At 47.2% G+C, this 56910-nt stretch carries 59 protein-coding genes (2 of these 59 running past the window's edge); 43 read left to right on the forward strand and 16 right to left on the reverse strand.

Annotated features, from left to right (window positions below; translation table 11 throughout):
* The 4 genes from ACM5Q9_RS11340 to ACM5Q9_RS11355 form a co-directional block, all read left to right on the forward strand.
* A protein-coding gene (locus ACM5Q9_RS11340; RefSeq protein ID WP_418144855.1) for a fimbria/pilus outer membrane usher protein crosses the window boundary here: on the forward strand, positions 1 to 1044 show its final stretch. Its footprint begins 1335 nt before the window's first position; the window shows 1044 of its 2379 coding nt (coding positions 1336-2379); the start codon falls outside the window, past its left edge; it ends in the stop codon at positions 1042 to 1044.
* 5 nt (positions 1045 to 1049) lie between these two features.
* Positions 1050 to 2039, forward strand: coding sequence for a spore coat U domain-containing protein (locus tag ACM5Q9_RS11345; protein WP_418144856.1), 990 nt, complete (start codon positions 1050 to 1052; stop codon positions 2037 to 2039).
* Positions 2040 to 2177: 138 nt separating this feature from the next.
* Complete coding sequence (locus ACM5Q9_RS11350) at positions 2178 to 2681, forward strand: macro domain-containing protein (protein ID WP_418144857.1); 504 nt, start codon at positions 2178 to 2180, stop codon at positions 2679 to 2681.
* Positions 2682 to 3038: 357 nt separating this feature from the next.
* A complete protein-coding gene (locus ACM5Q9_RS11355) occupies positions 3039 to 3803 on the forward strand; it encodes an IclR family transcriptional regulator domain-containing protein (RefSeq protein ID WP_418144858.1) in 765 nt (254 codons plus the stop codon).
* 103 nt (positions 3804 to 3906) lie between these two features.
* Here ACM5Q9_RS11355 and ACM5Q9_RS11360 read toward each other — a convergent pair whose 3' ends face one another.
* Positions 3907 to 4953, reverse strand: a complete 1047-nt coding sequence (locus tag ACM5Q9_RS11360; protein WP_418144859.1) for a cyclase family protein — start codon at positions 4951 to 4953, stop codon at positions 3907 to 3909.
* Positions 4954 to 5136: 183 nt separating this feature from the next.
* Here ACM5Q9_RS11360 and ACM5Q9_RS11365 point away from each other — a divergent pair, with 183 nt between their 5' ends.
* The 12 genes from ACM5Q9_RS11365 to ACM5Q9_RS11420 all read left to right on the forward strand — a co-directional run bounded on the left by ACM5Q9_RS11365 (position 5137) and on the right by ACM5Q9_RS11420 (position 14913).
* The gene (locus ACM5Q9_RS11365) at positions 5137 to 5415 is read left to right on the forward strand and encodes a muconolactone Delta-isomerase (protein WP_169293870.1); all 279 of its coding nucleotides are present in this window, start codon (positions 5137 to 5139) and stop codon (positions 5413 to 5415) included.
* Positions 5416 to 5449: 34 nt separating this feature from the next.
* Positions 5450 to 6334 (forward strand): MBL fold metallo-hydrolase, encoded by an 885-nt coding sequence (locus ACM5Q9_RS11370; protein WP_418144860.1) that lies wholly within the window; start codon positions 5450 to 5452, stop codon positions 6332 to 6334.
* Positions 6335 to 6390: 56 nt separating this feature from the next.
* Complete coding sequence (locus ACM5Q9_RS11375; RefSeq protein ID WP_418144861.1) at positions 6391 to 7515, forward strand: ABC transporter substrate-binding protein; 1125 nt, start codon at positions 6391 to 6393, stop codon at positions 7513 to 7515.
* A gap of 14 nt (positions 7516 to 7529) precedes the next feature.
* A complete protein-coding gene (locus ACM5Q9_RS11380; RefSeq protein WP_418144862.1) occupies positions 7530 to 7994 on the forward strand; it encodes a nuclear transport factor 2 family protein in 465 nt (154 codons plus the stop codon).
* Positions 7995 to 8147: 153 nt separating this feature from the next.
* A complete protein-coding gene (locus ACM5Q9_RS11385) occupies positions 8148 to 8828 on the forward strand; it encodes a 3-oxoacid CoA-transferase subunit A (RefSeq protein ID WP_418144863.1) in 681 nt (226 codons plus the stop codon).
* A 9-nt stretch (positions 8829 to 8837) separates the two neighbouring features.
* A complete protein-coding gene (locus tag ACM5Q9_RS11390) occupies positions 8838 to 9509 on the forward strand; it encodes a 3-oxoacid CoA-transferase subunit B (protein ID WP_418144864.1) in 672 nt (223 codons plus the stop codon).
* 37 nt (positions 9510 to 9546) lie between these two features.
* Positions 9547 to 10671, forward strand: a complete 1125-nt coding sequence (locus tag ACM5Q9_RS11395) for an ABC transporter substrate-binding protein (protein WP_418144865.1) — start codon at positions 9547 to 9549, stop codon at positions 10669 to 10671.
* A gap of 131 nt (positions 10672 to 10802) precedes the next feature.
* Positions 10803 to 11672: a branched-chain amino acid ABC transporter permease gene (locus tag ACM5Q9_RS11400; RefSeq protein WP_418144866.1), complete on the forward strand. Its 870-nt coding sequence runs from the start codon at positions 10803 to 10805 to the stop codon at positions 11670 to 11672.
* Positions 11669 to 12544, forward strand: a complete 876-nt coding sequence (locus tag ACM5Q9_RS11405; protein ID WP_418144867.1) for a branched-chain amino acid ABC transporter permease — start codon at positions 11669 to 11671, stop codon at positions 12542 to 12544. Before ACM5Q9_RS11400 ends, ACM5Q9_RS11405 begins: the two co-directional genes overlap by 4 nt.
* 2 nt (positions 12545 to 12546) lie before the next feature.
* Positions 12547 to 13302 carry an ABC transporter ATP-binding protein gene (locus ACM5Q9_RS11410; RefSeq protein WP_418144868.1) on the forward strand — a complete coding sequence of 252 codons (756 nt, stop codon included), beginning with the start codon at positions 12547 to 12549 and terminating at the stop codon, positions 13300 to 13302.
* Entirely contained in the window at positions 13292 to 14044 is a 753-nt protein-coding gene (locus ACM5Q9_RS11415; protein ID WP_418144869.1) for an ABC transporter ATP-binding protein, read from the forward strand. Before ACM5Q9_RS11410 ends, ACM5Q9_RS11415 begins: the two co-directional genes overlap by 11 nt.
* A gap of 8 nt (positions 14045 to 14052) precedes the next feature.
* Positions 14053 to 14913, forward strand: coding sequence for an alpha/beta fold hydrolase (locus ACM5Q9_RS11420; RefSeq protein WP_418144870.1), 861 nt, complete (start codon positions 14053 to 14055; stop codon positions 14911 to 14913).
* Positions 14914 to 15003: 90 nt separating this feature from the next.
* Here ACM5Q9_RS11420 and ACM5Q9_RS11425 read toward each other — a convergent pair whose 3' ends face one another.
* The 9 genes from ACM5Q9_RS11425 to ACM5Q9_RS11465 form a co-directional block, all read right to left on the reverse strand.
* Positions 15004 to 15816: an alpha/beta fold hydrolase gene (locus ACM5Q9_RS11425; RefSeq protein ID WP_418144871.1), complete on the reverse strand. Its 813-nt coding sequence runs from the start codon at positions 15814 to 15816 to the stop codon at positions 15004 to 15006.
* A 94-nt stretch (positions 15817 to 15910) separates the two neighbouring features.
* Positions 15911 to 16894 carry a Bug family tripartite tricarboxylate transporter substrate binding protein gene (locus ACM5Q9_RS11430; protein WP_418144872.1) on the reverse strand — a complete coding sequence of 328 codons (984 nt, stop codon included), beginning with the start codon at positions 16892 to 16894 and terminating at the stop codon, positions 15911 to 15913.
* Between the two features lie 195 nt (positions 16895 to 17089).
* Positions 17090 to 17839 (reverse strand): ABC transporter ATP-binding protein, encoded by a 750-nt coding sequence (locus ACM5Q9_RS11435; protein ID WP_418144930.1) that lies wholly within the window; start codon positions 17837 to 17839, stop codon positions 17090 to 17092.
* 8 nt (positions 17840 to 17847) lie between these two features.
* Positions 17848 to 18687 carry an ABC transporter ATP-binding protein gene (locus tag ACM5Q9_RS11440; RefSeq protein ID WP_418144873.1) on the reverse strand — a complete coding sequence of 280 codons (840 nt, stop codon included), beginning with the start codon at positions 18685 to 18687 and terminating at the stop codon, positions 17848 to 17850.
* Between the two features lie 3 nt (positions 18688 to 18690).
* Positions 18691 to 19578, reverse strand: coding sequence for a nickel transporter permease (gene nikC / locus ACM5Q9_RS11445; RefSeq protein ID WP_217735332.1), 888 nt, complete (start codon positions 19576 to 19578; stop codon positions 18691 to 18693).
* On the reverse strand, positions 19575 to 20624 hold the full coding sequence (locus tag ACM5Q9_RS11450; protein ID WP_246587442.1) for an ABC transporter permease: 1050 nt from the start codon (positions 20622 to 20624) through the stop codon (positions 19575 to 19577). The genes nikC and ACM5Q9_RS11450 overlap by 4 nt, the downstream gene beginning before the upstream one ends.
* Positions 20625 to 20655: 31 nt before the next feature.
* The gene (locus tag ACM5Q9_RS11455) at positions 20656 to 22257 is read right to left on the reverse strand and encodes an ABC transporter substrate-binding protein (RefSeq protein ID WP_418144874.1); all 1602 of its coding nucleotides are present in this window, start codon (positions 22255 to 22257) and stop codon (positions 20656 to 20658) included.
* 104 nt (positions 22258 to 22361) lie between these two features.
* Positions 22362 to 23744 (reverse strand): aspartate aminotransferase family protein, encoded by a 1383-nt coding sequence (locus ACM5Q9_RS11460; protein ID WP_418144875.1) that lies wholly within the window; start codon positions 23742 to 23744, stop codon positions 22362 to 22364.
* A 202-nt stretch (positions 23745 to 23946) separates the two neighbouring features.
* Complete coding sequence (locus ACM5Q9_RS11465; RefSeq protein ID WP_217735329.1) at positions 23947 to 24729, reverse strand: IclR family transcriptional regulator; 783 nt, start codon at positions 24727 to 24729, stop codon at positions 23947 to 23949.
* A gap of 104 nt (positions 24730 to 24833) precedes the next feature.
* On the opposite strand from ACM5Q9_RS11465, the gene ACM5Q9_RS11470 reads away from it, so the two are divergent.
* The 6 genes from ACM5Q9_RS11470 to ACM5Q9_RS11495 are packed head-to-tail and all read left to right on the forward strand — an operon-like array spanning position 24834 to position 31200.
* Positions 24834 to 25994 (forward strand): CaiB/BaiF CoA transferase family protein, encoded by a 1161-nt coding sequence (locus ACM5Q9_RS11470; protein WP_418144876.1) that lies wholly within the window; start codon positions 24834 to 24836, stop codon positions 25992 to 25994.
* A gap of 1 nt (position 25995) precedes the next feature.
* On the forward strand, positions 25996 to 26574 hold the full coding sequence (locus ACM5Q9_RS11475) for a cysteine dioxygenase (RefSeq protein WP_418144877.1): 579 nt from the start codon (positions 25996 to 25998) through the stop codon (positions 26572 to 26574).
* Positions 26575 to 26590: 16 nt separating this feature from the next.
* Complete coding sequence (locus tag ACM5Q9_RS11480) at positions 26591 to 27313, forward strand: enoyl-CoA hydratase/isomerase family protein (protein WP_418144878.1); 723 nt, start codon at positions 26591 to 26593, stop codon at positions 27311 to 27313.
* Between the two features lie 14 nt (positions 27314 to 27327).
* Entirely contained in the window at positions 27328 to 29433 is a 2106-nt protein-coding gene (locus ACM5Q9_RS11485; protein WP_418144879.1) for an acetate--CoA ligase family protein, read from the forward strand.
* A gap of 20 nt (positions 29434 to 29453) precedes the next feature.
* A complete protein-coding gene (locus ACM5Q9_RS11490) occupies positions 29454 to 30191 on the forward strand; it encodes an enoyl-CoA hydratase/isomerase family protein (RefSeq protein WP_418144880.1) in 738 nt (245 codons plus the stop codon).
* Between the two features lie 37 nt (positions 30192 to 30228).
* Positions 30229 to 31200, forward strand: a complete 972-nt coding sequence (locus tag ACM5Q9_RS11495; RefSeq protein WP_418144881.1) for a Bug family tripartite tricarboxylate transporter substrate binding protein — start codon at positions 30229 to 30231, stop codon at positions 31198 to 31200.
* Between the two features lie 79 nt (positions 31201 to 31279).
* Here ACM5Q9_RS11495 and ACM5Q9_RS11500 read toward each other — a convergent pair whose 3' ends face one another.
* Together ACM5Q9_RS11500 and galE are read right to left on the reverse strand one after the other, a co-directional pair.
* Positions 31280 to 32062, reverse strand: coding sequence for an IclR family transcriptional regulator (locus ACM5Q9_RS11500; RefSeq protein ID WP_418144882.1), 783 nt, complete (start codon positions 32060 to 32062; stop codon positions 31280 to 31282).
* A 118-nt stretch (positions 32063 to 32180) separates the two neighbouring features.
* Positions 32181 to 33215 (reverse strand): UDP-glucose 4-epimerase GalE, encoded by a 1035-nt coding sequence (gene galE, locus ACM5Q9_RS11505; RefSeq protein ID WP_418144883.1) that lies wholly within the window; start codon positions 33213 to 33215, stop codon positions 32181 to 32183.
* A gap of 467 nt (positions 33216 to 33682) precedes the next feature.
* On the opposite strand from galE, the gene ACM5Q9_RS11510 reads away from it, so the two are divergent.
* Positions 33683 to 34042 (forward strand): restriction endonuclease, encoded by a 360-nt coding sequence (locus ACM5Q9_RS11510; protein ID WP_418144884.1) that lies wholly within the window; start codon positions 33683 to 33685, stop codon positions 34040 to 34042.
* A 383-nt stretch (positions 34043 to 34425) separates the two neighbouring features.
* Positions 34426 to 34968, forward strand: coding sequence for a YdcF family protein (locus ACM5Q9_RS11515; protein ID WP_418144885.1), 543 nt, complete (start codon positions 34426 to 34428; stop codon positions 34966 to 34968).
* A gap of 12 nt (positions 34969 to 34980) precedes the next feature.
* Here ACM5Q9_RS11515 and ACM5Q9_RS11520 read toward each other — a convergent pair whose 3' ends face one another.
* Positions 34981 to 35868: a LysR family transcriptional regulator gene (locus ACM5Q9_RS11520; protein ID WP_418144886.1), complete on the reverse strand. Its 888-nt coding sequence runs from the start codon at positions 35866 to 35868 to the stop codon at positions 34981 to 34983.
* Positions 35869 to 35979: 111 nt separating this feature from the next.
* Between ACM5Q9_RS11520 and ACM5Q9_RS11525 the strand changes: the two genes are divergently transcribed.
* From ACM5Q9_RS11525 to ACM5Q9_RS11535, 3 genes are read left to right on the forward strand one after another with little or no spacing between them, the layout of a single operon-like run.
* On the forward strand, positions 35980 to 37653 hold the full coding sequence (locus ACM5Q9_RS11525) for an acyl-CoA dehydrogenase family protein (RefSeq protein ID WP_418144887.1): 1674 nt from the start codon (positions 35980 to 35982) through the stop codon (positions 37651 to 37653).
* A 32-nt stretch (positions 37654 to 37685) separates the two neighbouring features.
* Positions 37686 to 38666: a Bug family tripartite tricarboxylate transporter substrate binding protein gene (locus ACM5Q9_RS11530; protein WP_418144888.1), complete on the forward strand. Its 981-nt coding sequence runs from the start codon at positions 37686 to 37688 to the stop codon at positions 38664 to 38666.
* Between the two features lie 5 nt (positions 38667 to 38671).
* The gene (locus ACM5Q9_RS11535; RefSeq protein WP_418144889.1) at positions 38672 to 39802 is read left to right on the forward strand and encodes a CaiB/BaiF CoA transferase family protein; all 1131 of its coding nucleotides are present in this window, start codon (positions 38672 to 38674) and stop codon (positions 39800 to 39802) included.
* A 31-nt stretch (positions 39803 to 39833) separates the two neighbouring features.
* On the opposite strand, the gene ACM5Q9_RS11540 is transcribed toward ACM5Q9_RS11535, so the two are convergent.
* Both ACM5Q9_RS11540 and ACM5Q9_RS11545 read right to left on the reverse strand, forming a co-directional pair.
* A complete protein-coding gene (locus tag ACM5Q9_RS11540; protein WP_418144890.1) occupies positions 39834 to 40103 on the reverse strand; it encodes a hypothetical protein in 270 nt (89 codons plus the stop codon).
* A 222-nt stretch (positions 40104 to 40325) separates the two neighbouring features.
* Entirely contained in the window at positions 40326 to 40769 is a 444-nt protein-coding gene (locus ACM5Q9_RS11545) for an H-NS family nucleoid-associated regulatory protein (RefSeq protein ID WP_418144891.1), read from the reverse strand.
* 582 nt (positions 40770 to 41351) lie between these two features.
* Here ACM5Q9_RS11545 and nagB point away from each other — a divergent pair.
* The 9 genes from nagB to ACM5Q9_RS11590 all read left to right on the forward strand — a co-directional run bounded on the left by nagB (position 41352) and on the right by ACM5Q9_RS11590 (position 49824).
* Positions 41352 to 42104: a glucosamine-6-phosphate deaminase gene (gene nagB / locus ACM5Q9_RS11550; RefSeq protein ID WP_418144892.1), complete on the forward strand. Its 753-nt coding sequence runs from the start codon at positions 41352 to 41354 to the stop codon at positions 42102 to 42104.
* A 280-nt stretch (positions 42105 to 42384) separates the two neighbouring features.
* Positions 42385 to 42900 carry a flavin reductase family protein gene (locus ACM5Q9_RS11555; protein ID WP_418144893.1) on the forward strand — a complete coding sequence of 172 codons (516 nt, stop codon included), beginning with the start codon at positions 42385 to 42387 and terminating at the stop codon, positions 42898 to 42900.
* Between the two features lie 23 nt (positions 42901 to 42923).
* The gene (locus ACM5Q9_RS11560) at positions 42924 to 44150 is read left to right on the forward strand and encodes an acyl-CoA dehydrogenase family protein (RefSeq protein WP_418144894.1); all 1227 of its coding nucleotides are present in this window, start codon (positions 42924 to 42926) and stop codon (positions 44148 to 44150) included.
* 40 nt (positions 44151 to 44190) lie between these two features.
* Entirely contained in the window at positions 44191 to 45081 is an 891-nt protein-coding gene (locus ACM5Q9_RS11565) for an alpha/beta hydrolase (RefSeq protein ID WP_418144895.1), read from the forward strand.
* Between the two features lie 15 nt (positions 45082 to 45096).
* A complete protein-coding gene (locus tag ACM5Q9_RS11570; RefSeq protein ID WP_418144896.1) occupies positions 45097 to 46278 on the forward strand; it encodes a VOC family protein in 1182 nt (393 codons plus the stop codon).
* Between the two features lie 134 nt (positions 46279 to 46412).
* Positions 46413 to 47414, forward strand: a complete 1002-nt coding sequence (locus ACM5Q9_RS11575) for a Bug family tripartite tricarboxylate transporter substrate binding protein (RefSeq protein WP_418144897.1) — start codon at positions 46413 to 46415, stop codon at positions 47412 to 47414.
* Between the two features lie 47 nt (positions 47415 to 47461).
* Positions 47462 to 48403 carry a LysR family transcriptional regulator gene (locus ACM5Q9_RS11580; RefSeq protein ID WP_418144898.1) on the forward strand — a complete coding sequence of 314 codons (942 nt, stop codon included), beginning with the start codon at positions 47462 to 47464 and terminating at the stop codon, positions 48401 to 48403.
* Positions 48404 to 48408: 5 nt separating this feature from the next.
* Positions 48409 to 48768, forward strand: a complete 360-nt coding sequence (locus ACM5Q9_RS11585; protein WP_418144899.1) for a rhodanese-like domain-containing protein — start codon at positions 48409 to 48411, stop codon at positions 48766 to 48768.
* A gap of 15 nt (positions 48769 to 48783) precedes the next feature.
* Positions 48784 to 49824: a bile acid:sodium symporter family protein gene (locus ACM5Q9_RS11590; RefSeq protein WP_418144900.1), complete on the forward strand. Its 1041-nt coding sequence runs from the start codon at positions 48784 to 48786 to the stop codon at positions 49822 to 49824.
* A 65-nt stretch (positions 49825 to 49889) separates the two neighbouring features.
* Here ACM5Q9_RS11590 and ACM5Q9_RS11595 read toward each other — a convergent pair whose 3' ends face one another.
* Positions 49890 to 50096, reverse strand: a complete 207-nt coding sequence (locus tag ACM5Q9_RS11595; RefSeq protein WP_418144901.1) for a hypothetical protein — start codon at positions 50094 to 50096, stop codon at positions 49890 to 49892.
* A gap of 343 nt (positions 50097 to 50439) precedes the next feature.
* Between ACM5Q9_RS11595 and ACM5Q9_RS11600 the strand changes: the two genes are divergently transcribed.
* The 7 genes from ACM5Q9_RS11600 to ACM5Q9_RS11630 form a co-directional block, all read left to right on the forward strand.
* Positions 50440 to 50616: a TRAP transporter large permease subunit gene (locus ACM5Q9_RS11600; protein WP_418144902.1), complete on the forward strand. Its 177-nt coding sequence runs from the start codon at positions 50440 to 50442 to the stop codon at positions 50614 to 50616.
* Positions 50617 to 50796: 180 nt separating this feature from the next.
* Positions 50797 to 51504, forward strand: a complete 708-nt coding sequence (locus tag ACM5Q9_RS11605; protein WP_418144903.1) for a GntR family transcriptional regulator — start codon at positions 50797 to 50799, stop codon at positions 51502 to 51504.
* 241 nt (positions 51505 to 51745) lie between these two features.
* On the forward strand, positions 51746 to 52252 hold the full coding sequence (locus ACM5Q9_RS11610; RefSeq protein WP_418144904.1) for a MaoC family dehydratase: 507 nt from the start codon (positions 51746 to 51748) through the stop codon (positions 52250 to 52252).
* Between the two features lie 91 nt (positions 52253 to 52343).
* Positions 52344 to 53321 carry a Bug family tripartite tricarboxylate transporter substrate binding protein gene (locus ACM5Q9_RS11615; protein WP_418144905.1) on the forward strand — a complete coding sequence of 326 codons (978 nt, stop codon included), beginning with the start codon at positions 52344 to 52346 and terminating at the stop codon, positions 53319 to 53321.
* A 17-nt stretch (positions 53322 to 53338) separates the two neighbouring features.
* Positions 53339 to 54721, forward strand: coding sequence for an MmgE/PrpD family protein (locus ACM5Q9_RS11620; RefSeq protein ID WP_418144906.1), 1383 nt, complete (start codon positions 53339 to 53341; stop codon positions 54719 to 54721).
* A gap of 15 nt (positions 54722 to 54736) precedes the next feature.
* On the forward strand, positions 54737 to 55903 hold the full coding sequence (locus ACM5Q9_RS11625) for an acyl-CoA dehydrogenase family protein (protein WP_418144907.1): 1167 nt from the start codon (positions 54737 to 54739) through the stop codon (positions 55901 to 55903).
* Positions 55900 to 56910 carry the 5' portion of a CaiB/BaiF CoA transferase family protein gene (locus ACM5Q9_RS11630; protein WP_418144908.1) on the forward strand. It continues 189 nt past the right edge of the window, so the window shows 1011 of its 1200 coding nt (coding positions 1-1011); it begins with the start codon at positions 55900 to 55902; its stop codon lies off the right edge, out of view. Before ACM5Q9_RS11625 ends, ACM5Q9_RS11630 begins: the two co-directional genes overlap by 4 nt.

Genomic DNA, 56910 nt, shown 5'->3' on the forward strand with positions numbered 1-56910 from the left:
GACAGGCATTACCGGGATATTGCCTTTTTATACGGTTCCGATTTTCCGGAAACCAACCAGGTTGTTTCTACAGGTCTGAATTTAGGGACATTTGGGAGCCTGGGCGTCAGTTACATAAAGCTTGGTTTTTTCAAACAACCGGAAAGCAGGTATGCGAATGCTTATTGGAGTAAATCACTGGGACGCTCAACCTATCTAAGCGTTAATTACAATAAAAACCTGAATGAAGGTGGTGGCTATTCAGTATATGCCGGTGTTTCATTCAGTTTGGGCAATAATTATCGTGTTTCCACTTCTGTTAATCATGCTAACGACCAACAGCGTTATGCTGTTGATATTAGCAAGGCCACCCGAGAAAACATGGGGTGGTCATGGCATTTGCAAGGTAGTCACGGGGATAATGTCAGTTTCCTGTATGGTAGTGCCGATTATCGGGGGCGTTATGGTGAATATGGCCTGGGCGGTCAATTTGATAAAAACTATCAGGCGGGTTATGTGAGCACCAGAGGTTCGGTGGTGGTTATGTCGGGTGGGGTGTTTCCGGGCCGTAAGATTAGTGACGGTTTTGCTGTTGTTTCCACCAATGGAGTGGCCGATGTACCGGTAAAACTGGAGAATAATGTATATGGCACTACTAACCAAAGCGGTCTGCTAATGGTTTCTCCATTGCATGCTTACCAGCGTAACAAGATTGATATTGATACCATGAACTTGCCTGCCAATATGTCAATAGACAAAGTCAGTGCCGAGGTTTCTACCCAGACAAAATCGGGTACCCGAGTCTTGTTCAAAATACAGCCTGTTAGGGCGGCAACTGTAGTGTTGCATGATGTGCAGGACAGACCACTTGTGTTGGGAACCCGTGTATTACTGAACGGAAAACATGGCACCATCGTTGGTTATGATGGTATTGTCTACCTTGATCAACTTGAAGACAATAATTTTCTTGAGGCTTCTAATGAAAAGCTGACATGTAAAGTTGAATTTAAGTTCAACTTTGAAGAAAATACCATTCCGAGAATTGGCCCTTTTACTTGCAGGTAACAGATATGTTTAAATTCAAGTTTAAAAACTATGTGTTTTCAATCTTGTTGGTGCTGGGTAGTGTGCTGATTGGTGATAGGGCAGAGGCAGCGTGCACGGCAAGTGTTACACCTTTGAATTTTGGAGATATAAATCCAGTTTCACCGGGTATATTGGATTTTGATGCTTCGCTTACATATACGTGCTCGGGCTTGGTAAATCTATTGTCCAACGTGTATGTATGCATAGAGATTGGTCCTGGTTCAGGAGACACAAGCATTAATCCTCGTACGTTGACGCATAGCTCAATTCCAACAGAAAAATTGACATTTAATATATATAAGGATGCAGGAAGGCAGAATATTTGGGGATATCAATATACAGCCGATGAAACGCCAATGGTTATTGATAAGGGTGTCATTGTGCTTGGTTTGGGGACTGTAATTACAGAAACGCTGCCAATTTACGGAAGGGTATTTTCCAGCAATCCGTTTATGTTAAGAAATATTGGTCAATATAGTTCAAGCATGGATGTTACAGTGAAAATGTCACTAATTGGCATTGTGGGTTTAACTAGTTGTATTGATGTTCTGTTGACTGGCGATACTGTTTTAAATGCAACAGCTACATTAATTAGTGCATGCACTGTTAGCGCCAATCCTCTTAATTTCGGCAGCCACCCCAGTAATTTTGCTTCTTCTGTTCAGTCCACTTCAACTATTAATACAGCATGCAGCAAAGGCTCAATTTATCAGATTGGCCTTAATAATGGTCAAAATGCCGATGGTGGCACACGGCGCATGAAAGCGACAGATGGCAGTTATATTGTCTATGAACTATATAACAATTCATCATATACCCAGCGTTGGGGGGAAACTTTGGGAACGAGTGAGGTGGTGCAAGGCACGGCAACGGGACTGAATCAGCAGGCCACGGTTTACGGGCAGGTAGAGCCACAGACCGGGCTCAATGCGGATACTTATACGGACACAATTACCGCATCAGTTACTTATTGACTAAAGTGAATAACATCAGTTTTAACCATGCGCTCATTGATTTTCGTCATGCATAAAAATGACTGGGTTGGTATACTTAAATTGAAGGGTTGATCAAAGCATCAGCCCCATAACCTGATGAGAAAAAAGGAACTATTTATGATCCGTGAAGTTGAAGGTGACATCCTGTTAAGCAAGGCCCAGTTAATTGCCCATGGTATTGCTCCGCTAGAGCATTTTGATACCGGGCTGGCTCGCAGCTTGCGTGAGCGCTGGCCGTCACTGGTACGCGACTACCGTCAGGCAACGCATGTGCACCCGCTGAAACCCGGAGAAATTTGGGCTTGGGGTGGTGTTAGTGAAGACGGCAGCGTTCGTCGTATTGTTAACCTGCTAACACAGGATATGTTGGGTGAAGGCCCAGCCGCGCGTCCTGGCAAGGCAACCACAGAAAACGTAAGCCGAGCACTGAAAGAGCTGGCACGTTTTGTAGAGTCCGAGGGGATTGAAAGCCTTGCAATTCCACGTTTGGCAACCGGTGTGGGTGGCTTGGAATGGTCAGAAGTCAAGCCCTTAGTTGAAAAACACCTGGCTGACCTGAAAATTCCGGTTATTGTGTACGAAACCTACCGTCAGGGTGAACAGGCGGATGAGGGCCTGTAAGCTTCAGGTTAAGTAAAAAAAGGGGGACAACCCCCTTTTTTTGTGCGTGTTTTTTACATCAAAGGCGGTTTCTGTTGGTGTGCAATAATCCGGACGGTATATTTTTATTGATAGGATGATATTGACATTTGAGTAGTATTTTTTAATAATACGAACAAATGTTTGTTATGCGGACAAATGGCTGGCATTTTTCACTGATTATAAAGTGAAAGAATAAACAAGTATGGATATACATTGTTGCAAATTCTCTATAATGCATACATGTATTCTTTTTTTTCCGTAGTTTGCTTTAAAAAATGTCTCTTTGCAAATAATCGGAACAGTGCTTTATATAAATTTTCAGGATTGGTATTTTAAATGAGTGAGCCGGACTTTGTTAATTCACTGGCGCGAGGATTAAACGTACTTGGCTGTTTCGAGAAGGGTCACCAGAAAATGACCCTGACCCAGGTTGCGGCCAGAACCGATCTTACCCGTGGTACGGCAAGACGTTTTTTGTTGACACTATGTACATTGGGTTTTGTGGCTACTGATGGCAAGCTTTTCTGGCTCACCCCCAAGGTACTTAAGTTCAGCAGTGACTACCTGTCAACCTTTGGACTGGGTGAGGCAGCTAACGCTATTATCCAGAACGTGACGGATACGCTCAACGAGTCCTCTTCCATGGCAGTACTGGATGGCGATGAGATTGTGTATGTCGCCCGGGTGGAAAAGCAAAGTGTTTACTCCAACAGCATTGAAGTGGGGACCCGTTTGCCGGTGCATACCACTTCAATGGGCTTGGTGTTATTGGCCGGGCTAAGCGAAGAAGAGTTTGATCGCTGGCTGGATAAATGCGACTTGACCAAATTTACCAAAAACTCCATCACGGATAAACGCAAGCTTAAACGCTTGATTGTCCAGATTCGTAAAGATGGTTATGCCATTAATGACGGTGGGTTGGAAATTGGCGTGCGCTCCATTTCCGTACCTATTCTGGACAGGGAGCAGAAAGTGATTGCCGCTATTAATGTGGCTACCTTGGCAGCCAGAACGTCACTCGAGCAAATGGAAAGCCAGTTTCTTCCGGTGTTAAGAGATGCCGCCAGGAAAATCAGCATGGTGCTGGGGATGGGTAATTAAAGTATTGGCGTAGTGCACGCAGACCCGTCCAAGTGAATAGTCTAAGAGTGGGCTATTCACTTGGACGGGGTTAATCAATAAAAAATGTCATTACCTGCGTTGGTTAAACCGTGGCAATGGGTGTAACGGGTGAGCCGACAGCACCGGGCAATCGTAATGGGGGCGCGGTTAGCATAAAACGTGAACGCTTGTTTTCACGCAGCCATTTAGCCAGATCACTCAGGTACCACAATTCGGCCAAAGGCATACCCAGTTTGAAAATGCAGTGATGGTGCAAAGGCAGCAGGGCACAGCACTGGTCGGATAATGAACCGTTGGCGTATTCCACCCCGTAATTGTCTGCGGCAATCGCGGCAATGCCCGAATCGCTAATCCATTGAAGCAGTTTTTCATCCTGGCCATTCAGGGTGGTGCAGATATTATGTACGGTATGCGGATCAGGATTTTTGCCGGCTTCTAGCAGGTATTGGGCAAACTCCGTGTGCAGTACAAGAATATCGCCTTGTTCAATCACTACCTTGTCTTTTTCCATTACCCGCATTAAGTCGTCATAACCAATGATTTTGGGCTCGCGGCCAAAGTGGGCGGCCAGGTCAACCATCACGCCCCTGCCCTGAATGCCTTTAATGGCAAAATTGGCAATATCAAGCGCTTTGGCTGAAGAGTATTTAAGGCCAGTATCACTTTGTTCAAAGTTGTTTCTTTCATCGTAATCGGCCGGCCCCTGAATATCGCGATTGGGTTTGAAACCGTTGTAATACACCCGTTCAGCATGACCGTCGCCATCAGCGTCAAAAAGGGCGCCAACATGGCTCAGGCTATCCCACTGTGAAGAATATTGCAGGCAAAGCGTGACCTTGTCATCACTAAGCACATCGTGGGCACCTGGAATCAGCATGCCCATGGGAAAGTTGAAATAGGGGTGGCCTTCGCGTTCAGTGGGTTGAAGTTGTGGTGGTGTGCGGCGGGGGTTAAGTATATTGCCACCTGGGTAATCCAGGGGAAGTGAAAGGCAAAAAGTTTTGCCGGTTTTTATTTCTGCCGCCGCTTTCAGGACGCCTTGTTCAGTTAGTAAATTGAGTCTGCCCAGTTGATCATCAGCCCCATAGTCTCCCCAATTGGATCCTTCTGGTCGGTTTTTCCAGCGCATTGTTGTCTCCTTTTATGACAGTGTTCTTTTTTGTGAATAGTTGTTGAATAGTATTTTAGGCTGTTTGTTATTTTTGAGGTATTAGGGGAAAAAGATAATTGACAAAATGAGTTGCCTATCTATAATACAAACAAATGTTTGCATTGCGAACAAATTATTATTAATCTGATAGGAGATATAAGCATGTTGTATTGCGTAATGATGGATGTAAACGTACCTGCGGATATGGATCCAGCTGAGCTAGCCAAATTGCGTGAAGCGGAAAAAAACCGTGCGATTGAAATGCAAAAATCCGGTAAGTTCGTGCATTTGTGGCGGGTTGCAGGTCGTCCTGCCAATATTTCAATTTTTGACTGTGAAAGTAATGATGAACTGCATGATTTGTTGTCATCCTTGCCCATGTTCCCTTATTTTTCAATCAAGGTAGTGCCTTTGGCCAAGCACCCTAGTTCAATCAAATAAATAATAAACATCAATCCAAAGTCAAGGATAGACGATGCAAATCAAACAAATTGGTGATATTCGGGTCACCCGAATCCAGGAATATTCCGCGCCTTCCCATGACCCCAAGTTCCTTCTGCCCGAAATGGAGCAGCAGGCACTGGAAGAGAATCAAAGCTGGATGGCCCCTAATCACTGGATTCCGCATATGAACAAGCTGATTGTGACTATCCAGTTGTGGGTGGTGCATGCGGGTTCCAATATTATTGTGGTGGATACGGGGGTGGGCAATTTCAAGAATCGTCAGGATATACCGCGCATGCATATGCTGAACAACCTGATTTTGGAATGGCTGGAAGCAGCGGGTGCCCCACCCGAAAAAGTGACTCATGTCGTGCTCACGCATTTGCATTCGGATCATGTGGGCTGGAATACACGCTGGTTGGATAACCGCTGGACTCCCACTTTTCCGAATGCCAAATATTACATTCCTGAACAGGATTTCAGGTTCTGTGAACAAGGCAAGAACAAGGAAGAAAAAATAGACGTGTTCGGAGAGTCTTTTAACGATAGCGTGATGCCAATTGTCAATGAGGGTCTGGCGGTCATGATTCAGCCTGGGATGGAAATTGCCGATTGTTTGCAGGTAGAGGATGCCGCGGGACATAGTCCCGGTCAGGTGGCTTTTCGGATTCGCTCACAGGGTGAAGAGGCCGTTTTTAGTGGTGATATTTTCCACAGCCCCATGCAGATCGTGAGGCCGGAAATCAATTCAGGTTATTGCATTTATCCTGACGTGGCCCGTAATACCCGCTATGAGTTTTTAAATAAGGCTGCTGATACGGGTTCTTTGATCTTGCCCGTGCATTTTGGCGATCCTTATTGCGGCTATATCAGAAGAAATGGAAATGGTTTCAGCTTTGAACCATCGCCATTTTAACCCCATCAAAAATATCTAATAATATTCACTCCAAAGAGAGTGAGAGGAGATAACAAATGGCAATCAGCAGACGAGATCTTTTAAAAGCCGGAGCAGCATTGGCCGTGGCACCTTCATTCAATGTGTTTGCACAGGGTAAAGAGTCCTATCGACTGGGTACGCTTTTTCCTATGTCGGGCTCTGTGGCAGAGCTGGGGGCGGTATTCATGAATGGGGTTATGCTGGCGCTAGAACATATCAAGCAGGATAATAGGCTGTCCCGTCCGATCGAATTGAAGGCGCAGGATAGTCTGGCCACCCCTCAGGGTGGTGCCGTTGGCATGTCGCGTCTGGTAAACGTGGATCATGCGCAATATGTACTGCTAGGCGTTACTGGAGTATCTAAAGCAGCGGCACCTATTGGCGTTCGTCAGAAAGTGATTATGATGAACGGTGGGGGCGTTAGTCCTGAACTGGGTGAGTTGTCCCCTTATTTTTGGAATATCATTCCCTTGGCTGATCAGGAGATTCCTCCCGCTATTCAATGGTTGAAAGGCCAAGGTAAAAAGAAAGTTGCCCTGGTTTATATTGATGATCCATTGGGGGCTGCGGTATTAAAACAATTGAAAGCGGAGCTGCCTAAAATAGATGGGGAGTTGGTAGGGGCCTATAGCGTGCCACCTGGCATGGAGCAGTTTTCCGCGATCGCGGCAAAAATCCGCAATACCGATGCCGATGCCATTTATTTTGCCAGTTACGGTTCACAGCAGCTGCAAATCGTGAAACAGCTCAGGGATGCCGGCCTGAAACAGTTGTTAATGACCTATTCCATTGGCAGCCTGCCTTCGGTGGCAAAACTGCCCGAAGCGGAAGGGCTGATTTTTACCACACAGCGCAATGACCTGACTTTAAGCGATAGCCTGACATCCCGGTTTATTAATGGCTGGCGTGAAAAGCATAAATCCGACCCTACCAGTTATGCCCAGAACTACTACAACGGGACCCTGCTTTTTGCCTATCTGTTAGAACATCTTGAGAAGAAAGGTAAGCCGGTAAATGGCGATACTTTGCTGGCAGCCTTGCGTGAAATACGCAGTTTCAATTTTGCCGGTGGTGATATTGAGTTCAGTGATAACGCAACGTCAATCATGCCCATCCAGATTAATCAGGTTGAATCGGGTGTGGCCAAAGTAATTGGTTAAGCAGAGAGGGAAAAATGACATTATCGTTGGAACAACGCTTGCAGAAAGTGGAAGATGAGCTGGAAATCATCAGGTTAAGGGCACGATATTGCCATTTGCTGGATGATATGCAGTGGGATGATTTTGTGGATCTGTTTACAGAAGACGGGGTCTTTGAGGGGTTGTCGAAAGTTTCAGGGCATCAGGAAATCATGCGGTTTTTTTCGAAGGATGTACCTAAAGTGGCCGAGCAGTTCTGGCATTTTTGTACCAATGGCATGGTCCAGGTTGATGGGGATACGGCAACAGGTCGTATCTCTATGGAATACATCTCCATTTCCAATGGCGTTTCTTACACATCAGCGGGGCATTATGACGATGTGATGGTCAGGGAAAACGGAGTCTGGAAATTCAAGTCCAGGAAAATCACTTTCTATTTTTATAGTCCGGTTAATGAGGGTTTTACCGGATCGGCGCCACGCTCTTCCAAATTTGAGTAAAGATGCGTTAATGGTTTGTACCGGTTATTAGTACAAACCATATTATAAGCATTTTATTTTTTTCTTTATAATTTGGACAAATGTCTGGTATGCAAACATTCTCGATGGCTGCCAGTGCAACCTGTCCTTGAAAATCAAATAATCAGGTAATTTATGATTTCAAAGTTTGTTAATTCAGTAGCGCAAGCGCTGGAAGGGGTGCAGGATGGTTCAACCATCCTGCTGGGCGGGTTTGGTGCGGTGGGACAATCGGTTCACCTGATTGAAGGTCTGATTGAGCAGGGGGCCAAAGACCTGACGATCGTGGCGAACAATGCGGGTTATGGCAAGATTGGTTTGGCCCGTTTGCTGGAAGCGGGTCGGGTTCGTCGCTTGATTTGCAGCTTTCCAAGGATTGCCGGTTCGACCATTTTTGAAAGTCTGTACAAGGCAGGAAAAATTGAACTGGAGCTGGTGCCACAGGGGACGCTGGCAGAGCGCATGCGGGCTGCCGGTGCGGGCATTCCCGCTTTTTATACGCCAACGGGTGTGAATACCCTGTTAAGCAATAACAAAGAAATCCGTGAATATCATGGCCGCAAGTATGTGCTGGAAGAGGCATTGCATGGTGATGTCGCGCTGATTGAAGCCTGGCAGGCGGATCGCTGGGGCAATCTTACTTATAAGCAGTCGGGCAGAAACTTCAATCCGGTATGTGCCATGGCCGCCAAATTAACCATTGCCCAAACCCAGCATACCGCAGAACTGGGAGAGCTGGACCCCGAAGCCATTGTTACCCCTGGCGTCTTTGTGGATCGCGTACTGCATCTTCCATACGGATCACCCCAGCTCTAGGAGAAAAAAATGACAACATTAACAGAGAAAGCAGTAAATGAAAGCGTGAAACCATGGAGCCGTCATGAAATGGCAGCGCGTCTGGCACGGGATATCAGTGATGGATGGTTTGTGAATCTGGGGATTGGTATTCCGACACTGGTGGCCAATTATGTAGGCGAAGACAAAGAAGTGATTTTTCACTCGGAAAATGGAGTGATAGGCATAGGTCCTGCACCGGCCGAAGATGAAATTCAACCATGGCTGATTAACGCCGGCAAGCAATATATCACCCTGAAACAAGGTGGTTCTTATGTGCATCATGCTGACAGTTTTGCCATGATTCGTGGCGGTCACCTGGATTTATGCGTCTTGGGCGCTTATGACGTGAGCAAAACCGGGGATATTGCCAACTGGGCGCTGTCAGAAACAGATACCGCACCCGCCGTGGGTGGGGCAATGGATCTGGCAGTGGGTGCCAAAAGACTTTGGGTTTTGATGGAACATACCACCAAAGACGGTAAACCCCGTTTGATGAATCAATGTGCTTATCCATTGACGGCTAGCGGGGCGGTATCACGGGTGTATACCAATCTGGCGGTCCTGGATATCACTGAAACAGGTTTCCAGGTGAGGGATATGGCACCCGGTGTAAGCAGGGAGTATTTGCAGGAAAGGACGGAAGCAGCGCTTTCTTTTTAAAAAGCAGGAAAAAGTAATTCATATAACGGAGACATAAATGTACAAACACAGGAAAATTACTTCATTCATATCAGGCCTGGCCTTATTGGGTGCGGTTTCAATGAGCGCGAATGCCCAGTCAGGGCCTTATGTTGTGGGAACCCTGTTTCCCATGTCTGGTCCCAATGCCGAGGCGGGCAGCATTTATACCAATGCCGTGCAACTGGCTTTTGATCATATCAAGGAAGATAAATTGCTTAAGGGCAATGTTGAAATCAAAAGCGCGGACAGTTTGGGTACGCCCCAAGGTGGGGCAATTGGCATGAGCCGTCTGACCAGTGTAGACAAGGCTGTTTATGCCCTGGTTGGCTTTACGGGCGTCTCCAAGGCAGCAGCACCAATTGGTCAGCGGGCCAAGACCATGATGATCAACGGTGGGGCGGTGGGACCCGATCTGGCTTCATTGTCCCCGTATTTCTGGAATATTATTCCTTTGGCCAACCAGGAAGTGAAATTCCTGATTCCGTGGCTGAGTGAGAACAATATCAAGAAAATATCGGTCATTTATGTTGATGATGCCCTGGGACAGGGTATTTTGCAGGAGTTGAAAACCGGGTTGCCGGAAATGGGGGGTACCGTCACTTCTGCATACAGCGTTCCACCTGATCTGCAGCAGTTCTCTTCCATTATTGCCAAGCTGCGCAGTGACAAGCCGGATGCCATCTATATTGCCAGCCCCAATATTTCCCAGATTGGTCACATCATCAAGCAGGTGCGAGATGGCGGTATCAAGCAGCAACTGTTAACGTATGGTGCCGCCAATTTTCCTTCCATTTCAAAACTGCCCGAAAGTGAAGGCCTGATTTTCACCAGTCAGGGCGCTGACTGGAAATCGGATCAACCCATCATGAAGCGTTTTGTAGAGAGCTGGCGCGAGAAATACAAAACCGAACCAACCACCTATGGTCTTAATTATTACAACGGCGGATTGTTGTTCGGTTATCTGGCCAAAGGGTTGGAAGAGGCGGGTAAACCCATCACGGGAGAGGCGCTGGTGGAGGAGCTGAAGCGGGTTGGCAAGTTTGATCTGGCCGGTGGTGAGGCAACGTTCCATGACGGTACCGTAACCGCTGCCATGCAGATTAATAAAATCGTCAACGGCGTGACAGAAAAAATCAAGTAATTGGCTTTGCCTGATTGCAACAGGACAGGGTCTGGTGCGCAGTAACAGCACCAGACCGCTCCTGTCCGGTTTTGTGGGTGTCTGGATTTTGTATCACTGTTTTTAATGGTTCCTTTCAAAAGGGATAAATAATGCTTTTTCTTCAACTTCTGGCTTCAGGTATTCAGACGGGCATTTTATATGCGCTGACTGCTGCCGGTTTTGCATTGATTTTTGGTGCAACCAAAATATTTCATGTGGCGCATGGCGCAACTTTCGTGATAGCCGGGTATGCCTTTTATGAGTGTGTCCAGCTGGGCATGTGGTGGCCTTGGGCAACCCTGGTTTCCTTTGTCATGGCGATACTGGCAGGCATATTGATGGCCGTTTTTATTTATCGTCCCATCCAGCGCAGTGAAGGATCGTTTTTTACCGTGTTTGTGGCCGCCTTTGGGGTGAGTATCGCCGTACAAAGCCTGATCCAGTATTTTTTTGGTCGCGGTTCGGTAACGGTCAGCTCGTCGCTGACCATGGCCAGTGAGGTGGTGGAAGGCCTGTATCTGGCCCCCATCCTGGCAGTGGCGATCGGCGTGTCTGTGGTGTTGTTTTTCCTGGTAGTGCTTTTTCTGGAAAAGAAAAATGCCGGACTGGGCCTGCGTGCACTGTCTGAAAACCCGGGTTTGCTGGAGGCCTTTGGTTTGAATGCGAAGAATCTTACCGTGTTGGCTTTTGTGATTGGATCGGCTTTGGTGGTGCCGGCTGCCATCTTAACCAGTATTTCCATTGGCATTCAGCCCTCATCCGGCTCCAAGGTAATGCTGATCAGTCTTGCCGCCACGATTGTAGGAGGTATTGGCAGCCTGAAAGGGGCTGCGCTGGCTGGTTTGTTCCTGGGAATTATTGAAAACCTGGTCATTACCGTCGTGGATACGCAATGGAGTGAGGCAGTCAGCTTCTTTATTCTGTTCGCCTTTATTATGTTCCGTCCGAGTGGCCTGTTTGGAGCGTCAGTCAAACGATGATTAACTATATTCTTAACCTGTTAACACTGGCCACCATTTACAGTATTGCGGCGGCCAGCCTGAATGTGCTGGTTGGTTATGCCGGTATTTTCAGTATTGCCCATGCCATCTTCTTTGGTCTGGGGGCGTATGCCGGTGCCCAGTTTGCCTTGCTGATTGTGCCAGATGTTTTGTTGGCCAGCCTGATTGGTGCCGTGGTGTCCGGAGCCTTGTCGCTTTTGCTTGCCTTGCCGGCATTGCGGGTGCGGGGTGAGTACTTTGTGGCCGCCGGTCTTGGTTTGCAAATGGTGGGTATTACCATTTTCAGTGAAGCCCATTCCCTGACGGGCGGGCATGGTGGCCTGGTGGGTATTCCACCGGCAACCCTGTTTGGCTTTGATGTGTCTTCGCCGGGCGCTTTCCTGATTGTGTGTCTGGTTGCCTTGCTGCTCTCACTGGCTGTGATCCAGATCCTCATGCGAAGCAGCTTTGGTCGTGCCCTGATGTCGATTCGTGATAATGAAAGCGCGGCAGAAAGTTTTGGCAAGAACGTTCCTTTACTGAAGACCCTGGCGATGGTTGTCGGGTGTGCCATTGTGGGAGTGGCAGGTACGCTGTTCGCGTTTAATCTGGCCTTTATCAACGTGGAAAGTTTTACGCTTGAACAGTCTATCCTGATGCTGGCGATGGTGGTTATTGGTGGGGTTGGCACGCTTTCAGGACCGTTGATTGGTGCTGTCTTTTTGTTGATATTGCCTGCCATTCTGACCTTTATTCCCTTTATTCCCCCTACGGAAATCGGTACGGTTCAGCAGTTTATTTATGGCTCACTCATGGCTGTGCTGATGATTTTCAAACCATCAGGCATTGCCGGTAAAACAGGAGGGAAATAAAAATGTCGAATGTACTGCTTTCTGTTCGAGGTTTGAGCAAAAATTTTGGTGGTCTGGCTGCTGTCCAATCGGTGGATATGGACCTTCAGGAAGGGGTGGTAACGGCGCTGGCGGGACCTAACGGTGCCGGTAAAACCACTATTTTCAACTTGATGACGGGTAATCTGGTGGCCAGTGCCGGTGACGTGCTGCTGAACGGTAAATCTATTATTGGCAAGAAGCCGCATCGTATTGCACAAATGGGCATCGCCCGAAGTTTCCAGGATTTGCGCCTGTTTACCCATATGAGCGTGCGCGATAATGTGCTGGTTGCCGTTGAGCCGGAATCATGGTTTTGGCAGCCGGGAGGCAAAGCGGCCTGGCATCAACGTTTGGAGACGGTTGAGAAGGCGCTTGAAAGGACCGGCTTGTCTGCCATGGCTGACAAGCGGGCGGTGGATTTGTCTTATGCCGAAACCAAGTTCTTGTCTTTGGCGCGTATTCTGGCAACCGGTTCAAAAATCTGGTTGCTTGATGAACCAGCCTCGGGTCTGGATCTTAACTCACGTAACCGGTTTATCAATATTCTGCGTGAAGCAACCGCAGATGGCGTGACGATTTGCCTGATTGAACATAATCTGGATGTGATGACCCAACTTGCCGACCGCATTGCTTTTCTGGATCAGGGAAAAAAACTGGCGGAAGATGTGCCTGAGAAGGTATTGCGCGATCCAGAGTTAATTGCCATTTATTTTGGGAAGAGTCAGAGTGGAAATTAAAAACAATGAGGCAGCCACTGCTGCCTATCAAACAGTAGCTGCCCTTGAGGCCAAAAACCTGTCGGCGGGCTACGATGATCATAATGTGTTTGAAAACATGAATCTTGAGTTGAGAAAGAATGAGATTTTATGTTTGATTGGCCATAATGGTGCTGGTAAATCCACCTTGTTGAAAGTCCTGTTCGGCCTGCAGCCTTATTCAGCGGGTGAGGTATTGCTGAATGGTCAACATATCGTGCCTTCTCCCAGCGATATGGCAGGGCATGGCATTTCTTATGTGCCTGAAGGCCGGGGCGTGTTTCCCGGATTAACCGTCAAGGAAAATTTTGCACTGGCATTGTGGTCTGCCAAAATGACCGGACCGGTGGCTGACGAGCGGGTTGAAGAAGTATTGGCGGTTTTACCCAAGCTGAAGGATTTCTGGACCCGCAAGGCAGGTCAGTTATCGGGTGGTCAGCAGCAGATGGTTTCCATTGGCCGGGCCATGTTATGCAAACCTTCCATTCTTTTGCTGGATGAACCGTCTATTGGTTTGGCACCCAAATTGTTCCAGGATCTGCTGGAGCCGATCAGGGCCGTGCAGAAACAAAGAGGGATGTCCATTTTGCTGGTGGAGCAGCAGGTGGGTGAAGCACTTAATGTGTCGGATCGAGTGGTGGTCATGAAGTCGGGTGAAATCATCTACAGGGGTGTACCTGCCGACTTTGAAGGCGATCATGCCAAACTTATGGAAATGTTCTAAGGATTGATATGGCTTGGATTGAAGTGAATGATTGCGCCATCAGATATGAATTCAGGCAAGGAAAAGGGCCTGTATATGTATTGATGCATGAAATGGGTGGGACACTGGAAAGCTGGACGCAAACGCTGTCTTATTTCCCGGCTTCGGCACAGGTATTGCGATATGACCAGCGTGGGTTTGGACTGTCTGAAAAAATCGTTGATGAAGTCAGTATAGACCAGCATATCCAGGACTTGGTCATGCTGCTGGACAAGCTGGGTATAGAGCAGCCTGTGGTCCTTGCCGGGGTGGCGGTAGGTGCGGGGATAGCGATCGGTTTTGCCGCGCGCTATCCCGAGCGGGTCAGTCACTTGGTGGCCTTTGCGCCCGCTTGTGGTATTGCGGCAGAAAAACGCGATAATGCCATGCTAAAAGCCAGTGAGATAGCGCTGAAAGGTATCCGTGCCGAAGGCCAGGCAATTTTTGATCTGGCTTTTCCTGAAAGCCTGCAAACAGACAAACAGAAATATCATGATTATCGTTGTGCCTGGCTAGCCTCCGACTCAAGAAGTTTGGGAGCTATTTATAAAATGCTGGCGGGCCTGGATTTATCCGATGCATTGGCCAAACTATCCGGCAAAGTGGTGTTTATCGGGGGGGAGTTTGATGTATTGCGTCCACCCGCGGAAATCAGACGGTTGTCCGGCCTTTGTCCTGCTGCGCAAGCATTGATTGTTCCTTCAGGGCATTTCATGCAGGTGATCAGTCCGAAATACGTGGCCAATATGTTGTTGCGTATCGTGAATGATCAGGAAAGTGTCCAGCATATTTCCGATGCTTTTTTAAATTATGAAGAAAACCGGGTGGGTGAAGTGCGTCATGCTGCTTGAAAGCGCTAGCACGCTTGTGGAGTCGTAGAAAAAAAGGGCTATTGGCAAACGGTTTGAGAGTGTTCGAGAGCCGTTTGCCAAATCAGGTTCTTAGCGTTTTGTGTCTGTTTGCAAGGATCGCGCCCAGTTTGTCAGGGCCTCACAGACGGCTTCGGGTTGTTCAGGGATTAAGGCGTGGCCGGCATTGGAAATGACGGTAACCGTTACACGTTCACCCAGTTCGTTTCTAAGATAATTCGTGTATTTTCGCGGAACGACGGTGTCCAGTGCTGCCTGCAAATCCAGTACGGGCGCCTTTCCTGCCTTGAAGAATGAATCAATTGGTGTCGCATGCCATGCATCCCACTGCATTCTTTTGGTCTCTGGATACCAGCCCTGAAGCCAGGAATGACAGTCATTGCCAGGGGCAAAGAAGGCTTTATTCAGATGGCTGACTCTTTCTGCTTCACTAAGAGCCAGATTTCCACTTTGGCTGACTGATACCAGGATATCTGGTGGAATAGATGGATCGCCTGAGGGTGTTTTACCCGGAGAGCCGGCCAGTAGGGCAACACCACGAACAAGATCAGGAAACAGGGTTGCGGTCATGCGTGCAATGAAATTGCCCAAGGCGTGCCCGGCAATAATACATGATGAATGGTTTTCGGCTTTTATGACTGCCGCCACATCTGCCGCCAGATTTTCCAGGGTAATACCCGTCATGGGGCCCTGGCTGGCACCAATGCCCCTTGGATGCGGACGTATTACCTTGAATCCTTTTTGTTCCATGAGTAATGCCAATTCGTCAAAATCGGCCTGTCCTCTTCCCAGTGACGGTAAAAATAAAATGGGCGTGCCAGAGCCCTGTACCAGATATTCAACCGATACCTGATCGTAGCTGGTTTTTTTTATGGTAGGAGACATTGAAATTTCCCGTTCCTGCTAAAGAAATATCCCGCATAGCCGGAGACTGTCTATGCGGGATCAAACTGATTGTTTATGATTAAATTAAAAAATGTTATTGCGGCTCAATGCCGGCTTCCTTGATCATTTCGCCCCAGACATCCAGTTGGGCGGCTACAAATTGCCCGAATTCATCCGGTTTGGAACCGAACGCATCAAACCCCATATCGGAGAGTTTTTTGTAGACCTCGGGGTTGGCAATGATTTTGTTTATTTCTGCATTTAGGCGCTCAACGATGGCAGGGTCCATATTGGCGGGGCCGAAGAAACCCATCCAGGCACTCAGGTCAAAGTTATTGATACCCGCTGCCTCCATGGACTCCAGCTCAGGTGCGATGGCGCTGGGTTTGGCACTGGCGACCGCCATTGCCTTGATCTTGCCGGATTGGATATAGGGCAGGCTGGAGGCCAGATCATTGAACATGACATCTACCCGGCCACCCATCAGGTCGGTCAGGGCATTGGGGGAGCCTTTGTACGGTACATGCAGCATATCAATACCCGCCCTTTTGGCAAAGGTGGCACCAGCCAGAATGCCTGTGGCATTGCCACTGGCATAGGTGACTTTACCTGGGTCTTTTTTGGCCATGCCAACCAGATCCTGCACTTTGTTGACAGTTATATTGTTATTGGCAACCAGGACAAAGGGAAGATTACCGATTCTTCCGATGGGCGTGAAGTCTTTGATGGGATCATAGCCAACATTCTTCAGCAACCAGGGAGCCGCTGAAATTGGGGTGTTGGTGGTAAGAAAAATGGTATGGCCGTCCGGCTTGGCATTAACCACGTATTTTGCACCAATTGTGGCGTTACCACCGGGTTTGTTTTCAACCACAACGGTTTGCCCCAAAGCGTTGCCAAGCTCCGAAGCAAAAATCCGTCCGATGGAATCAGACGTTGTGCCTGCCGGAAAGGCAATGACCAGACTGATGGGTTTATTGGGGTATTGTGAGGCATTGGCCTGGGCCGAACCTAGCGGCGCAAGTGCGATACAGCTGGCAAGGCCAAGCAGGGTAAGTATTTTCTTGTAAATAAACATGTAAAGTCTCCATATTATATAGTCATAAAGTTCGCAATATGAACATATGTTCTTTTTGTGAACTTATGGTTATTATAAGGAAATATGAAGCGGTGTCAATGGCGTAATGCAAAACGCCTTGTCTGCCATAGAACGTTTGGCAGACAAGGCGTGGATTTTGCAATGGGGTTTTTTGTATCAATAATGTTTTATCGTTCAGGCCGCCTTTTCAACGGCTTCATAACCATGGCTGGCCTTGATCAATTCCCTTGAATAGGGTGCTTTGGCTGATTTGGCAAATAGTACGTCGGGCGTCATTTCTTCTATGATGACACCCCGGTTCATGACTGCCAGCTTGTCACACATATGGGCAATGACCGCCAGATTATGACTGACCAGAATATAAGTAAGATTGCGTTCCTTGCGCAAATCGTCAAGCAGGTTCAGTATTTCTGACTGCACGGACACATCAAGGGCTGAAGTCGGTTCATCCATGACCAGAATTTGCGGTTCGGTAATTAAGGCCCGGGCGATAGCAACACGCTGGCGTTGCCCTCCTGACAATTGATGAGGAAAACGGTAGCGAAAGCTCCGGTTCAGGCCGACTTCTTCAAGGCTTTTACATACTCTGGCTTCAATATCCGTGAATTTTTGAATGTATAGCGGTTCAGATAAAATCCGGTCGATGGCGTGTTTGGGGTGGATGGATCCATAAGGATCCTGGAATACCATTTGGACTTTACGATAAAAGGCTTTGTCACGTTTATGATTGACTAATGGGGTGTTTTCAATTTCAATTGTTCCCGTGTGCTTGTTCAGTCCCATAATGGCTTTCAGGATGGTGGATTTTCCTGAACCGGACTCTCCGACCAGACCGTAACATTCACCGGCAGCAACCTTGAAATTAATATTATGCAATACCTGATTGGCACCAAAAGACACATTCAGGTTTGACACATTAATCATTACCTGACTCATTCAAAACTCCTCAATTTTTCGCGATTAAGCACTTCAAGTCGTGGCTTCTTATGATCAAGGCTGGGTACGCAGTTAAGAAGACCTTGTGTATAAGGGTGTTTTGATGCATGCAATTCAGAAGCCAGGCATTCGTCTACAATGCGCCCGCGATACATGATAAGCACCCGGTCGCAAAATCGGGAAACCAGGTTCAGGTCGTGACTGATGAAAATCAATCCCATATTTCGCCGGGTGACCATTTCATTGATGAGTGACAGAATCTGGTTCTGTACCGATACATCCAGGGCAGAGGTCGGTTCATCGGCAATCAATAACTCCGGCTGAGGTATCAGCATCATGGCAATCATGATCCTTTGTCCCATGCCACCACTGATTTCATGTGGATAAGCATCAAAGACACGTTCGGGGTTATTGATTCTGACCAATTCCAGCATTTCCAGCGTTTTGGCCTTGGCTTCGGCTTTACTGACTTTATGATGAGTCAGGTAAGACTCCATAATCTGTTTGCCCACGCTCATGATCGGGTTAAGTGAGTAATGCGGGTCTTGCATGATCATGGATATTTTTCGGCCTCGGATTTTGCGCCATTGTTTGTTGTCCAGATTGCGCAAATCGATGTCATGAAATGATATTTCATCCGCTTCAACACGCGTGGGTTTTCTTAATAAACCAAGGACTGATTTGCTGGTAATGGATTTGCCTGACCCTGATTCTCCCACAACACCGACTTTTTCCACTCCCATGCTGAAATTGATGTCCTTGACAGCGTGGAAGGGACCTTTTGGGGTAGAAAAAGTCACATTAAGGTTTTTGATGGTTAAAATTTTTTTTTGCATGTTCTACCTCGTCTTGGGATCAAGGACATCCCTTAAACCGTCGCCCAGAATGTTGAAGCCCAGACTGACAATACATATTGCGATACCCGGTATCGTGGCTATCCACCAGTGATCAAGCAGATAATCCCTGCCGCTGGCAATCATGCTGCCCCATTCGGCCAATGGAGGTTGGGCGCCCAGTCCAAGAAAACCCAGACCGGCGGCAATAAGAATAATGCCGGCCATATCCAGTGTAAGACGGACAATGATGGAAGGTAAGCAAAGCGGCGCGATATGACCGTACAGAATGCGCAGGGTAGAGGCCCCCTGCAGCTTGATGGCCTGGATGAAGTCGGCGTTCTTGTGAATCATGGTTTCGGCACGTGCAAGCCTGGCATAAGCTGGCCAAGAGGTAATGGCAATGGCAATAATGGCACTGTACAGACCGGGTTCCAGCACGGCGGTAAAGGCAAGAGCAAGGATAAGACGGGGAAAGGCCAGAAAAATATCCGTTATGCGCATCAGGATACGGTCAATCAGGCCACCTGAAAAACCGGCCAGAATTCCGACGAGTAAACCGATAGGGCCAACAATAATGGCCACGGTAACAATAACTGTTAGGGTTGAACGAGAACCATATACAATTCTGCTCCAGATATCCCGTCCCAGATGGTCCGTACCCAGCCAGTGTTCGCTACTGGGCGCCAGCAGACGATCGTTAAGCGACTGCGTATAAGGATCATGAGTGGCAATGTAGGGGGCGGCGAATGCACATATAACCAGGGTCAAAACAATCAGCAGCCCAATGACAGCAAGTGGATTGCGGATGAATGACAGGAAAATCACATAGAGTTGCCCACATGTGGCCTGAAAGCGGGAAGCGGGTGTTTCGGATAAGAGCCATGAATTCATGTTGAGCCCCTGTTAAAGCGTGGATCAAAAAATCGTCCAAGTGCATCAGACGATATATTGATGACAACAAAACAAATGCCGATAACCGTCGTTCCTCCCAGTACCGCGTTCATGTCAGCAGAAAATAAAGAGTTGGTAATATAAAGACCAATACCGGGCCAGGCAAAAACGGTCTCTGTCAGGACAGCTCCCTCAAGCAGGTGTGCAAATGTCAGTGACACGACGGTCACTAATTGCGTCAATGTATTTTTGAAGGCATGATGAATGACCCTAAACTCGCTTAAGCCTTTAACGCGCGCGGTTGTAATATATTCCTGGCTTAACTGTTCCAGCATGAAAGAGCGGGTCATGCGTGCAATATATGCCATGGAGAGATAACCGAGCAGACTGGCGGGCAGGATCAGGTGTGACAGGAAATTGGCAAGAATATCCCACTGTCCGTGTATGATGGCATCCAACATGATAAAGCCGGTTTCCCGTTCAATGGTGTACTCATAGGCAACGTCCAGGCGTCCAACGCCGGCAACCCAACCCAGTTTGACATAAAAAATAAGCAGGCCAACCAGGCCTAGCCAGAAAATGGGGATTGAATAGCCGACCAGGGATATGACGCGGATGACCTGATCCAGCCAGCTGTTTTTATAAACGGCTGAAACAATACCCATCGGGATACCGAAAATGACACCAATAAAGGTGCCTGCTACTGCCAGCTCAATGGTGGCAGGAAAATAAATGGCAATGTCGTGCAGGACCGTTTGTGACGTCAGTACCGAGGTGCCAAAGTCGCCGTGCAGGACATTGCCTAGGTAATTGAGGAATTGCTGCCAAAGTGGCAGATCTAACCCCAATTCATCCCTGACTTTTGCATAAACTTCAGGACTGACCCGGTCTCCTGTGATGGCTAAAACCGGGTCAATCGGGATCACTCGTCCGATAAGGAAGGTGATGAGTAGCAGGCCAAGCACCGTAATCAGTAAAGTGAGTGTCTGGTCGCCTGCTATCCTGAAGTATGTACCAATGCGTTTTAAATTGAGTGTGTTAGACAAAATGCAATTCCTGTCAATTTAATTGGTTGGTTTATTGGGTTTTTTCGATTTTCCAGTAGAGGGCCGTATCAAAGCCGGGTCCTGAAATGAAATCATTCACATTTTTTTGTAAAACTGAACTTTCAATCAGTTGAAACAGCATGATCATGGGAGAGTTTTGCTGGACAACTCTTTGCTGTTCAAGATAAATGTTGCGGCGTTTTTCAGCATCCTGCTCCATCATCGCTTTTTCAGTCAGGACGGATAAATCGGGGATTTCCCAGCCATTACGCCATGCTGCAGTCTTGTTTTTGGAGTTGTCCGAGTTGTCGGTGTTTCTTACAAAAAACTCTGCCGTCGAGTGCGCATCAAGATAGTCGGGAGACCATGCAGCCAGCATGATGTCGTGTCCGCGTGAACGATACTTGGTCAAACCCTGTGCTTTATCACTTTGTGTCAGGTTAAGTTTGATGCCTGCCTGGGCAAAAGTGGATTGAATCGATTGGGCGATATCTGTTTGTGGGGCGGTATTGTACAAATCCATGGTGATGCTGAAACCATCTGGATAACCGGCTTCAGCCAATAAGGCCTTGCCTTTTTCCACATCCAGTTTGTAGGGGGTTTCCTGCAAACCGTCCTGACCGGTCAGGAAAGATTGGTGTACTTTGTAGTAACCATCCAGAAAGGTGTTGGCCATGGTTTGGTAGTCAATCAGCCAGCGCAAAGCTTCCCATACTTTTGGTTTTGCCAGAATTTCGTTTTTGGCCGAATTCAGCCCCAGATAATAGGTGCTCAGTTTCTCGGTAGTGGCAACCTTGACTTTATCATCAGAGCGGGCCTGCTTGATTTGGTCCGCGCTTAAATCCCTGGCAATATCAATATCACCCGCCGTGAGCAACAGTTTTTGTGCAGAAGACTCTGCAACATGGCGAATAATGAATCGTTTCGATTTGGGTGCGCCCAGATAAAAGTCGGGGTTGGCTTCCAAAACGACGGCATCCTTGGGTTTCCATACAACCAGTTTATAGGGACCGGAACCGGCTGAATTGGTTTTGAGCCAGTTGTAGCCGTAGTCATTGTCTTTAATGTGTTTGGATACTTCCACACTATCAACAATAGAGGCGACGCCGGCTGAAAGGATATTGATAACCAGCGAGTTGGCATAGGGTTGGGCAATTTTCAGGACCAAAGTTGAATCATCAACGGCCTTGACCATATCGTCAACGGTATCCGGTTTCCAGCCAAGCTGGTTGAAAATAAAGACCGGTGTCTTGCTGAGGTGGACAACACGTCTGAGTGAAAATTCGGCATCTTTTGCGGTAACCGGATTGCCGGAATGAAATTTCAGGCCTGGACGGATTTTAAATTCATAGGTCAGGCCATCATCCGAAACTTTCCAGCTTTCAGCAACGCCGCCGACTAATTTGGTAAAGTCATTGGGATCGAGCGTGACCAGACGGGTATAAAGATTGTTGATGATTTCTCCGCTACCCCATTCAAATACTTCGGCGGGATCCAAGACTTTAATGTCATCAATTTTTCTCGCCATGATGATGGTATCTTTGGGTGTTGCACTTAAGGCTGGCAAGGCAAATCCCAGTGAAAAGCTGATGACCAGGGATTTGAAAATTCCCTTGATTTTAAGTTTATTCATTTTCTTTCCTTTAAAAATATAATTTTTAATTCAATGAATTCATATATGATTAAAATTTATATTTTTCTTTTGGTTGATTTTGGATAATGTTGGGCTCATGGTTCTCAAGCAGATGCTTTGGACGCTTCAACGGTTTCCAGCGCTGCATTAAGGCCTGATTCAACGCCATTAAACAGTTCGTCAATTTGTTCTTTTGTAATGATGAGTGGAGGGCAAAGGGCAATGGCATTCCGGATGCCTCGTACCAGAACCCCGTGTTTGGCCGCGTTTTCCTGGACCAGTTTTTCAATTTTCACTGAGGGGTCAAAAGGTTTTTTGCTGGCCTTGTCCTGTGTTAACTCAAGGGCAGCAATTAAGCCAATACCACGTGTTTCACCCACTAACGGATGCGCGCTCAGACTGTGCAGCTTACTCAGGAAATAAGGCGCTACCTCCTGCACATGGGAAACGATATTTTTATCCTGATAAATTTTCAGTGTTTCCAATGCGACGGCGGCACAAATCGGATGGCCAGAGTACGTGACGCCATGTGCAAAAACACCGACCTCATCACTTTGTTCCGCTATCTTTTCATAGATGGGCTGGCTAATCAGCGTGGCAGAAATGGGAAGATAGGAAGACGACAGGGCTTTTGCCACTGACATGATATCCGGCTTCAGATTGAAGGTATCACTGCCGAACATGTTGCCTGTCCGGCCAAAGCCGCAAATAACCTCATCAACAATGAACAGGATGTTATATTTTTTCAGGATTTTTTGTACCCCCTCGAAGTATCCCTTGGGTGGAACAATAACCCCACCGGCCCCCATAACGGGCTCGGCAATAAATGCCCCAACGGTATCAGGGCCTTCTTTGAGAATAAGTTGCTCGAGATTGTTGATCAGGCGTTGTGTGAATGCCTCTTCTGACTCACCTGGATTGGCACCATGATAGTAACTGGGGCAGTCAGTGTGAAGAATGCGATCGATGGGGAGATCAAAGAACTGATGATTGGCAGGCAGTCCAGTCAGGCTGCCTGAGGCAACGGTGACACCATGATAGCCACGCAAGCGGGAAATGATTTTTTTCTTCGCGGGTTGACCAATGGCGTTATGGTAAAACCAGACCAGTTTGACCGCCGCATCATTGGCCTCTGATCCCGAGTTGGCATACAGGACTTTGGACAGACTTTTAGGGGCAATTTCCAGCAGTTTTTCAGAAAGTTCGATAGCCGGTGTATTGGAGCGGGAGTTGAATAAATGGTAATAAGGCAGTTTTTTGAATTGTTCAATGGCTGCATTGACCAGGCGTTCTTCAGAAAAACCCAGTGAGGTGCACCATAGGCCTGACATGCCTTCAAGATAACGTTTGCCATGATTGTCATAAATATAAACGCCTTCCCCGCGCTCTATAATCATGGGACCTTTGTTAAGGTGGTCTCCCAAATTTGTGTAAGGGTGTACAAGATTTTTGACGTCAGTGGCGGAACTTAAGGTTTCACTGCTCATTTAATCCTCCCGGGTGGATGGTATCCATCAATAAGTAGATGTTTGTTTGAATGGGGCAAAACACGTGAATGTGTTTTACCTGTTTCAGTACATTATGAATTTATTTTTTTTAAACAACAAAGTTTCCACATAATAGAACTTGTCTCTTGCTCATGGCCTGCACATTTGTTTTCCCTTGATACGAAAAAATCAGGGTTTTTACTTACCACAGGTGTGTGATTCTTTGTAAATTCAAATGGCCGTTTCCCCCGCCCAAGGCAAACGTGATGGCCGAAGAGGCTTGCGTGAGCAATTGGGCAAATTCCTTTATTTTCTGGGGTTTGAACCGGTTGGCCGGTCCGGACAGTCCGATGGCGGCAATGACATTACCAGAACCATCGGAGATGGGTGTGGCGACGCCATAAACGCCTTCACGCCATTCACCTTTATTGACGGCATATCCCTGTTTGCGAATTTTCTCCACTTCCAACAGGAGTTTTTTGGGGTTCGTAATGGTGTTGGGTGTGTGTTGTTCCAGGTTTTTGGAAACCCGCTCGATGAATACATCTGATTGATAGGCCAGCATGATTTTTCCGGTTGCCACACAATACAAGGGCACTCTGCCACCGATTTGCGTATAGGCCCTGATAGGGCTTGAACTGTCTATTTTGTGGACATAGACGACCTGCATATTATCTATCACGGAAAGGTGTGAGCTTTCTGAAGTGAGTTGGGTCAGACTGTCCATCCATTTTTCTGAATACTTACGTAAATCCAGTTTGGAAAGTACGGCTGAGCCAAGCTCCCACAGCTTGATGGAGGCAGAGTATTCGCCGGTTCTTTCATCTTTAATAATGTAATTTTGTGCAACGAGGGCATGGAGTAAACGATGCACGTTGCTTTTCATCAGTCCCAATTCATTGGCGATATCAGTCAAGCGTAACGGTCGGTCGCTGTGGCATAGCATCTCTAGGATTTGTATGCCTTTGATCAGTGTGTTGTTCATCCTTGAAGTTCCACAAAATAGAAAAGTAGGATCTTTAAATGGAAAGAGCTAGACTTTGCTCATGTCTTTCATGTGTCAGCTTATTATTATCGTCAGGAAAATATATGCCTATTTACCCTAATCTTCCTCTTTCCGGTGTCAAGGTGATTGAGTTTTGCAGTGTTGCGGCGGGGCCTTTTTGTGGCATGCTGTTGGCTGATATGGGCGCCGAGGTTATTAAAATAGAACCACCCGCCGGCGATACACTACGGCAATGGCCGCCTATCAATGAAGGGTTTAGCGAAAATTTTGCCTCACTGAACCGTAATAAACACTCTCTTGTGCTGGACTTGAAAAATGAGGTTGATCAGCAACTGGCGAGAAAGCTGGTATTGTCTGCGGATATTCTGGTAGAGAATAACCGTCCCGGTGTGATGGATAGATTGAATTTGGGGGCGGAGTCTTTCAAGAAAGAGCATCCTGATCTGGTTTATTGTTCCATTTCGGCATTTGGCCAAGATGGTCCCCGGGCAAATGAGGGGGGATTTGATGTCACGATACAGGCGGCTTCGGGGGTGATGAGTGTCACCGGAGAGGCCGATGGGGGGCCGGTAAAGTGCGGTGTTCCAATTTCTGATTTTGCTTCAGGCTTATATGCGGCTTTTTCCATCAGTTCAGCGCTGATGAAGGTGAAAAACGGCCAGGGTGGCAGTCGGATCGATATTTCCATGCTTGGTTGCACATTGGGTATTGCCGCTTTGCAAACCAGCGAATTTTTTGGTACGGGTATTAATCCCATTAAATTGGGTGCGGCTCATCCACGCAATGCACCTTATGAGGCTTTCAAATCGCGGGATGGTTATTTTGTAATCGCAGCCGGCAATCAGAAGTTATGGAAGTCTGTGTGTGATGTAACCGATCTGCCGGAATTGTTCAATGATCCGCGTTTTGCCACCACGCTGGACAGGGCAAAAAACCAGAAAACGCTAAAAGCATTGCTGGAAGAAAAGTTTGTGACCCAGGATACAGATTATTGGATAAAGGCATTTAACGATGCTGAGGTTCCACATAGCCGAATTAACGATTATGAAACGGCCCTTAATGATCCCCAGGTTCGGCACATGGGCTGGGTACAGGAAATAACCTTACCTAATGGGGTTCAAACCCAAACTTTTGCCTCACCTATACGCATTGATAATGCCAATTTGCCAGTACGGTTGCCACCTCCTGAAAAGGGGGCAGACAACCATCGTTTTATAAGTAGCATATTGAAACAGGAAGCGTAGCATGAGTCAGACACGATTACTTGATGCAGTAAAAAAATTGACCGGGTTAGTTGAAAAAACAGACTTGAAAGAGCCTGAGATTTTGGTACAGGCAAAAAAAATCATGTGTGATCTTGTCAGTCAGGATGATTGGCTGGATGAAACCTTTGCGCGACCACATCCCGAATATTACCAGCAGTACTTGCTATATGGAGATCCATTGGATCGTTTTTCACTGGTCAGTTTTGTCTGGGCAGGCGGACAGAAAACACCGGTTCATGATCATACTGTCTGGGGGGTGATTGGTATGCTCAGGGGGGCAGAAACCGAAAGACACTTTGCCTTCAATGAAGATAATGTTCTTGAAGAGACTGGCAAGGTTACCACCCTGTCTCAAGGAGATGTTGCCTGTGTTTCGCCTTCAATTGGGGATATTCATCAGGTCAGTAATGCTTTTCAGGACCAGACATCTATCAGTATTCATTTATATGGCGGCAATATAGGAAAAATCCAGCGGCATGTTTTTTATCCGGGAACCTCGGAAAGAAAACGGTTCGTTTCTGGCTACTCATCCAATGTAGCAGCCAATCTATGGGTTTAACGAGGCAATGCAAAGAATGAGTCAGGAATTTGAATTAAGCCAGCATGAAAAAGTCAGTACCATTACCTTAAAGCGTGCGCATAAAGGTAATTGTCTTTCCCGGGACCTGGTCAGGCAATTAAATGAGGTGTTGGACCAATGCCTGGAAAACAAAATAAAAGCATTGCTTATACGTGCTGAAGGAAAGCACTTTTGCACCGGGTTTGATTTGTCCAATCTTGAGTCGGAATCCGATGACAGTCTGCTGGCCAGATTTATTGAAATTGAAATGCTGCTGCAGAAAATTTACTGGGCACCTTTTGTCACTTTAGTCCTGGGACAGGGGAAAGTGATTGGCGCTGGTGCGGATATTTTCGCTTCCTGCACCTACCGCATTGCCCTGGATACCTCTTCATTTACCTTTCCCGGGGCCAAATTTGGCCTGGTGCTTGGTAGTCGTAGACTGGCTGCACGCGTGGGGACTTCAACTGCGAGGGACTGGATCAACGGCGGAAGAAAAATAAGTGCGGCCGATGCCTTGTCCTGTGGGCTGGTAACTCATTTATGTCGTCCAGAAGACCAAGATAGTTTGGTCACTGAATTGCTACAGGCACAACGGTTGCCTCAGTTTACCCAGCAACAGATTTATCGTGCGACGGCACTGGATGAGGGTAATCAGGCAGCAGATTTGCAGTCATTAATATTGTCCATCATGCCGGGCAGTATCAAGCAACGGATAACCGAATATATAAATCAATAAATGGAATTTGAGACATGACTTCTAACACTACAGCTGCCAGCCTGGCTGCACTTATGAACCCGCGTTCTGTGGCCGTTATTGGCGCATCCGAGGATCAGACAAAATTTGGCGGGCGACTATATAAAACGCTTATCCGTCATGGTTACAAAGGAACTATTTATCCTATCAATCCGGGACGTGAGTCTTTGTTTGGCATCAAAACTTTTCCTGATATTACGGCTGTTCCGGATGCCCCTGACATGGTTGTCATGGCATTGCCGACTGAAAAAATAAAAGAGGAAATTAAAAAATGTGCTGAAAAGGGGGTCAAATGCGGCATTATCATTACTTCCAAATTTTCTGATGCTGGTCCTGAGGGGGCGGTCTTAGAGCATGAAATAGTCGACATAGCCAGGCAACACAATATGCGATTGATTGGCCCCAATTGTCTGGGGCTGATCAGTCCAGCCAATGAACTGGTTTTGTGCTCGTCACCGGCCTTGAATGTTGATGCCCTCATTAAAAGTCCGATTGGTTTTGTCAGTCAGAGTGGTGCCCTGATGGGAACACTTTTTGACAAGGCTTACTCGCAAGGTATTGGTTTTAGTCATTGTTTTTCAATAGGTAATCAGGCAGATCTTGAACTTTGTGATTTTCTTGAAATGCTGATTCATGATGATGAAACCTCTATTATTTGTACCTATATTGAGGGTCTGAAATCACCGCAACGTTTTATTGAGTTGGCTAAATTGGCACGGGAGAAAAACAAACCGATTCTGGCTGTCAAGGCAGGAAAAACGGAGGCGGGTAGCAAGGCGGCGTTTTCCCATACGGCCAGTCTGGCAGGTGATTATGAATCATTGAAAGCAATTTGCAGAAGTCAGAACATTATTCTGATGGACGACCCGATGGCCATGTTCCTGTTGGCCTTGAGCATGTCCAAATTTCCTGGCAAGAAAATTGGCAATGCGACCATTATTACCACATCTGGCGGTGGTGGCGCACTGACTGCCGACGCGCTGTCAGAACAGAACATCCCTTTTTCAGAATTTGGTGAACAAACTACGACATCCCTTGCCGAATTGTTTACGCCCGGTCAGGCTTTCAATCCGATTGATCTGGGTGGACGCAGACATGATGTGCTGGATACCGACAGGATTTCCGAGTTGACAGCAGAAATTGTCATGAAAGATGAAAGTGTTGATGCGGGTCTGTTTGTGCTGACGACCGCTCCCTCTGTATTGAATACGACGACCAGGTTGGTGACGGGGGCGGAAAAAACGGCGAAGCCGTTTATTGTGGTGATGTTGCCGGGTCAGGCGGCTAATGCTGCCAGAGAGTATCTGGTTACCAATAATATTCCTTTTACCAATACTCTCAATGAAGCGGTGGCCGCACTGAAAAGCTGGAAAGTATGGTCTGATTTTACCGCTTCACCAGAGGTGGTTTTGCCGGATGGTTTGCCTGATGTCAGTCATGTAAAAGGCGTTCTTAATGAGTCCGAAACCAAGAGTTTAATGGCTTCGTTCGGGATTCCAGTGAATAAAGAGATTATTGTTGCCGATATTGCTGCGGCCATAAAGGCAGCCAGTGACATTGGTTTTCCGATGGTTGCCAAGGTGGTTTCCAGTCAGATCGTTCATAAATCCGACGTGGGAGGGGTATTGCTTAATATCCAGTCGCCCCAAGAACTGGAGCAGCGACTGACAGTCATGGTTGGTCATATTAACAAGGCGTTACCTTCTGCCCGGATTGAAGGATTCTCCTTGCAGAGTATGGAGTCAGGAGAGCTGGAGTTGATTGTAGGTGCGAGAAATGATGCCCAGTTTGGCCCACAGGTCATTATAGGTAGTGGCGGCATTCTGGTTGAGCTCTTGAAAGATACGCTGGTGTTACCGGCGCCCGTACATGTGGAAACGGCCAAACAGGCGCTTGACGAACTGAAAATAGCCCCTTTGTTAAAAGCCTATCGTGGCAGGCCGGCACTGGATGTGGAAACGGTGGCACAGACCATTCACCGTTTGAGTTTGCTTGCCTGCAGTCTTAAAAACAGCCATTTTGAGATAGAGATTAATCCACTTAAAGTGAAGCAGCAGGGTAGTGGGTGTGTGGCGGTTGATGCCAGGGCACAAATTAATTAAAGATAATTCAGGAGATAAAAATGAGTGTTGTAAAAATTGAGCAGTTTGACAAAGTAACGTTGTTTACGATTAACCGTCCCGAAAAACATAATGCCATTTGTAAGGATACGGCCTTGGCGCTTCAACAGGGTTTTGAGGAGTTTGACTTATCGGAGCAGCGGGTTGCCGTTATCACCGGAGCCGGTGAAAAAGCATTTTCTGCCGGCGCTGACGTGACGAACTTGCCTGAATTGTGGCGTTGCATTCCAACAGTGGGCATACAAACGGAAAAACCCATTATTGCCGCGACTGCAGGCTGGGTTGTCGGTGGCTCGATGGTCATGCACATGATGTGTGATTTGGCGATTGCTGCTGACAATACCCGCTTCTCATATCCGGAAGCCAAATTGGGCTTTACCGGGGGCATGATTGCAGGATTGGCTGCCCGTATTCCGCATAAGGTGGCCATGGATGTGATTTTGTGCGGTGAGATACTGGATGCCCAGCGGGCTTATGAAGTTGGTTTGGTTAACCAGGTGGTGCCATTGGGGCAACAGGTGGAAATTGCACTTGAAAAAGCCCAAAAACTGTCAAAGGCTTCGCCTTTGGTATTAAAGACCCTCAAGCGTTTTATTACGCGTGATGTATTGCCGCAGGGCCCTTCTGAACTAATGGCCCGTACCATTAGGGAATTGAACCTTGTCCGGGAAAGTGATGACCAGAAGGAGGGTGTGCAGGCCTTCAGGGAAAAACGCGAGCCCGTTTACAGCGGCAAGTGAGCAATAGTATTCATAGATGTAATGGTGGGGTAAATCAATGAAGATTTCTTTAAAAAAAATAATAGGCACTTTAAGTATATTTGGTGTTTTGGCTGTCATACCCTTATCCATGGCAGCGGATTTGCCGGATATTTCATCGGTGAAGCTGGTTGTTCCTTATCCTGCCGGTGGTAATGCGGATAGTTTGGCGCGTGTCTTTGCTGATGAAATGGGCAAAGAAATGAAAAAGAGTTTTGTTGTTGAGAATAAAGGTGGGGCAGCGGGTGCCATAGGTGCCCAGCAGGTAGCTCGCAGTAAGGCAGATGGCGCTACTTTGTTGTTGGCGCCGGCAGGTGTCATGACGATTACACCTTTCCTGCGTCAGGTTAATTACAATCCTTTTACGGATTTTGAACCAATTGCAAAATTATCTGAATCAATTGGCATTGTAGCTGTGCGTAAGGACTTTCCTGGCTCAACATTGCAGGATTTGGTTGAGTATGACAGGCAGAATCCCGGTAAAATAACTTATGGTTCTGCAGGGCAGGGAACCTTAACGCATTTACAGGCGCTGATTCTGGCAAAAAAACTGGGTATAGGCGCTTTACATATTCCTTATAAAGGTTCAATTGAAGCACTTAACGATCTGTTAGGAGGAAGAATTGATTATCAATATGATAGCGTTACCCTGTCGAATGTCGTCAATGGTAATCTGAAGGCGTTGGCCATTCCGGATTCACTAAAACTGCCTGAATTGAAAAATGTTCCCACATTTTCACAGCAGGGTATTGACTTGAAAACGTCCAGCTGGTTTGGTGTCTTTGCACCGGCAGATACGCCGCAGAGCTTGATTGAAGAATATGAAAAGGCTGCACAAAAAGTCATGAGTAAACCAGGTATGAGTGAGCGTCTTTTGCAATTTGGTCAAATACCGGCATACTTGGGCACGAAAGACTTTATCAGTCAGAGTAATGATGATATTTTGCTTTATGAAAATATCATCAAGGAAAACAATATTGGCCTGAATTAAAAAAGCAACCGCCTTCATGATGGCGGTTGTTTTGTCTTGACTTTATAACCTGCAATCCTGTTTTGCTGTGATATCGTTTTTACCAGGAAAGAATAAGTCGTTGCAGGTTTGCCGATTGATCATGCCCATTATGCAGGCCTGTAATACGTTGGGCAGCTTGCATGAGCAGGTCAGCATACTTGTTAATCGTTTGGGTCGTAAAACGCTTACTATGTCCGGAAAGTCCGATAGCCGCAATAATATTTCCCTTGTTGTCGATAATGGGAGCAGCAACGCCGTAAACCCCTGCTTTTAGTTCACCTTTGTTAATGCTATACCCTCTTTCCTTGATTTCCTGAAGTTCCATTTCAAGTTGTTGGGCGTTGATAATGGTATTGTCGGTTCTGGGGTTCAGGTTTTGCTTTATTTTTTCAATAAAAAAATTGTTTTTATAAGCAAGCAGGGCTTTGCCAGTGGCCACACAGTATAGGGGTGCCCGCCCACCGATATGGGTGTAAAAGGGGATAGGGGCAGGACCATCTACTTTGTGCAGATACACCACATCATGTTGATCCTGGATGGATAAATGAACACTTTCTTCTGTGTCGTGCATTAACTGTTGCATGATGCCTTCTGCCTGCTGTTTTAAGGCCAGGTGGGGAAGTACGGCAGAGCCCAGTTCAATGAGTTTGCAGGTTGTGCTGTATTTGCCGGATTCTTTGTCCTGAACGACATATTTTGAGTCAACCAGTGCCTGAAGCAAACGGTGGGTACCGCTTTTGACCAGGTTGAGGTTGTTGGCAATATCAGTCAGCCTCATGGGCTGACTGCTGTAAGCAAGCATTTCCAGTATTTGGAGACCCTTAAAAAGCGTATTGTTCATGGCGAATCATTTTCTGTATTAAGTACAAAGCAGGAAAATGATTTAACCATATGAAGCTTAAGGTTAATAGAAATATTTTGTTATATGTATATGGTTGAAAGGTTTTATTGATCGCAGATCAATACCCTTCAGGATTTTTGCTTTGCCAGTTCCAGCCATCCCGGCACATATCGTTGATGCTGCGGGTTGTTTTCCAGCCCAGCAATGATTCAGCCAGTTCGGGGTTGGCCCAGGCAGAGGCAATGTCACCTTCTCTTCTTGCCTGGATAATATAGGGCACTTTAATATTGTTGACCCGTTCAAAAGCATTAACCATTTGCAGGACACTGGTACCAGTGCCGGTGCCCAGGTTAATGGCGGTAAAGCCACTATGGCCGCTTTCATTGACGTAATTCACGGCCTTTACATGTCCCAGTGCCAGGTCGCTCACGTGCAGGTAGTCACGGACGCCGGTTCCATCGACCGTATCGTAATCGTTGCCAAAAACATTCAGTTTTTCCAGGCGGCCAACAGCGACCTGGGTAATGAAGGGGAAAAGATTGTTGGGAATATCGCGTGGGTTTTCACCGATCAGGCCGCTTTCATGGGCGCCAATCGGGTTGAAATAGCGCAATGCAATGGCTGAAAATTCTTTATGGGCCACGCAGGTGTCTTTCAGGATTTGTTCCACCTGGACTTTGGTCCAGCCGTAAGGGTTGGTGGCGCCAATCCGGTGGGATTCGGTATAGGGCAGAAATTCGGGTTCACCGTAAACAGTGGCGGATGAGCTGAACACGATCTTGTTGACACCGGCGGCCAGCATGGCTTGTAGCAAAGTAACGGTACCCGCGACATTGTTTTCGTAATATTCAAGCGGGCGTTTGACTGAATCTCCCACGGCTTTCAGGGCGGCAAAATGAATCACCCCTTGGATGGGCGTGTTCAGTGCGGCATGTTCTGCAAAAATGTTATCCAATAGCTTGCGATCGCGGATGTCTCCATTGATGACTTTAATGTTCTTTCCGGTGATGGTTTTCAAGCGATCAAAAACCTTGCTGCTGCTGTTGGAAAAATTATCCAGAACAACTGGCGTGTAACTTTCCTGTAGCAGTTCTATTAGTGTGTGGGAACCAATATATCCGGCACCGCCGGTGACCAGGTAATGAAGACTCATGCTGTTGAAGACCTTGTAGGATTGTGTTACCGTGATTGTACTATTCCATTGTGAAAGGGGTAGTACAGATAGGTTTAATTGTTTTTAAGCAGGGTTATTTGAAATAAAATGTAATTTATATAGATTTTTTGGTTATTTCTTTGCTTTTTTTGACATTGTTTTTGTGTTTTTTTTTACCAATTGTTTCCTTTCGGTAACTTTAAAATGCATTAAGTATTATAATGCTAGCAAAAATTCTAATAATTTTACTGTTAATTTTTTTTGCAGTATTAAAAAAGTAAGGGAAATCAAATGATTTTGGCTGAAGTCTTCAATATTATAAATATATCAATTCACTGATGACTGATATGAATATTTACATTTTTCTGTTACTGCCAGTTTTTGCTGTTGTTTACCTTGTCTGGAAGCGGCAGAAATCTGCTGTTTCATATGTCCAGCTCAACAACCAGCGAATACCGTTGTCTGTTGTGAAAAATTTTCCGGAAGAAAAAATTGCGGATTTAGTCACCAGTCTTTTTCAATCCAAAGGCTATCAGATAAAAAACACGAGTGGTGAACTGCAAAAAATTGCCGATTTTCAGATTGAAAAAGAAGGTAGCCACGGCTTTGTTTCAATACGCCATTGGCGTGCAGACAAAGTGGGGGTCAGCCAGATATCCCAGGAAGTGATTGTCATGAACCAGCAAAACAGTCATCACAGCTATATTTTCACAACAGGACAGTTTGAAAAAGAGGCTGGTGAAATGGCAAAATATAACCGTAACCTGTTTTTGGTTGATGGTCGCCAGTTGAATGTAATGATAGCCAATGCTAAAAATAGTGCCTAACTTACCTTTTGGTTTCGTTCAGGCCAGGTAAAAGGCCTGGCAGTAACCGTGGGCTCTTTCAATACTTGTTGGCTGCCTATAATAATAAATAAGCCTGAACGGCACGCGGGTAATATTTTTGTTGGATAATACCGTTATTAATGATTGGCGCTTGCCAAAATCTATTACCCGCCATGAGCCTGTTTGCCAGCAAAATTATTTCATCTGCCCTGCTAATTCCCTTTAATCTCATCATACTTCTGCTGATTAGCTGGCTGTTGCTGGGAAGCCGGTTTAAGCGATGGGGGCGGTCATTATTGTTGTTTTGTATTGTTGCCTTGATAGTAGCAAGTATGCCTATTGTTGCCAATCGCCTAGTAAAAACTTTGCATGATGAACCCCTCTTGTTATCTTTAAATGAGGTTGGGCCGGCACAGGCCATTGTTGTTTTAGGTGGTGGGGTAAACCGTAACCAACCCGAGTTTGGTGGCAATTCCGCCGCTTCTTCCACGCTTGAGCGGATTCGCTATGCGGCTTATTTACACCAGAAAACAAATCTGCCCATTCAGGTTAGCGGAGGCGGGTGGCCTGGCGATGAGCCGGTGGCCCAAGTGATGAAGCGAGAGCTGGAGACCCTATTTCATACACCGGTAAGATGGGTCTTGAAGGAGCCGGCCACCACTGCTGAGGAAGCCAGTTATTCCCGTGAATCGCTAAGCCGGGAAGGTGTAAGTACCATTTTGCTGGTGACCAATATGGTGCATATGAAACGGGCCAAAATGACGTTTGAGCGCGCCGGTTTTAATGTGATTGCAGCCCCCACCGTGATGCCTGATTACCCGCCTAATTTTCTTCGATTTATTCCCAGGGCAGATGCCTTGAAGGATTCAGCCAGTGTTTTGCATGAATGGATCGGGATTGCGTGGTATTGGTTGAAAGGTGTGTAAACTCTCGAATGATCAAAAAGATGCATAAAAACGTGCTGCAAAATCCACGATTTCCTGTTTAAGTTCTTTCTCTTTTTTGTCTGACCAGATTACATCCGTTACAGATCGCTGGGTATGCTTGAAAGGCAGGAATTTCAAATTTGGCAAGCCACAATGCTGCATGCAGCTGGGTACAATCGAAACCCCCAGGTTTTGTGACACCATACTGGTAATACTTAACCAATGCCTGGCTTCGTCATTGGCCTTGGGGAAGAACCCGGCACTGACGCACATGGAAAGCAGCATTTCATAATAGGCCGGAGAAACCGAACGGGAAAAAAATATAAAGTTTTCGTGTTTCAGTGCGGCCAGGTCCAGGCTTTTTTTCCTGGCATGAGGACTGTTCCGGGGAAGGCAAAGCAAGAAAGGCTCAGACATTAATGTTTGGCTTTCAATGTCCACAGGAATCTGGTTGGCGTGGGTAAAACCAATATCAATATTTCCCCTGTCTGTGTCGTGAATGATTTCACTTGAATTGGCCTCGGTCAGCGCAAACGTTAGATCAGGAAATTGCCGTTTCAGCTCTGTCAGCAAGCCGGCAAGATTGCGATATTGCATGGAGCCCACAAAGCCTATCCGGATGGGTGGTCGGGCCTCTGCATGATGTAGCGTATGTTTTAACGAATTGGCATGACCCAGAATAAACAGGGCTTCCTTATACAGGCGGATGCCGGCATTGGTCAGGACCACTTGCCGGCTGTTTCGCTCAAACAGGATAAGATCCAATGCCTGCTCCAGTTGTTTGATGGCAAAACTGAGCGGCGGCTGGGAGATGTTCAGACGTAAAGCAGCTTTGCTGAAATTGAGCTCTTCGGCAACAGCAATAAAGTACCGGAGTATACGCAGGTCAATATCCGTCATCTATATTTTCCATGTATGGATCTACATTAAAACAGTATTTCTGAATATACCTTAATTTGTTTATGATGAACTGATATTTTTATTCAAGTTCATGTAAATAAAGGTGATTTCATGCAAGGCAATAATATTCCAGACAGTCGCGGCAGTAATTACTTCCGGATGGATCCGTATTCCGAATCCCTGTTACGCACCTATTTGAAACCGGATTTGTTTGCGCATCTGTTACCTGTATTTGACCGCCTGGGCCAGCAAATCGGTGACTCACTGGATGAGTTGGCCGATATTGCCGACAAAAACCCACCCGTGTTGACCGTGCGCAAGCGTAATGGTACCGATGGTGATCGTATTCATAAGCATCCGGCCTATATTGAGCTGGAAAAGGTGGCTTATGCCCAACTGGGACTGGCGGCCATGTCGCATCGCAAAGGGGTGTTGGGCTGGAATGACACCTTTCCGCCTGCCGCCAAATATGCGTTGTCGCATTTGTTTGTGCAGGCAGAGTTTGGCTTGTGCTGCCCGGTCAGCATGACCGACTCCCTGGCCCGTACCCTGAAAAAATACGGTGATCCCGAGCTGGTGGAGCAGGTATTGCCGCAGGTGGCCAGCCAGGATTTTGATCAGCTGCAACAGGGTGCCATGTTCATGACGGAACAGGCCGCCGGTTCGGATGTGAGTGCCACGCAAACGCTGGCGACATTGGTGGAAGATGGCAGCTGGCGCCTATCGGGTGACAAATGGTTCTGTTCCAATCCGGATGCCGGTTTTGCCATGGTGCTTGCCCGCAGTGAAGAGGCCGAAGGGCTCAAGGGGGTGTCTTTGTTCCTCTTGCCAAAAATAAAGCCGGACGGCACTCCTAACCATTACCGCCTGTTACGCCTGAAAGACAAACTGGGTACCCGCTCCATGGCTAGTGGTGAAATTCGCCTTGAGGGTGCCTTCGCATGGCTGGTGGGTGAGCGTGGCCGGGGATTCCAGCAAATGGCCGACATGATCAACAATTCCCGTTTGTCTAACGGCATGCGGGCGGCCGGCTTAATGCGTCGGGCAGTGAGCGAGGCCATTTATTTCAGTCAGCACAGAACCGCGTTTGGCAAAAGACTCATTGAAATGCCGCTGATGCAGCGACAGCTGGTGAAAATGATCATGCGAGCCGAGCAGGGCAGGTCGGTCATGTTTCAAACCGCGCAGGCATTGGAACGCGCTGATAACGGTGAGCAGGAAGGCAAAAGCCTGGTACGGATCCTGACGCCATTAATTAAATTCAGGGCCTGTCGCGATGCTCGCACGGTAACCGGAGACGCGATGGAAGTGCGTGGTGGTTGTGGTTATATCGAAGAGTGGACAGAACCGCGCCTGTTGCGTGATGCCCATTTGGGATCCATCTGGGAAGGGACCAGCAATATTGTGGCCCTGGATGTATTGCGTGCCATACAGAAAAGTGATGGTCTGGCCGCCTTGAAACGGCAGACCCAATACTTGCTGGAAAACGGCATGCCTTGCAAGGCGTCGTTGCGTGATTTGCAAACCCGTTGCATAGAAAATGCGTTTGCACTGGCGGCCAGGGCGGCAGGTAACAACACACCAGAAAAAGCCCGACAGGTGGGGACAGCCTTATATAACCTCATTTCCATGGCAGCCATGCGCTGGGAGGCTGAAAAAACCGGCATGGAATCCCGTAATTTGCTGGCCGACCAGGTGTTGCTGCACCGCCTGGCGTCCAAAGATCCGCTTGCGGAAAAATCATTCTGTGAAGAAAACGCGGCAATCCTGGCTTATGCCCTATAAAGCGGCATAAACGAACACTGAGGAGACATTCAATGAAAAAATATATTAAGACGCTAATAATGGCATCATCTATCGTTGCGGTTGTGCCGCTAACGGCTTACGCCGAAGAGACTTATCCATCCCAGGTGGTGAAACTGGTGGTGCCTTTTCCACCCGGTGGCCCAACTGATGCACTGGCCCGGCGGCTGGCTCAAGGGGTGGGTGAAACGCTGAATACACAAGTCATTGTTGAAAACAAGGCGGGTGCCGGTGGCAATATTGGCTCGGAGTACGTAGCCAGTGCCAAACCGGATGGTTATACGATCCTGTTTGGCACATCGGGCCCACTTGCGATTAATACCAGCCTTTATAAAAAGCAGAACTATCACCCGCAAACCAGTTTTGAACCCATTATCAAGATAGGGCACTTGCCCAATATCCTGGTTGTTCATCCTTCAATACAGGCCAACAATGTTCAGGAGCTGATCGCACTCAGTAAACAAAATCCGCAGTCATTAACGTATGCCTCTTCGGGGAATGGGGCTTCCTCCCATTTGGCCGGGGTGCTGTTCAATGGCATGGCAGGGACGGATATTACCCATGTGCCTTACCGGGGAACCGGGCCGGCCTTGAATGATTTGCTGGGTGGGCAGGTTAGCATGGCATTTACCGATATTCTGACCGCCTTGCCTCATATTAAAGCAGGCAAACTGAAACCGCTGGGTCTTGCCAGTGGAGAGCGCTCACAGGCGTTGCCAGATTTGGCCACAATTCAGGAACAAGGCCTGGATGGTTATGATGTGAGTGTTTTTTTTGGGATAGTGGCACCGGCAAACACACCGGAAAGTATTGTCAAGAAGTTGAACCTGGCATTTGGAGCAGCAACGGCCAAGCCCGAAATACAGGAAACCCTGACTAAACAGGGGATTGTTGAGGCGGAACTGAAAACACCGGCAGAACTGCATGACTTTATCAGGGATGAGGTGGTCAAATGGGAGCAGGTTGTTGCTGAAGCTAAGATTCAACTGGATTAAGAGTTATGCATAATCAATCATCACATTCCCATAGCGCCTTAACCGGCCTGACAGTTATCGATTTGACGCGTGTGTTGGGGGGACCATACTGCACCCAGATTCTGGCAGATCATGGTGCTAATGTGCTTAAAATAGAACCGCCTTCAGGCGATGAAACACGCATGTGGGGCCCCCCGTTTGTGGGGGATACGGCAGCCTATTTTGTGGGAGTCAACCGGAACAAAGAGGGCATGAGCCTGGATTTGTCCCAGGAACAGGGCAGGGCCTTTTTAAGAACCCTGCTGGCAGATGCCGATATCCTGGTAGAAAACTTCAAGCCAGGTACCCTGGAAAAATGGGGACTCGGGTATCAAACTCTGCAGCAGGAGTTTCCAGCCCTGATTCATTGTTGTATTAGTGGTTTTGGGGCCGATGGCCCCTTGGGAGGACTGCCGGGGTATGATGCCTGTGCCCAGGCCATGTGCGGCCTGATGAGTGTGAATGGAGAAAAAAACGGCGATCCGCTTAGGGTAGGGTTGCCGGTGGTGGATATGGTAACCGGCCTGAATGCCGCGATTGCCATCTTAATGGCGGTGAATGAGCGGCATAACAGTGGTTTGGGGCAATACCTGGATATCACTTTGTATGATTGCGCCATTTCATTGTTGCATCCGCATGCACCCAATTATTTCAACAGTGGCAAGATTCCGGGTAGAACCGGTAATGATCATCCCAATATTGCCCCCTATGAATCTTATGCCACGGGCGAAGGAGAGATTTTTCTGGCGGTGGGTAATAACCGGCAATTTGCCTTGTTATGCCAGAAACTGAACCATCCGGCCCTGGCCGAAGATGCACGTTTCATTAATAATGCGGACAGGTTGCAAAACAGGTCGCAATTACGTGAGGTGCTTTCTGCCATTCTGCTTGAGTACAAAGCCCAGGAACTTGCTCGGGATTTGCTTGAATTGGGTGTTCCGGCCGCTCCCATTAATAACGTGGCCCAGTTGCTGGAGCATCCACATACGGCACACAGGAATATGGTGATTGAACAGGATGGTTATATTGGGATTAATACACCCATCAAGCTGTCCAGGACGCCAGCCCGTTTTAGAAAAGGAGCACCAGCGTTACAGAAACCCTCTTTTGAGTATTGAGTGAGTGGATCTGTAAAAGACCCGCTCAGTTTCAGTTTTTCAGGGCCTTTTCCAGCAAGGCATTCACCACGTCGTTGGTGCTGGTGTTTTGTGCAATAGCCTGGGCACGAATTTCTTCTATCAGGGTTTGTTTGATTTTTACCGGGAACGATACCAGGCCTTGTGCCTGGTCCAGCTTGCGTTGCTCGCGTCGGTCAAGTAGTGCACCTGAGTCGGTAGAAAAACGGTTCGGAATGCCTTCCTGTTTCATTTTTCCTACTGTTTTAAGGGCTTTTTGTTTTTCCAAATCGGTTTTTTTCATGCTGATTCTGTATTGATGGGTTGTAGGAGAGAGGGGTTTTAGCGCATGAGTGACGATTTTTAATTAGGCCAGTATGCAAAAAAAGCAGAGCAGATAATAGCACCATTTGAATGCCAAACGGAGTTTTTTTGAATGGCATCTATTAATGGTTTTGGTAAAAAGACGCCACAGGATTACAGTGGCGTCTTTGTTGATGCTGTTAAATAAAGGTATTAACTGAAATTAATCGTTAATTAACAAATCTTCCAGTTGGTTGTTGGGATTTTCTGCCAAGTAGTTGGCAATAAATGCCGGTCTTTTGCCACGGCCAGACCAGGTTTCTTCCGGATTGTTTTTGCTACGATATTTGGCTTTAACGGGTTTTGCGCTTTTTGCCTGTTTGCCAGTTAAACCTTCAGCAATAATGGCAGGGTCTATACCCAGCGCTTGCGCCATTTTTTTGCCTTCCTGAATATAACGGTTCAGTTCTTCGGTACGGATTTCATTAACACGTTTATCTAGCAGGTTTTGTACTGCTACGATGTCATTGGCAGAAGAGAGATTGGAAACGAGGGCTTCCAGAAACTGGCTGGTTGAAACATTGTGTTTATTGATTAATTCATTAAAAGAACCAATTAATGATTTGTGTTCTTCTTTAACGGATTCCAATGCTATAGAGCGAGACATGTTTTTATAGCCTTTTAAAATTGATTTTGATAAATGATTGGTTTCTTATGAATGATTAATAGGAAGGCTATTAACCAAGTTAGAAAGCTGGACTTAATTATAGATAAAATGGCCTTTATACGCCACTGTTAATTATAAAAATTATTTGAATGGCTAACATAACTGCTGGCTTATAAATTGGGTTTTTGGGTAATGCTGGGCGGTGTTGATTTAGGACCAGTAAAGCCTGGTTGTATTTGTGTATTTTTACTTATGGTGTTTGTTTCGTTAATATTTGTATATTAATTGTATTTATTAATAACAAATTGTTTGTTAATAAATTTAATTGGTGCATGGGTAATTAATGGCTTATAGAATTAATAAGCCAAGCATAAGAAAGCATTTAACATTAATGACCCATTGGGTTATTAATGTTAAATGATCCATTCCGCATACAGGGAAAGCAAAAGGATGATTTTGCAACACTTCCTGGAAAAATTTTAAAAAGACGAAAAAAACAAAACATGAATCAAAAAATAGAGGGATAATTCCGTCTGTTTATCAGCAGTAAGTACGTTTTTATTGATCACTTCCGGACCGACTATGTTTTATGTTTTTCCCAATCCCCAGGCAATTGCAAAACATGTAAGTGAATTGCTTATTGCACAAATCCAGAAAAAAAATGATTCGGTATTGGGCTTGGCCACAGGCAGCACCATGGAACCTGTTTATGAAAAATTATGTGAACAGGTTGCGCAACAAAATGTAGATGTATCGGGCTTAACCACCTTCAACCTGGATGAATACATCGGGTTGGGTAGCGATCATCCGCAGAGTTATCGTTATTATATGCGGCAGCATTTGTTCAACCGCCTGGCGTTTGTGCAGCATCGCACCTTCCTGCCAGACGGTTTGTGTGCGGATCCGATCAAGCAATGTGAACAATACTCAGATCAAATCCAGCAGGCTGGTCACATCGACTTGCAGTTGCTGGGCATTGGTAATAACGGTCATATCGGCTTTAACGAGCCGGGCACCTCATTTGGCAGCCGTACACATGTGGTACCGCTAACTGAACAAACCAGGATTGATAACAGTCGTTTTTTTGATTCTTTGGATGAGGTGCCTACTCAGGCTATTACGTTGGGCCTGCAGGACATCATGGAATCAAAACAAATTATTCTTATTGCCACAGGTACCAACAAGGCGCAAATCATGGCAGAGCTGTATGAAAGCCCTGTTACCGAGCAGTTGCCGGCTTCGGTAATCAAGTCTCATCCGAATGCGATGATTTTGCTTGATGAACAGGCGGCGCAATTTTTACCTGCCGAGTTGCGTGATGCGGTGGTGAGTTAAGTAATTGTGTTACGCCTATTCTGAAGGCACCACCAATTCCGATCGTGTCATGGTTGGCGTAGCCCCCAGGCTGATGATAATGGCATGCGTTATGCGGTTGGCCTTAGTGGTCCTCTAGAAGAAGTTCGTTCTAGAAAAGAAGAGATAGCCCGCTTGTTGGTGCAAAAACTGGGTATGCATGATATGCATACCTACGACAAAAATAGCATTTCTTGATGTAGATCAAAAACAAATAGAATGTGTTCCATAGGTTTTATTTTGAACTTACCGGGACACGACAATGATTTATTCAATTAACGAAGAAAAATTCAAACAGTCGATGAGAAATCTCGCCTCCGGGGTCACACTGATTACCAGTGAGTGCTCTGGCTTGCGTGGTGGCATGACCGCTACTGCTGTTTGCTCATTATCTGCCGATCCGGCCCAAATTCTTATTTGCGTTAATCGTAAGTCAGCGACTTATGGCCTTATCAAGGCGGGCGGAAAATTCTGCGTCAATGTATTGGCTGATTCTCAATCACAGATTGCTTCTGTGTTTGCCAGCCCCATTGATTGGGAGCAAAAATTCTCCAGAGCAGAGTGGAACACACTGGAAACGGGTGCGCCAGTCCTGAAGGATGCCTTGGTGGCCTTTGATTGTGAAGTGGCTGAATACATCGACTCGGCCACTCATACGATATTCATTGGACGGGTGGTAGGTGCTAATTTCACTGAAAACGAATTGCCGCTGATCTATTTCCAAGGTAACTACTCTTCACTGACCAACCAAGAAAGTGTGGGTGTTCATGCATATTGATGGATGAAATGATAATGACAAAAATGTTTGATTTTACATACTCGGAAGCCCGCACTTGTGGTCAGGAGGCTTACGATGCTTCGCTGGTGGATGATAGCTGGATGAGCAGTCAAGAAAGGCAACTGTATGAGTCTGCCATGCATTTGATACCGGTCTTGCAGCAAAGGGAAAAAGACTGTATCACTGCACGTAGTTTACCGGACGAAACCTTTGCCGATTTCCAGCGGCTTGGTCTGCCCAGGATTCTTCAGCCGATGTTATATGGCGGATTTGAGGGTTCAACAACCTTGCTGTCAAGAATTGTTGAAGATTTGTCTGTTGCTTGCCCATCTAGTGGCTGGGTGTTGGCAGTATACGGTGAGCATGCCTGGATGGCGGCAAGCTTTGCGAAACAGGCCCAGGACGAGATCTGGCTTGAGAACCAACAGGCGGTTGTTGCCTCCAGCCTGGCACCACGTGCCACGGCAGAAATCGTCGAGGGTGGCTATCGTGTGACGGGCACTTATCCTTTTGCCAGTGGTTGCAAACACGCTTTGTGGCTGGTGTTGGGCGTGTTTGTTCAGAATGGTGAAAGCCGTGAAATGCGCTACATGTTGGTACCCAAACATGATGTGGAAATTCTGGATGACTGGGAAACACTGGGGCTTCGTGGTACTGGCAGCAATACCTTATTACTGGACAATGTATTTATTCCTGATCATCGTACGGTGGTGGACAAGTCTCTGCAAACAGGGGACACCCCAGGTAGTAAAGTACATCCGGATTATGCATTGTTGCGTGCGCCACGACAGGTTTTTTCAACTTTTACCCAGCTCCCGGTGACCCTTGGCCTGGGACGCCGGGTATTAAATCATGTTTGCCAGACAATGCAAGGTAGAGTCTCGCGTGGCACCACAAATTTACAGGATTCACAAATTGTTCAGCTCAAAATCGGTGAGGCTGCGGCAGATTTGAATGCGGCTATTACAGTTGCGCATCGCAGGCAGCAATACACGCATGAGCGGATGAAAAGAGGACTCGAACTTGGTCAGCGGGATGTTTTTGCCTGTCGACGCGATTCGGTCTGGGCAAACAGCATGGCCCGTCAAAGCATTGAAAAGCTGATTTCAATTACCAGCGCTGAAATTGTTCATAACCGCAATGATTTGCAATCATGGTACCGGGATGCCCTCACAACAGGTACGCATTTTAGTGCCAACTGGGAATCGGCCATGGTGCCTTATGGGAAATTTCAGCTTGGATTGATTTAAGTAAAAACTACTTATGGAAATATTAATAAGAGGAATGGGGATGAAGACAAAGGAATATGAATTTAATTATGAGGATGTGGTTTATCTGGCGCATCCAGGTGGTGAGTTATTGGCCCGTATATATACACCAGTAGGTGATGGGCCGTTTCCGGCGATAGTAGAACTGCATGGCGGGGCCTGGAGCAAATTTGATCGGACCCGTGGGGAAGCCTTGCACCAAGCCTTTGCCAAAGCAGGTATTGTGGTAGTTGCTCTGGATTTCAGGCAAGGTGAGGAGGGGGCGTACCCTAAATCGGTAGCCGATATCAATTATGGCATTCGATGGCTGAAAGCCAATGCGGAAAAACTTAAGGTGGATCCTGAGCGGGTCGGACTTTCCGGTAATTCCAGTGGCGGACATTTGGGTATGTTGGTGGCCATGCGCCCCGATGATCCACGTTACAGCGAAATCCAGTTGCCCGATGCATCACCCAGCGTGGATGCCAGTGTCAGGTTCGTGTCTATGTTATGGCCTGTTATCAATCCTTACGGCCGCTATCAGCATGCCAAACGGCTTCTTGATAGTGATTCACCGCCAGAGTGGGCGGCCAGAATTGTGAAAATGCAGGATGCTTATTGGAAAACGACCGAAGCAATGAAGGAAGCTAACCCAATGCTTATGCTTGAACGCAAGGAAAAGGTGCATTTGCCACCGGCATTTTGGCTTTCTGTGAAGAATGATGACGTGCACAACTATAGGGATATTGAGTCCGATGTGCCGGGTACCGAAGCCGATCGCTTTGCCCTGCGCTATGGCGAAGCTGGTGGAAATATTGAGTTGCTGGTTTGGGATGCAGAAAAAATGTTTACCGTGGTTCATCCAACTTTGCCCTCTACTGTTGAGGCGATGAACAGGGTGGTGGCATTTGCAAAAAAACATCTTGACGCCTGAAATCAGGAGGAAACCATGCGTTTGATCCCGAAGAAATACAATGTTGGTGGCGTCAGGCTAGAGCAGCCCTTCAAGGCTGTCAGATTGGGACACTTGGGTTTGTGGGAAGAAAACCTGCCGGAAAAACTGAAAATACTGGTTGATGTATTGGGCATGCGGCATACGGATGTATTGAAAAAGTCCAATGCCGATATATTGGGACACTTTACGACTTGCAATACCGATCACCACACCCTGGTTATTCTCAATCCGAATTCAGGGGACCCAGAGCGTAAAAAGCTGTATGAGGCAGGCGTTATCCTGAATCAAATCTCCTTTCAGGTTAACAGCCTGAAAGAAGTGAATGATGCACACGCATTTTTTCTTGAAAATGACATTAGAATCAGTCGTATCGGCCGTGACTTGCCCGGCAGCAATTGGGCGGTTTATGCCTTTGATCCGGACGGGCACCGGGTAGAGCTTTTTTACGGTATGGAGCAAATTGGCTGGAGCGGCAATAGCAAGCCCGAAGCCATGTATGAGCGGCTGCCATACGTTACATTCACTCTGCCGCAAAAGGCGGAAGCACAGGAAGTTCAGCAGGCCAAAGAGCGCAATATCGATCTGTGTTCGGGCTTTTCCTGTCATTCTTCACAACCCCATGTCTATGATGTAGGTGGTGTTTTGCTGCAGCAGCCCTTTAAAGTCTCCAAGGTTGGTCCCGTTCGCATTTTTGTTGCCGATATGGAAAAATCCGAGCATTTCTACATCAAGATCATCGGTTTGAAAAAGACCGAAGAAGTTGAGTATCGGGGGCATAAGTGCGTGTATCTTAGTACCGGTCAAGAGCATCATTGCGTGGCGCTTATTCCGATTGCCTTGCGCAATATGTTGGGGTTCAAGGAAAATACGACCTTGTTAAGTATTGGTCTGCAGGTTCAAACTTATGAGCAACTGAGGCAGGCCGGCTCTTTTCTGATTGAAAAAGGCTTGAGGCCCGTTCATGTTCCGCAGGAATTGCAGCCTGGTATTCAATATGCCCTGCATTTTGCGCTTGACGAGGTGAATCTCTTGCAGATTTATTTTGAAATGGATGGTTTTCACAAGAAGCAATCAGAAAATCCATATGCTTTTTTGCCATTCGAGCAATGGCCGGATTGCATAGAAGCAGGGGAAGAAAGCTATACCACCCAAACCCGCTTGGGACCGATGGGATAAAAAGGCTCTGTCGTGGTTGCCGTGGAGAAAAATGCAATTTGATTTCACTTGATTGCATAGAAATGCATAAATAAATGAATGCTGAGATATATGGATGCTGTCATTTTATAAAAAGAGGAAAGGAGACAATAGTGATGAATGATCAAACAATCAATGTGACTAGAAGAAAAGTGCTTATGGGCATGGCCGCGGGCAGCCTGGCCGGACTGAGCGGCTTTAGCGCTCTTGCGAATACACACGCAACGGTATCGGTAGGTCCGATCAAGCTGATCTCAATGAGTTCACCGGGTGCGGCTGGCGATACGTCCCTACGTCTGATTGCCAATTATATGCAGCCGGTTATAGGTAAATCTGTGCTGGTTGAAAACCGGCCTGGTGCCGGTGGTCACATTGCAGGCGAGTTTGCATCCAGAAGCAGGCCCGACGGTAGCACTGTTCTTTCATCAGGAGCACCGTTGTTTGCCTTGCGCCCGATTTTGTTTCCGACGTTGGGATATGACCCCCTGCAAAGCCTGAAACCGGTTGGTTACACGGTTGCGCATTTGCATGTGCTATTGGCTAGCAAGGCGACTAATGTGAAAACCCTGGATGACTTTGTGGTCTATGCTAAAAAACATGGATCAGCTGTCAATTACGGCTCTGGTGGTGTAGGTCACCCAATACACCTCTATGTCGAAAAAATCCAGAAAAAATTTGGCACCCAGATGACACATATTCCCTACAAGGGGATGCCGTTTGCCATGCAAGCTTTAGTTACCAATGATATTCAGTTCCTGGTATTGGCTGTTTCCGATGTGCTTCCTTATATCCAGGATGGCAGCATCAACCTCTTAGCGACAACCGGACCGGACATACCTGGTATTGAGCTGAATGCTCCGCGTCTGGAAGATGTTTATCCGGATTTAGCCCATTCTGTCTGGTCGGCACTTTGGGTGCCCACGTCTACTCCTCAGGAGATTGTGGTGCGGTTGAGTGAAACGCTGGCTAGTATTAAGGATGTACCTGAGTATCAACGTGCCCTGAGTCAGCTGGGTATGGCTGCGCTCAAAGGCAGTCCGGAAGAAGTGCTGAACCAGCTTCAAAAGGAAAGCACTGCTTTGCGGAATCTGGCTCAGGAAATAGGTTTGAAAAAATAATTTCGGCTATAGTGTGCCTGACTGTTTTCTCATAAAGTTGATATGAAATGCGCTCTAAACTGGCTCGTTACATGATTAATCTGCAGCATTTTGCTGCTGTGGTTGATTATGGCAGCATTAATGCCGCTGCTTCTGCCCTTGCTATCACCCAGCCAGCGCTAACGCGCAGCATTGCAAAGCTGGAGGATGTTTTTCAGGTTCCCTTATTGGAGCGGTCGGCTCGTGGAGTGAGAGTAACAGCTTATGGCCATGCCCTGCTTGATCCGATCGCTTCCATTCAAGCCGAATTTCATAAGATTCAGAACCACATGGATATTATGAAAGGGGCGAGTGAGGGGCGTATTAACTGTGGTGCCGGCTCTGTTTCGATGATTCATATTATTCCGCCCGCAGTTAGTTTGATGCTTAGAAGCCAGGAAAAAGTGTATATCAATTTAATGGAAGGGCATACTCCGGAATTACTGCAAAAATTGAAAAGAGGGGAACTGGATATTGTGATTGGTATTGAGCAGGTCGATAAGAATTTTAGTGACCTGAGCAGCGAATTTCTGATCGAAGAGGAATACCATTTTTGCGTTTCCAGTACCAATCAAATCGACTTTACCAATTGGCAATTCAAGGATCTGATCGGCCATGAGAAACTGGTTGCTCCTGTTTCCAGTGGGCAGATAGGCAAGGCGGTTGAACATGAGCGGCAACGGCTGGGTGGAACATTGAATGAGCACCGCATTGAAAGCTCATCTCATTCCGTTATTCGTCATTTGGTATTGAATGACAACTACCTGGCTTTTTGTTCGTCAATTTTGTTTGATCAGGAAATTCGCTCGGGTGCCATGAAAATCCTGAAAGGAAACTGGCATTTTCCACCATTCAATACCAATATTTACCGTCGTCGTGATGAGTATGCTCCAGCCAATACTGACAGGTTTGTGCATTATCTTAAAGCTCAGGCAGGAAAATTCAAGGCTCAACCGCTTGATGGCGATTAATTTCCATGAGTGATTTATCAATTGACATGAATAAAAATTTACATAAAGAGTGTTGGTCATTGACGCCTGAAGCAGCGAAGGCGCTCATTGACAAGGGGGCAGTGGTTATTGATGTACGCAGCCAACAGAGTCAAAACGCGGTCAGCATAACCGGATCGATTCAATTTGAAAAAGGTGATGTCATTGATTTTGCCAATGACAATGCCGATACCAACATTATTCTTTATTGCAATACTGGTGGTGGCGCCCGGGCAACCGCATTGGAGGCCAGAAATGCAAATTGCTTGAATGTTTTTGATATTGCCGGTGGACTGTATGCCTGGTCTGCAGCTGGATTTCCTGTTATGCAACGTTTTAACCCTTAACCATAAGCGCATCCCATGTTTCAGTCCCTGCTTCGTTTTCTTAAAATCGACCGTTTTACCTTGCTGCTGGTTGTAGCTGTTCTGGTTGCCACGGTATTGCCCGCTCATGGTCGTGGGATGCCGGTGGTGCAAATGGCAACCAGCATGGCCATCGGGTTGCTGTTTTTCCTGCATGGGGCACGGCTGTCACGCCATGCCATTATTGCAGGTGCGACACACTGGCGCCTTCATTTGCTTATTTTTTCCTGTACGTTCATTCTCTTCCCCGTTCTGGGGGTGCTGTCCCGGCCCTTCCTTGAACCCATGCTTACCCCTGATTTGTATAAAGGGATTCTATATTTGTGCGTATTGCCTGCTACCGTACAATCGGCGATTGCCTTTACCTCGGTTGCTCGTGGCAATATTCCCGCTGCCATCTGTAGTGCTTCATCTTCCAGTATTTTAGGCATTTTCATTACCCCCATGCTGGTTAGCCTACTGATAACCGACGGCACGGCAACCAGCGACCCGCAACTGGCCTTGGACGCCATCTGGAACATCACCCAGCAATTGTTAATTCCGTTTGCGCTGGGGCATTTCAGCCGCCCTGTCACCGCCGGCTTTATTGGCAATCATGCTTCTCTCATGAAATTTGTGGATCAGGGCTCGATTCTGCTGGTGGTATATGTGGCGTTTTCTGCAGCGGTGAATGAAGGCTTATGGAACCAGATGCCTTCGATGGCCTTATTGCTGCTTACTTTAGTTAGCAGCGTGTTGCTGGCAATTGTGCTGTTATTTACAGCTTTTATTGGAAAGTTGATGGGTTTTTCGTTAGAGGATCGCATTACCCTGGTGTTTTGCGGATCGAAAAAAAGCCTTGCCAGTGGCCTGCCCATGGCGCAGGTATTATTTGCCGGTCAGGCGGTAGGTGCGATTGTGCTGCCCTTGATTATTTTTCACCAGATTCAGCTAATGGTATGCGCGTTCATTGCCGCCAAGTTGTCCGGGCGCAAGGAAGAAGTTGAATTGCTTGAGGACATTGGGGAGGGCGCTGTTATTTCACCGGTGGTGAAATAACAGGCATAGGCGTTACCACGCGGGAGCGTGGGAACGAGGACGTATTTACGCGTGGAAAAACATTGTCAACGGCTTTCCCTGTTGCGCCAGCTATCCCAACGTTTGTCGTTATACCTGTTGTCGTAGCGGTTATCTCGCTCATACCGCCTGTCATCGCGATCTCTTTCTGTGTATCCATCACGGTCAGAACGATCCCAATTACCGTGATGGCCATGAATGCAGCCTGTCAATAATAATGCAGAAAGGCCAATAACTAAAACAGATGTTTTCATGGCTAGCCTCCATGTGGTTATGGCTATAATCCATCATATTCCTTGTTTCAATATCCGGTTGTTATTTTTGTAAACAAAATATAAATCCGGATATTGAAAGCATCATATTTTGTTCAAATGCGTGGGAAAGAGGAAGTACAACTGAAAGGGCTAATACTTTAACGGCAATATTATTTGTCTGTATACAGGTAATCCCGTAGAAGATTTCATTTGACCAGTTGTTTGAATTGTTGATAAAGTGATAATGTCCGCACAAACTAATTTAAGGGCTTATTTGAGGCATTGGATCAAATGGACAGAAGTATTGGGGTGGGACAGGAAGCACAAAACACAGATTTGATGAATGCAGATGTGTTTCTGCAATATAGGAATTGATCCTATTCATTTTGCGGTTATTATGGTGGCTAACGTTGAAATAGCAACATTGACACCTCCGATTGGCCTGAATCTGTTTGTCATGAGTGGTATTGCCAAGATTCCGGTAGAATCGGTGGCAAAAGGGGTATGCCTTATTACTTAACCAGAGTCGTTGCACTGGCCCTGATTACCTTTGTGCCGGCAATTTCATTAATCCTGCTTAAGTAACTTAGCGTAAGTTTATAATACGGGAAACCTTTACCAATTCTGCAAAAATATGTTTACAAATCATGAAATAGATAGAGATGCTTTTATAAGAGGCAATCAACCACGGTATGTTCAATTGGCCAACACGCTAATCAATGAAATTACCGATGGCAAATATCAAATCGGTGATTTACTGCCTACCGAGCAGGATATGTGCGTGCAATTTGGGGTCAGTCGTTTTACGGTAAGGGAAGCACTTAAAAAACTGGTGCAATCCGGGCTGGTTACCCGCCAGCCCGGGGTTGGCTCAAAGGTCATTTCAACCCATATGACAACGGCCTATAGCCAGAATATCATGGATATTTCCGACTTTTATCGTTATGCCACCGATACTTCGCTGGTTATCCAAAGCAGCGAAATCATTACGATTACGGCTGAGCAGGCCGATATGCTCGAGGCCTCAGAGGGAGGAACCTGGTTGTTTTTAATTGGTAGCCGTTTTTCAGAAAAAAGCGAGCTGCCCATCAGCTATACCGAAATCTGGATTAATCCGGCTTTTCGGGCTATTAAAGGCATTATGGGTAAACGCAGTGAGGCCATTCACTCGGAAATTGAAAAACAGTTTGGTGAAACGGTGGTTAAAGTTGAGCAAACCATCACGGCGACTTCCCTGACTAAAAAACAGGCCAATGCCTTACAGGTTAAAAGTGGTAGTCCAAGCCTGTGCATTGCCCGCAAATACCGCAATCGCAAGGGTGAGTTGATAGAACTCTCCATCAGCCACCATCCCGAGACCCGGTTCAGTTATAACTCGGTCTTTGTGAAAAACAATATCCCGGCTTAACGCCGTTAAAGTCACTGTTAAAGGCCTCTGGCAGGCCTTGCCTGACTTCTGCATCCAACCCTTCACCAGTCCTTATCCCGTGCCATCAGAACACGGAGCCAGCCAATGCTGGATACATTTTATTTTCCTGATATTTTCATATTTTTTGCTTGACAGCGAATTAAATACTATTTATCATTTTCTTTAATTTGTACGGACAAACAAACAAATAGACAAACCAGTCAATTTAAGGAGATAGAAAATGTTATTCCCTCAAAAAGTGGGTGAAAACCGTTACCGCGCCCGTTACGGCCGTTACTTCGAAGAGTTCAATATTGGCGATATTTATGAGCATCGCCCTGGCCGAACCATTACTGATGCGGACAACATCCAGTTTTCATTAATGACCATGAATTACCACCCCATGCACTGCGACCTGGCACATGCAGAAAAAAGTGAGTTCGGTAAACTGTTGGTCAATAGCGGGTTGACACTGGCCATTGTGCTGGGTATGACCGTGAATGATGTCAGTGGCCAGGCCATTGCCAACCTGGGCTGGAAAGACATTACGTTGACCAACCCGGTTTTTGCGGGGGATACCTTGTATGCCGAGTCTGAAGTGCTGGACAAGCGCGAATCCAAAACCCGTCCTACACAAGGCATTGTGACGGTCAGGACCAAAGCGTTCAACCAAAAAAATGAGCAAATCATGGTGTTTGACCGCACCTTCCTGGTGGCCAAAGAAGGTCATGGTGTGGGTGATAAATAATCGGTGTGAAAATGCCAATATAAATCGCCGTCAAGAGCGATTAATCGTTAATAAATAATTAAAAGATATTAATAATTCAAGGAGTCCTAGAGTGAGACATACTATTCGCAAACACATCATTAGTGCCTGCACAGTGGGAATGATGGCTTTTTCATTTTGTGCACAGGCAGCCTATCCGGAAAAACCCATCAAGATTGTTGTGGGTTTTCCTCCCGGGCAGGCCACGGACATTATTGCGCGTTTGGCGGCCAAGAAACTGGAGGACAATCTTAAACAACCGGTTATTGTCGAAAACAAACCGGGGGCGGCCGGTATTATTGGCACCATGGATGTGGTAAGAGCCAAGCCAGACGGCTATACCTTGTTAGTGGGTTCAAGTGGCACACTTTCCATTAACCCCAGCCTGTATGGTGATTTGGCCTATGACCCCTTGAAAGATTTGCGTCCCGTTGCCGAACTCTCTGAAGTGCCGTTATTCCTGGCAGTTAATGCCAATGTACCTGTGAATAATGCCAAAGAGTTTGTTGAAATGGTGAAAGCCAATCCCGAAAAATATAACTATGGCTCAGCAGGCAGCGGTGTGACCAGCCATTTGGCCATGGAGCTTTTGAAGCATGACCTTGGCCTGGAAATGGATCACATTCCCTACAAGGGAAGTCCGGCTGCCGTGACGGACCTGGTGGGGGGCAGGGTGACGGCCATGGTGGATACTGGGCCCGCACTGATTCCAATGGCCCAGAAAGGTCATATCAAATTATTGGCTGTGCTCAGCGACAAGCGGGTACCCGCACAGCCTGACGTACCCACATTGAAGGAAGCCGGTCTGGGTGATGTGCTGGCAACGGCTTGGGTTGGCTTGGCCGCGCCCAAAGGCACCCCTGACGAGGTACTTCAAACGTTGCACCAGTCACTGCAAAAAAATTGGCAAAGTGAAGATGTGGATAAAGTCCTGAATGGTCTTGGATCGCTGTCTGTCCTGAACAGTCCGGAAGAATTCACCCGTTATATCGAGTCTGAAATTAAAAAGTGGAAAGTTGCCGTGGAACTGTCCGGCGCTAAAGTCAATTAAATAAAGGTGTAGAGACAATGAATCAAACTATTTCCTCGCTCATCAGCGATAAAATTTCAAGCATCAACTTTAATGGCATTCCTGAACAGGTCAGGGAAAGGGCAAAATATCTGATCATGGATGCCTTGGGCATTGCCTACGCGTCCACCCAGTATGACTTTGCTGAAAAAACCCTGGCAGGCATCCTGGCTATTTCGGAGCCCACGCCCAATGGCGTACCGGTGATTGGCATGAATGTGTCTTTGCCTGCCCGTGATGCGGCGATTGTGAATGGTTTGCTGATTCATGGACTGGATTATGATGATACGCACCCTAAAGGCGTGATTCATGCAACGGCACCGGTGCTGGCCGCCGTCCTGTCCCAGGCACACCGTCTGCAAAAATCCGGTGAAGACTTGTTGACCGCTTATATTGTGGGTATTGAAGTTGCCACCCGTTTGGGGGCAGCTGCCAAGGGTGGTTTTCATCAGGTGGGTTTTCATCCGACCGGTTTGATTGGTGCGTTTGGGGCAACCTTGGCCGCGGCATGGCTGGATAAGCTGGATGCAGGGCAAATGACCCATGCCCAGGGTATTACCCTGTCACTGGCTTCGGGCAGCCTTGAGTTCCTGCAAGATGGCGCCTGGACCAAGCGTATTCATCCAGGTTGGGCGGCCAATGCCGCCATTAACTCAGCCTCTCTGGCCAAGCACGGCTTCCTGGGTCCCAGGGAAACGTATGAGGGTCGTTTTGGTTTATACGCCAGCCACCTGGGCGCCGATTTCAAACTGGAAGGTCTGGAAGAAAGCGTCAGCACGATTGGCCAGGAATGGGAGCTGATGAATATTGCGGTTAAACCGATTCCGGCCTGTCACTTCACGCATGCCTGCACCGATGCCGCAGCCATTGTTGCCAAACAATTCAATCTTGAAGATATTATCAAGATTGAGGCCAAAGTGCCGGCAGGCGTCATGAAAACCGTCTGCGAGCCTGCCGAGAACAAGCAAAAGCCAGCGAACTCTTATGAGGCCCAATTCAGTATTCCTTACTCTGTTGCCACCGGTTTGAGGTTTGGCCGCTTTTCGTTGGATGCCCTGGATGAGAAGGCCTATACCGACCCCGAAACCCTGGCACTGGCTGCCAAGGTCATTAGCGTACCGGACCCCGATGCCGACTTCCCCAAATACTATTCCGGCGAAGTGGTGGTGACGCTGAACGACGGCAAGGTGATTTCGCATCGTGAGTCTATCAACCGGGGTGCGGATGTACGGCCCATTACCAATGGTGAGGTCGAGGCCAAATATGTGGAAAACACTGAAAACCTGTTGGATGCCGGAAAAATTGCACAAATTTCTTCAGCCCTTAAGGGTCTTGAAAATCAAAGTGCCAGCCAATTGATGAATTTATTAAGTACCAAATAAGCGAGTGAGAACAAGATGAGCAAAGATAGCAATAACCACGATGTTGAACAAGAACAGTTGATTCTGGATATGCTGGATAAATTTCTGGCGTCAGAAGTGGCCCCGCATGTGCACCAGCTGGAGCATGACGATATCTACCCTGAAGAAATCGTTGAAAAAATGAAGGACATGGGCCTGTTTGGCTGTATTATTGACCAGGAATACGGTGGCCTGGGTTTGTCTACCCAGACCTACTCCAAGATCATTGAAAGAATGTCCAAGGTATGGATGTCCATTTCAGGCATTATCAACTCGCACCTGATCATGGCCATGGCCGTGCAGAAAAACGGCACGGAAGAACAAAAACGCAAATACCTGCCACGCTTTGCCACCGGTGAACTGCGTGGGGGCGTTGGCCTGACCGAGCCTGATTGTGGCACCGATTTGCAGGCTATTCGCACGGTTGCGCGTAAGCAGGGTAACAAATACATTATTAACGGTTCAAAAATGTGGATCACCAACAGCATGTATGGCAACTGCCTGGCATTGCTGGTTAAAACAGATCCGGAAGCTACTCCAAGGCATAAAGGCATGAGCCTTTTCATTGCTGAAAAAGGCAAGGGCTTCATTGTTAACCGGAAACTGCCCAAACTGGGCTACAAGGGTATTGATACCTGCTCGCTGAACTTCGATGACTACGAGGTTGATGAGTCTTGCCTGATTGGTGGTGTTGAAGGCAGAGGTTTGCAGCATGTGCTGAACGGCCTTGAGCTGGGCCGTATCAACGTGGCTGCCCGTGGGTTGGGTGTGGCGCAGGCTGCATTGGAAGAAGCCTTGCAGTATTCGCAAATTCGCAAAACATTTGGCAAACCCATTTGTGAGCATCAGGCGATTCAGCTTAAATTGGGTGAAATGGCTACACGTACCGAAGCGGCCCGCCTGCTGGTTTATGCCGCTGCGGCAGCCTATGACAGGGGCGAGCGCTGTGATGCCGAAGCCGGGATGGCCAAGTACTTTGCCACCGAAGCCGGCATGGAGAACTCGCTGGAAGCCATGCGCATTTTTGGTGGTTATGGCTATTCCAAAGAATACAACGTTGAACGACTGTACCGTGATGCACCTTTATTGCTGATTGGTGAAGGCACCAATGAAATGCAGCGCATTATTATCGCCAAACAAATGATAGAGAGAAACAAGGTATGAACCAGAACGCATTAAACAGTTTGCCCCTGAAGGGCGTGCGCATTATTGCGGTCGAGCAATACGGGGCAGGTCCATTCGGTACCCAGCACCTGGCGGATCTGGGCGCCGAAGTCATCAAGATTGAAAACCAGGCGGATGGCGGAGATGTTGGCCGCCATGTGGGCCCGTATTACTTTGGTGAAAATGACAGCCATTTCTATCAGGCCTTCAACCGAAACAAGAAAAGCATCACGCTTAATTTGAAGTCTGAACAGGGCAAGGAAATTTTTCACCGTTTGCTGAAAAATGCCGACATTGTTTTCAATAATCTGCGTGGTGACTTGCCCGAAAAACTGGGTCTCACCTACGAAGACCTGAAGCAGTACAATGAAAAAATCGTGTGTGCACACTTGTCTGCTTACGGACGTGAGGGTTCCAGAAAATCCTGGCCTGGCTACGATTACCTGATGCAGGCCGAGGCGGGCTATCTGTCCTTGACAGGAGAGCCCGACGGGCCGCCCAGCCGCATGGGCCTGTCTATTATTGACCTGATGACGGGAACCACTGCTGCCATGGGAATGCTGGCGGGTTTGGTTGGCGCCCGTGAAACCGGCAAAGGACGAGATATTGACGTCAGCCTGTATGATGTCGCCATCCATAACCTTGCCTATGTGGGTGTTTGGTACCTGAACGAAGGATTCTCCCTGAAACGCGAGCCTTTTTCAAGCCATCCATCGTTAACACCAAGCCAGTTGTACCGCACGCAAGACGGCTGGGTTTTCCTGATGTGCAACAAGGAAAAATTCTGGGGCACCCTTTGCGTGGCCATTGAACGGCCAGAGTGGATCAATCGTCCTGAGTATCAACGGTTCCCGGATCGCCTTAAAAACAGGGATGCGCTGAAAGAAGAGCTGGAAGCAGTGCTGACAACACGCACCACCGAAGAATGGATGAAAGCATTTGCTGGAAAAGTGCCTGCTGCACCGGTTTATGACGTGGCGCAAGCGCTGGATAATGACTTCATCCAG

The organism is Advenella sp. RU8 (genome assembly GCF_048381675.1).
GTDB lineage: Bacteria > Pseudomonadota > Gammaproteobacteria > Burkholderiales > Burkholderiaceae_B > Advenella.

Bases quoted from the DNA above. Each gene is read 5' to 3' on its own strand.
- ACM5Q9_RS11345 (WP_418144856.1), top strand. From the start codon at position 1,050: ATGTTTAAATTCAAGTTTAAAAACTATGTGTTTTCAATCTTGTTGGTG.
- ACM5Q9_RS11350 (WP_418144857.1), top strand. From the start codon at position 2,178: ATGATCCGTGAAGTTGAAGGTGACATCCTGTTAAGCAAGGCCCAGTTA.
- ACM5Q9_RS11355 (WP_418144858.1), top strand. From the start codon at position 3,039: ATGAGTGAGCCGGACTTTGTTAATTCACTGGCGCGAGGATTAAACGTA.
- ACM5Q9_RS11360 (WP_418144859.1), bottom strand. From the start codon at position 4,953: ATGCGCTGGAAAAACCGACCAGAAGGATCCAATTGGGGAGACTATGGG.
- ACM5Q9_RS11365 (WP_169293870.1), top strand. From the start codon at position 5,137: ATGTTGTATTGCGTAATGATGGATGTAAACGTACCTGCGGATATGGAT.
- ACM5Q9_RS11370 (WP_418144860.1), top strand. From the start codon at position 5,450: ATGCAAATCAAACAAATTGGTGATATTCGGGTCACCCGAATCCAGGAA.
- ACM5Q9_RS11375 (WP_418144861.1), top strand. From the start codon at position 6,391: ATGGCAATCAGCAGACGAGATCTTTTAAAAGCCGGAGCAGCATTGGCC.
- ACM5Q9_RS11380 (WP_418144862.1), top strand. From the start codon at position 7,530: ATGACATTATCGTTGGAACAACGCTTGCAGAAAGTGGAAGATGAGCTG.
- ACM5Q9_RS11385 (WP_418144863.1), top strand. From the start codon at position 8,148: ATGATTTCAAAGTTTGTTAATTCAGTAGCGCAAGCGCTGGAAGGGGTG.
- ACM5Q9_RS11390 (WP_418144864.1), top strand. From the start codon at position 8,838: ATGACAACATTAACAGAGAAAGCAGTAAATGAAAGCGTGAAACCATGG.
- ACM5Q9_RS11395 (WP_418144865.1), top strand. From the start codon at position 9,547: ATGTACAAACACAGGAAAATTACTTCATTCATATCAGGCCTGGCCTTA.
- ACM5Q9_RS11400 (WP_418144866.1), top strand. From the start codon at position 10,803: ATGCTTTTTCTTCAACTTCTGGCTTCAGGTATTCAGACGGGCATTTTA.
- ACM5Q9_RS11405 (WP_418144867.1), top strand. From the start codon at position 11,669: ATGATTAACTATATTCTTAACCTGTTAACACTGGCCACCATTTACAGT.
- ACM5Q9_RS11410 (WP_418144868.1), top strand. From the start codon at position 12,547: ATGTCGAATGTACTGCTTTCTGTTCGAGGTTTGAGCAAAAATTTTGGT.
- ACM5Q9_RS11420 (WP_418144870.1), top strand. From the start codon at position 14,053: ATGGCTTGGATTGAAGTGAATGATTGCGCCATCAGATATGAATTCAGG.
- ACM5Q9_RS11425 (WP_418144871.1), bottom strand. From the start codon at position 15,816: ATGTCTCCTACCATAAAAAAAACCAGCTACGATCAGGTATCGGTTGAA.
- ACM5Q9_RS11430 (WP_418144872.1), bottom strand. From the start codon at position 16,894: ATGTTTATTTACAAGAAAATACTTACCCTGCTTGGCCTTGCCAGCTGT.
- ACM5Q9_RS11435 (WP_418144930.1), bottom strand. From the start codon at position 17,839: ATGATTAATGTGTCAAACCTGAATGTGTCTTTTGGTGCCAATCAGGTA.
- ACM5Q9_RS11440 (WP_418144873.1), bottom strand. From the start codon at position 18,687: ATGCAAAAAAAAATTTTAACCATCAAAAACCTTAATGTGACTTTTTCT.
- nikC (WP_217735332.1), bottom strand. From the start codon at position 19,578: ATGAATTCATGGCTCTTATCCGAAACACCCGCTTCCCGCTTTCAGGCC.
- ACM5Q9_RS11455 (WP_418144874.1), bottom strand. From the start codon at position 22,257: ATGAATAAACTTAAAATCAAGGGAATTTTCAAATCCCTGGTCATCAGC.
- ACM5Q9_RS11460 (WP_418144875.1), bottom strand. From the start codon at position 23,744: ATGAGCAGTGAAACCTTAAGTTCCGCCACTGACGTCAAAAATCTTGTA.
- ACM5Q9_RS11465 (WP_217735329.1), bottom strand. From the start codon at position 24,729: ATGAACAACACACTGATCAAAGGCATACAAATCCTAGAGATGCTATGC.
- ACM5Q9_RS11470 (WP_418144876.1), top strand. From the start codon at position 24,834: ATGCCTATTTACCCTAATCTTCCTCTTTCCGGTGTCAAGGTGATTGAG.
- ACM5Q9_RS11475 (WP_418144877.1), top strand. From the start codon at position 25,996: ATGAGTCAGACACGATTACTTGATGCAGTAAAAAAATTGACCGGGTTA.
- ACM5Q9_RS11480 (WP_418144878.1), top strand. From the start codon at position 26,591: ATGAGTCAGGAATTTGAATTAAGCCAGCATGAAAAAGTCAGTACCATT.
- ACM5Q9_RS11485 (WP_418144879.1), top strand. From the start codon at position 27,328: ATGACTTCTAACACTACAGCTGCCAGCCTGGCTGCACTTATGAACCCG.
- ACM5Q9_RS11490 (WP_418144880.1), top strand. From the start codon at position 29,454: ATGAGTGTTGTAAAAATTGAGCAGTTTGACAAAGTAACGTTGTTTACG.
- ACM5Q9_RS11495 (WP_418144881.1), top strand. From the start codon at position 30,229: ATGAAGATTTCTTTAAAAAAAATAATAGGCACTTTAAGTATATTTGGT.
- ACM5Q9_RS11500 (WP_418144882.1), bottom strand. From the start codon at position 32,062: ATGAACAATACGCTTTTTAAGGGTCTCCAAATACTGGAAATGCTTGCT.
- galE (WP_418144883.1), bottom strand. From the start codon at position 33,215: ATGAGTCTTCATTACCTGGTCACCGGCGGTGCCGGATATATTGGTTCC.
- ACM5Q9_RS11520 (WP_418144886.1), bottom strand. From the start codon at position 35,868: ATGACGGATATTGACCTGCGTATACTCCGGTACTTTATTGCTGTTGCC.
- ACM5Q9_RS11525 (WP_418144887.1), top strand. From the start codon at position 35,980: ATGCAAGGCAATAATATTCCAGACAGTCGCGGCAGTAATTACTTCCGG.
- ACM5Q9_RS11530 (WP_418144888.1), top strand. From the start codon at position 37,686: ATGAAAAAATATATTAAGACGCTAATAATGGCATCATCTATCGTTGCG.
- ACM5Q9_RS11535 (WP_418144889.1), top strand. From the start codon at position 38,672: ATGCATAATCAATCATCACATTCCCATAGCGCCTTAACCGGCCTGACA.
- ACM5Q9_RS11540 (WP_418144890.1), bottom strand. From the start codon at position 40,103: ATGAAAAAAACCGATTTGGAAAAACAAAAAGCCCTTAAAACAGTAGGA.
- ACM5Q9_RS11545 (WP_418144891.1), bottom strand. From the start codon at position 40,769: ATGTCTCGCTCTATAGCATTGGAATCCGTTAAAGAAGAACACAAATCA.
- nagB (WP_418144892.1), top strand. From the start codon at position 41,352: ATGTTTTATGTTTTTCCCAATCCCCAGGCAATTGCAAAACATGTAAGT.
- ACM5Q9_RS11555 (WP_418144893.1), top strand. From the start codon at position 42,385: ATGATTTATTCAATTAACGAAGAAAAATTCAAACAGTCGATGAGAAAT.
- ACM5Q9_RS11560 (WP_418144894.1), top strand. From the start codon at position 42,924: ATGTTTGATTTTACATACTCGGAAGCCCGCACTTGTGGTCAGGAGGCT.
- ACM5Q9_RS11565 (WP_418144895.1), top strand. From the start codon at position 44,191: ATGAAGACAAAGGAATATGAATTTAATTATGAGGATGTGGTTTATCTG.
- ACM5Q9_RS11570 (WP_418144896.1), top strand. From the start codon at position 45,097: ATGCGTTTGATCCCGAAGAAATACAATGTTGGTGGCGTCAGGCTAGAG.
- ACM5Q9_RS11575 (WP_418144897.1), top strand. From the start codon at position 46,413: ATGAATGATCAAACAATCAATGTGACTAGAAGAAAAGTGCTTATGGGC.
- ACM5Q9_RS11580 (WP_418144898.1), top strand. From the start codon at position 47,462: ATGCGCTCTAAACTGGCTCGTTACATGATTAATCTGCAGCATTTTGCT.
- ACM5Q9_RS11585 (WP_418144899.1), top strand. From the start codon at position 48,409: ATGAGTGATTTATCAATTGACATGAATAAAAATTTACATAAAGAGTGT.
- ACM5Q9_RS11590 (WP_418144900.1), top strand. From the start codon at position 48,784: ATGTTTCAGTCCCTGCTTCGTTTTCTTAAAATCGACCGTTTTACCTTG.
- ACM5Q9_RS11595 (WP_418144901.1), bottom strand. From the start codon at position 50,096: ATGAAAACATCTGTTTTAGTTATTGGCCTTTCTGCATTATTATTGACA.
- ACM5Q9_RS11600 (WP_418144902.1), top strand. From the start codon at position 50,440: ATGCAGATGTGTTTCTGCAATATAGGAATTGATCCTATTCATTTTGCG.
- ACM5Q9_RS11610 (WP_418144904.1), top strand. From the start codon at position 51,746: ATGTTATTCCCTCAAAAAGTGGGTGAAAACCGTTACCGCGCCCGTTAC.
- ACM5Q9_RS11620 (WP_418144906.1), top strand. From the start codon at position 53,339: ATGAATCAAACTATTTCCTCGCTCATCAGCGATAAAATTTCAAGCATC.
- ACM5Q9_RS11625 (WP_418144907.1), top strand. From the start codon at position 54,737: ATGAGCAAAGATAGCAATAACCACGATGTTGAACAAGAACAGTTGATT.